Genomic DNA, 57,125 nt, shown 5'->3' with positions numbered 1-57,125 from the left:
GGGCCCGCGCCCTCAGATTGGCTTTGCGCCGCGCGCCGCGAGGCGCTACCCGAACGGGCAAGACCTGCACAGGAGACGAGCTTATGGCATTGCGCGACGACATCGACCCCGAGGGGCTGGACGAGTTCTCGGTGGTCTTCACCGACCGTTCGCTGAACCATATGAGCCAGGGCTTCCAGCAGGTGATGCGCGACATCTCCGAAACCCTGCGCGAGGTCTACAAGGCCCATGCGGTCGCCGTGGTGCCCGGCGGCGGCACCTTCGCCATGGAGGCGGTCGCCCGCCAGTTCGGCCAGGGCGCCGAGACGGTGATCGTGCGCAACGGCTGGTTCTCCTACCGCTGGAGCCAGATCTTCGAGGCCGGCGACTTCGGCGGCGAGACCCATGTGATGAAGGCCCGCCGCACCGGCAACGAGGTGCAATCGCCCTTCGCGCCCGCACCCATCGACGAGGTCCAGGCCAAGATCCGCGAGACCCGGCCCGACCTGGTCTTCGCCCCGCATGTGGAGACCTCGGCGGGGATCATCCTGCCCGACGCCTACCTGAAAGGGCTGGCCGAGGCCGCCCATGAGGTCGGCGCGCTCCTGGTCCTGGACTGCATCGCCTCGGGCTGCGCCTGGGTCGACATGGCGGCGACCGGCGTCGACGTGCTGATCTCGGCGCCGCAGAAGGGCTGGTCGGCGACCCCCTCGGCGGGGCTGGTGATGCTCTCCGAACGCGCCGCGGCGCGGATGGAGGAGACCACGGCCGACACATTCGCGGTCGATCTGAAGAAATGGCGCGCGATCATGGCGGCCTACGAGGGCGGCGGCCATGCCTATCACGCCACCATGCCCACCGACGGGCTGCGCGGCTTCCGCGACGCCATGCTGGAGACCCGCGAGCACGGTCTCGACCGGCTGAAGGAGGCGCAGTTCGAGCTGGGCCGCCGGGTGCGCGAGAGCCTCGCCGCGCGCGGCATCGCCTCGGTCGCCGCCGAGGGTTACGGCGCGCCGGGGGTGGTGGTCAGCTACACCTCCGATCCCGAGGTGCAATCGGGCCGGGCCTTCGCCAAGAACGGCACCCAGATCGCAGCCGGCGTGCCGCTGGCCTGCGACGAGCCCGAGGGCTTCGCGACCTTCCGGCTGGGGCTCTTCGGGCTCGACAAGCTCTATGACGTCGACGCCACGGTGGCTCGGCTCGACAAGGCGCTGGACGCGGCGCTCTGAGATCGGGGCAGGGCGCGCGGGCAGGGGCTGTCCGCGCGCTTTGGTTTTGCAATGAAGGCGGGCTTTGGCGCGCCGTCGGTGCCCGATCCCGCGCCGGGCCGCTTCGGGGCGGGCGCAAGACCTTGAGCGCGTCCGGTTCGTAAGTCACGCCCCATCTTTCTAGGAAAAGCGCGGCTGACCACGCATCCAGCGCAGGCCGCTCGCTGCGCACCGCGCCTGCCGCCCATCCCCCCACAGCGATAACACGCGCCCCGCGCGCCTTGCCGGTTGCCATGGCCCCTTCCTCCTGTTGTGATCGGAAGGAACAGTATTGACCGACGGCGGAACGGTCGGCACCGGTGGCACGCCCCATGGCAAAAGGTCTAATATCGGGGCCGCCGCACGATGCCTAACCTCGCCGCAAAAGGAGAGGACATTCCATGCAGATGAGCGATTCCCGCGAGGTGGATGCACCGCGCGAGGTGGTCTGGGCGGCAATCCTTAACCCCGAGGTGCTGAAGGAATGCGTGCCCGGCTGCACCGAGATGACCGGCACCCCGGAAGACGGCTTCCAGGCCACCGTGGTGCAGAAGGTCGGCCCGGTGAAAGCCACCTTCAAGGGAAACGTCGTCGTCTCCGAGCGCGACGAGCCCAACTCGCTGAAGCTCAGCGGCGAGGGCAAGGGCGGCGCCGCGGGTTTCGCCAAGGGCGGCGCGACGGTCCGCCTGGAGGAAAACGGCGCGGGCACGCTTCTGCATTACGACGTCGAGGCCAATGTCGGCGGCAAGCTCGCCCAGCTCGGCTCGCGCATCATCGACGGCTTCGCCAAGAAGATGGCCGACCAGTTCTTCACCCGCCTGCAGGAGGCCATCGAGGGCCCGCAGGACCCCGAGGAGGCCGCCGAGACCGAGGCCACCCCGGGCGACAAGAAGAAGGGCTGGTTCAAGCGCCTCGTCACCTGAGCCGCGGGCGGGCCCGCCCGCCCCGGACACCGGACCCTCCGGGCGCGCATCCGGAGGACAGACCATAAGGACATGAAGGTCCAAGGGAGGATTGAATGACCAAAGTATCCATGACCGTGAACGGCAAATCCGTCTCGGGCGAGGTCGAGGGCCGCACCCTGCTGGTGCAGTTCCTGCGCGAGAACCTGCGCCTGACCGGCACCCATGTGGGCTGCGACACCTCGCAGTGCGGCGCCTGCGTGGTGCATGTCGACGGCGAGGCGGTGAAGGCCTGCACGATGTTCGCCGGCGAGGCCGAGGGCGCCCAGGTCACAACCATCGAGGGCATGGCCAATGCCGACGGCTCGCTGAACACCATCCAGCAGGCCTTCCAGGATCACCACGGGCTGCAATGCGGCTTCTGCACCCCGGGCATGGTGATGTCGGCGGCGGCGCTTCTGAAGGAGAACCCGCAGCCCTCCGAGGCCGAGGTGCGCGACTACCTCGAAGGCAACATCTGCCGCTGCACCGGCTACCACAACATCGTCAAGGCGATCATGGCCGCCAGCGGCCAGGACGTGGGCAAGATCGCCGCCGAATGACGCCGCGCGGGCGGGGGAGGAGCCCCGCGCGCGTCCCAGATCGCGACAAGGCGGGCGCGACCCGCCGATCCAAGGGAGGATTGGAGACATGCCGAAGGACAATGGCATCGGAGCCAGCACGAAGCGCCGCGAGGACGTGCGCTTCCTGACGGGCGCCGGCAATTACACCGACGACGTGAACGTATACGGCCAGGCCTATGTGCATTTCCTGCGCTCCGACGTGGCGCATGGCCGGATCAGCAAGATCGACACATCCGCCGCCGAGGCCATGCCCGGCGTGGTGCGGATCTTCACCGGCAAGGACTTCGAAGGCATCGGCGGGCTGCCCTGCGGCTGGCAGGTGACCGACCGCCACGGCGCGGCCATGAAGGAGCCGGGCCACCCGGTCCTGGCCCAGGGCAAGGTGCGCCATGTCGGTGATCCGATCGCCGCGGTGGTGGCCGAGAGCCTCGCCGAGGCGCGCGACGCCGCCGAGGCCATCGAGGTCGAGATCGAGGATCTGCCCGCGGTCGTCGACATGAAGGCGGCGCTCGAGAGCGGCGCGGCCAAGGTGCACGACGATCTCGACGACAACCTCTGCTACGACTGGGGCTTCGTCGAGGAGAACAAGGAGGCCGTCGACAAGGCGATCTCCGAGGCGGCGCATGTCACCACGCTGGAGCTGAAGAACAACCGGCTCGTGGCCAACCCGATGGAGCCCCGCGTGGCCGTCGGCGACTACAGCGCGGCGAACGACGAATCGACGCTCTTCACCACCAGCCAGAACCCGCATGTGATCCGGCTCCTGATGGGCGCCTTCGTCCTCGGCATCCCCGAGCACAAGCTGCGTGTGGTGGCCCCGGACGTGGGCGGCGGCTTCGGCACCAAGATTTTCCACTACGCCGAGGAAGCCTTCTGCACCTTCGCCGCCCGGCAGCTCAAGCGCGCGGTGAAATGGACCTCGACCCGCTCCGAGGCCTTCATGTCCGACGCCCATGGCCGCGACCATGTGACGAAGATCGAACTGGCGCTCGACGCGGATAACAACTTCACCGCGATCCGCACCGAGACCTATGCCAACATGGGCGCCTATCTGTCGACCTTCGCGCCCTCGGTGCCGACCTGGCTGCACGGCACGCTGATGGCGGGCAACTACAAGACGCCGCTGATCTACGTGAACGTGAAGGCGGTCTTTACCAACACCGTGCCGGTCGATGCCTACCGCGGCGCGGGCCGGCCCGAGGCGACCTACCAGCTCGAACGAGTGATCGACAAAGCCGCCCGCGAGCTGGGCGTCGATCCGATCGCACTCCGGCGGCAGAACTTCATCACCGAGTTTCCCTATGCCACGCCGGTCGCGGTGGAATACGACACCGGCGACTATCCCGCCACGATGGACAAGCTCGAGGAGATCGCGGACATCAAGGGCTTCGCCGCCCGCCGCGCCGAGAGCGAGAAGCGCGGCAAGCTGCGCGGGCTCGGGGTGAACTGCTACATCGAGGCCTGCGGCATCGCGCCTTCGAACCTGGTGGGCCAGCTCGGCGCCCGGGCGGGGCTCTATGACGCCGCGACCGTGCGGGTGAACGCCACCGGCTCGATCAGCGTCATGGTCGGCGCACACAGCCACGGGCAGGGGCACGAGACCTCCTTCCCGCAGGTGGTCGCCGAGATGCTGGGAATCGACGAGAGCATGGTCGACATCGTGCATGGCGACAGCTCGAAGATCCCCTTCGGCATGGGCACCTACGGCTCGCGCTCGATCGCGGTCTGCGGCTCGGCCATGGTCCGGGCGACCGAGAAGATCATCAACAAGGCCAAGAAGATCGCCGCCCATCTGCTCGAGGCCTCCGAGGCCGACATCGAGCTGAAGGACGGCCAGTTCTCGGTCGCGGGCACCGACAAGTCGGTCGCCTGGGGGGATGTGACGCTGGCCGCCTATGTGCCGCACAACTACCCGCTCGAGGACATCGAGCCGGGCCTCGAGGAGACCGCCTTCTACGATCCGGCGAACTTCACCTATCCCTCGGGCGCCTATGCCTGCGAGGTGGAGCTTGATCCCGAGACCGGCAAGGTCACCATCGAGCGCTTCGCCGCGGCGGATGACTTCGGCAATATCATCAACCCGATGATCGTCTCGGGGCAGGTGCACGGCGGGCTCGCGCAGGGTATCGGGCAGGCGCTGCTCGAGGATTGCGCCTACGACGAGACCGGGCAGCTGATCTCGGCCTCCTACATGGACTACGCCATGCCGCGCGCCGATGACGTGCCCTTCTACGCGGTGGACCACTCCTGCCAGACGCCCTGCACGCACAACCCGCTGGGGGTGAAGGGCTGCGGCGAGGCCGGGGCCATCGGCTCGCCGCCCTCGGTGATCAACGCGGTGATCGACGCGCTGCACTCGGGCGGGCACAGCCATGTGACGCATATCGACATGCCGGCCTCGCCCTCGCGGGTCTGGGCGGCGATGCACGGATGAGCGGCTGCCGCCCCGGCCTTTGCGCCGGGGCGGTGTGTCTGGGAATTTCGCAAGGGCCCGCCGATCCGTCGGTCGCGGTCCGGGAGGACTGAAGATGTACAATTTCGAACTGGTCACCCCCAGCTCCGTCGACGAGGCGGTCGCGGCGCTCGGGGAAGAGGACGCCCAGCCGCTCGGCGGCGGGCAGACGCTGATCCCGACGCTGAAACAGCGGCTCGCCATGCCGACCAAGCTGGTGAGCCTGTCGCGGATCGAGGCGCTGAAGGGCGTGAAGTCCGAGGGCGGCGCGCTGTTGATCGGCGGCGCCACCACGCATGGCACCGTCGCGCGCGAGGCCGCGGGGCAGTTCCCGGGGCTCGCCGATCTTGCCGCCCATATCGGCGATCCGGCGGTGCGGAACCGCGGCACCATCGGCGGCAGCCTCGCCAACAACGACCCCTCGGCCTGCTACCCGGCCGCGGCACTTGGCACCGGGGCGACCATCGTGACCAACAGCCGCGAGATCGCCGCCGACGACTACTTCCAGGGCATGTTCGCCACCGCTCTGGAAGAGGGCGAGATCATCACCGAGGTCCGCCTGCCGATCCCGGAGACGTCGAACTACCAGAAGTTCGAGCAGCCGGCCTCGCGCTTCGCGCTGGTCGGGGTGTTTGTCGCGAAATACGCCGACGGCGTGCGGGTGGCGGTCACCGGGGCCTCGAACGACGGCGTCTTCCGCTGGTCCGAGGCCGAGGCGGCGCTGGCATCGAATTTCGCCGCCGATGCGGTCGAGGGTCTTTCCGCGCCGGACGGTTCGGGCATGATCTCGGACCTGCACGGCTCGGGATCCTATCGCGCGCATCTGGTGAAAGTGCTGACAAAACGGGCGGTTGCGGCCGCATCCTGAGGCACTGCCTGAACCGAGAAGACCCCCGCCGGACCCCGCGCCGGCGGGGGTTTCCTTTGGCAGCCCAAGCCCCATTGCCCCCGCCGGCCGATCGCGCCAGTCTGCCGCCCAAGCAGCCGCAGAAAGACGAGACCCGCGCCCCATGGACTACCTGTTCGACCCCCGCCCGCAGCCCAGCCTGCCCGTCAGAGGCGCGGCCGCGCGCTTCCCCGTGGGCCGCATCTTCTGCGTCGGGCGCAACTACGCCGCCCATGCCGCCGAGATGGGCAATGAGGTCGACCGCGAGGCGCCTTTCTACTTCACCAAGTCCGCGCATCACCTGGTCGGCCCGGGCAGCCACCCGGTGCCGCCGCGCACCGGGGATTATCACCACGAGGTCGAGTTCGTCCTGGCGCTTGGGCGCGCGGTGGACCCCGCCGATCCCATGGCATCGGTCCTGGGTTACGCCGTCGGGCTCGACATGACCCGCCGCGACCTGCAGGCGGCGGCCAAGGCCAAGGGCCGGCCCTGGTCCACCGCCAAGGACGTGGAGGCCAGCGCCGTGATCGGCCCGCTGACCCGCGCGGAGGACTTCGGCGCATTGGCCGACCAGCGGCTGACGCTCTCCGTGAACGGGACGCTCCGGCAGGAGGGGCGGCTCTCCGAGATGGTCTGGTCGGTGCCCGAGGTCCTCGCTGACCTGGCCACGCTCTACACACTTGCCCCCGGCGACCTGGTGATGACCGGCACGCCCTCGGGCGTCGGGCCGGTGGGGCGCGGCGATGTGCTGGAGGGCACCTGCGAGGGGCTCGACCCGGTGGCGCTGACGCTGACCTGAGGCCCGCCAAAAGGCATGTCGGGGCAGGGCGCCCGGCACCCCTTGGGCCAAAAACCCACACAACGCAGGAATGATCTGGCCCAGGTTGATCGGTCACCGGCGCCATGACACTTTAAAGTGCGGGTGGCGCTGCGAAGGGTTGCGCGCATAGTCAGGACCAAGCGCGGAACCTCGATTGCCCAGCAATGCCAAAAGCCCCGCCGCAGGCTATGCCTGGCCCCCCAAGGGGCAGGTGCCGCCCTACCTGAGGCTGACCCGCGCGGGCCCCGGCGTCAGCTTCGCGGGGCTCGCGGAATGCACCCTGGGCCGCCCGCTCCACAACCCCGCGACGGGTCAGGACGAGGGCGTCTTCGCCCGCTGGGCCTGGGACGGCAGCCAGCTCACCGCCGAGGTCGACCCGCTGGGGTTCTTCAGCCTTTTCGTCTGGCACGACGGGGAGAGCGTGATGATCTCGCCCTCGGTCCTGCAGCTGATCGCCCAGGGCGCCGATCCGACGCCCGACGCGCGGGCGCTGTCGGTCTTCTACCGGATGGGCATGTTCATCAACGAGGACACGCCCTTCGCCGCGATCAAGGTGCTGCCGCCGGGCGGGCGGCTGACCTGGTCCGAAGGGCGGCTCTCGATCACCCGGCAAGACATGCCCATCGCAGAGCAGAGCCTCACCCGCGACGCCGCGGTCGAGGGGATCATCGACCTGACCCGCGCCTCGCTGCGGAACATATCCGAGGCGGGCCCCGAGAAGCTTGTCCTGCCGCTCAGCGGCGGGCGCGACTCGCGGCACATCCTGCTGGGGCTCGACCACCTGGGCGCCCGGCCCGAGCGCTGCGTGACCTACCAGCACTGCGGCGCGGAGCTGAACAGCGAGGCCCGCGCGGCCCGGGCGATCTGCGAACGGCTGGGCGTCCGCCACGAGGTGCTGGGCCAGCCGCGCCCGATGACCGGGGACATCCTGCGCAGCCTGACGCTCACCAGCCTCTGTTCGGACGAACACGCGCAGATGCTGCCGATGCACGACTACCTGGCCCGGCAGTCCGGCGCGGCGCTCGACGGGATCGGCGGGGACATCCTGACCAACCCCGACAGCTCCGCCGCCGAGCAATACGCCCGCGCCCAGCGGGGCGATTACGCCGGCATCGCGCGCGCCATGATGGCGGGTCACGCGAAGGTCCTGCGCCGGCCCGGCAGCGCGGAGGGGCCGGGCGAGGTCTACGCGGGACTGCCCGAGGAAGAGACCGTCGCCTATGTCGCCGAGGCCATCGCGCGGTTCCGCGACGCGCCCGACCCCTACCAGTGCTTCTGGTTCTGGCACCGGACCCGGCGCGAGATCGGTTTTGTCTCCTCGGCGCTTTTTGCCAGCGGCAAGGGCGTCTTCTGCCCCTATCTCGACACCCGCTTCGTGCAGTTCTGCCTGACCCTGCCCTGGGCGGTGACGCAGGACCGGATGCTGCATGACGACGCGCTGGCGCGCGGCTACCCGGAGACCCGCGACGTGGCCTTCGGCGATTCCTTCGCGCCCGCCGCCGCCGCCCGGGCGACGCTTTCCGCGCGGATGCGGAAGGTCAGCATGGGGCTCGGCACGCTGCGGGCCCTGCAGCCGGAGAAGCCGCTGGCCGAGGGGCGGCAGTTCCTTCTGGGCTCGCCCGCGCTCCGCCGTCAGCCGGGCGAGGTCTACCAGTTCCACAACCTCGCCGTGACCGGCATGGACGCGGGCCTCGCACAACGGCTGCTCGACCGGGCCGCCGGGCTTTACGCTTCGGCCCCGCAGGCGCTGGTCTCGGATGTCTTCGATCCCCGGGAGGCGGCATGAAGCTCAACCCCCTGAGGCTCCTCGCCGGGCGCACCGCGCAATACATGCACCAGAAACGCCGCTCCGCCCGGGCGCGCTTCCACAGCCGCGCCTTCAGCCGCACGACCGAGCGGCGGGTGCTGCTGCTGACCCTCGACGAGCGCATCCCGCAAAGCCAGGTGCATCCGTTCCACCACTACGCCCGCGCCATCCGCGACGGGCATGACGCCGAGGTCCGCGAGGTCACCACCGCGGCCTATCTCGAGGGCCACTGGCCGGGGCTCGATGGCGCGACAACCGTCTGTTTACAGACGAATTTCGACGTCTCAGAGGCAGAGCTGCAGCGCCTTCTCGACACCATCCGCGCCCGCAACCCCGAGGCGCAGCTCGTCTACCTCGACTGGTTCGCGCCGACCGACCTGCGGCTGGCGGAGCGGCTCTCCGACAATGTCGCGCTTTACGTCAAGAAACACGTCTTCGCGGACCTGTCGCGCTACGGCGAGGTGACGCTGGGCGACACGAACCTGACCGACTATTACGCGCGCCGCTTCGGGCTCGAGATGCCCGAGACCCGCTTTGCCGTGCCGCCGGGGTTCCACGACAAGCTCCTGGTCGGGCCGTCCTTCGCCACGGCGGATTTCATGATCGGCACCTTCGCGGGCCCTGCGCCTCTGGGCGGGGCCGACCGTCCGATCGACATTCATGCGCGTTTGGCCGTAAAGGGCACCGACTGGTACCAGAGCATGCGCGCGGAAAGCGTGGCGGCGGTCACGGCGCTCGAGGACGTGCAGAGCCTGACCGAGACCGGCGTCGGGCAGGTGCAATACCTGCGCGAGCTGCAGCATGCGAAGCTCTGTTTCAGCCCCTTCGGCTACGGCGAGGTCTGCTGGCGCGACTTCGAGGCCGTGGCCAATGGCGCGGTGCTCCTGAAGCCCGACATGTCCCATATCCGGACCGAGCCCGATATTTTCCGGCCCTGCGAGACCTATATGCCGCTCGCCTGGGACCTGAGCGACTTCGAGGAGAAGGTGAGGTGGCTTCTTGCCGATGAACCCCTGCGCGCGCGGCTCGCGCGAAACGCCTTCGCGGTGCTGCATGACTACGTCGCCAAGGGGCGCTTCGTGCAGCAACTGGCGCCGGTGTTTCGGTGAGTGGTGGGTGCGGTTGAGGGCCGTCCGCGACGCGTGGTTGTTTGGCTGCAGCAATGGCTCTGCTCGCCTGAAAATCTGCAAGGGGGGCTCGATCACACCCTGCTTTCGAGCAGCCAGCGTCACGCGCCTGCTGTCTCCTTGATGGCCTCGGGCAGCGATGCGCTGCCCGAAGCCGGGCTCACTCAGCCGGAACAGCGGCACCAGCACCCGTGTCGAGGCGTCCGGCAAGGCGCGTGAGCACGATCCCCGCGGCGACCACGGCCGCTCCGACGAAGGGCGTCGCGGCGAGGCCGATCTGCTCGACCACCTGGCCGCCGCCCCAGCTTCCGAGCGCGATGCCGAGGTTGAAGGCGCCGATGTTCAGACCGGAGGCAACGACAACCGCGTCGGGGGCGACCTGGCGGGCCGTCGCGACCGTGTAAGCCTGCAGCGGAGGCACATTGGCGAAGGCGAACCCGCCCCAGAGCGCGACCACCGCAATCGCGCCGACGGTCGAGCTTAGCGCCAGGCCGAGCGCGGCCAGCAGCACGGCGAGGCCCGAAAAGATCAGCGTCAGCGCCGGGATCGGACCGGCCCGGTCGGCGAGCCTGCTGCCTAGGATATTGCCGGCCGCGACGGAGGCGCCATAAAGCAGGATCACGACGCTCACCGCGCCGGCCGAGAGGCCCGTCACGTCTGTGAGCATCGGCGCGAGATAGGTGAAGGCGATGAAGTTGCCGCCATAGCCCACGGCCGTGATCAGGTAGACGAGCAGAAGCCGCGGCGACGTCAGCACCCGGGCCTGAGCGGCAAGGCTCGCCGGAGCAGGGCGGCTGAGGGTCGACGGCACCAGCAGGGCACTGGCGATCAGGCCGATGAGACCGAGGGCGACGACGCCGAGGAAGGTCGCCTGCCAACCGAAGCTCTGGCCGATCCAGGTGCCGAGCGGCACCCCGGTCACCAGCGCCAGGGTCAGGCCGAGGAAGACCGTCGCAATCGCCGAGTTCTCCTTGTCGCGGTCCACCAGGTCGGTGGCGATCGTCGAGGCGATGGCGAAGAAGACGCCATGGGCGAGCCCAGTGATGAAACGCGCCGCGATCAGGCTGCCATAGCCTGGCGCAAAGGCGGCGAAGGCATTTCCGGCGATCAACAGCGCGAGCAGTGACAGCAGCAGCGTCTTGCGCGGCATGCGGCCTGCAAGCGCGGTCAGCACCGGCGCGCCGATGGTGACGCCGAGCGCGTAGAGGCTGACCAGCAAGCCCGCATTCGGCAGCGAAACGCCGAGATCTGCGGCGATGGTCGGGATCAAGCCGACGATGACGAACTCGGTCGTCCCGACGGCGAAGGCGCTGATGGTCAGCGCCCAGAGCGCGAGTGGCATGACGTGGTCTCCTTGGTGTCGCATTGAGGGTCGACGCCGGAGATGGCAGGTCATAGCCTTTGCGGGAATGAACGACTTCGGAACGGTCCTTTGCGTCAGATGCACGAAATACCGCAAACCCGCGACCTGGCGGCCTTCGTCTCGGTGGTCGAAGATGGCGGATTCGCCGAGGCCGGGCGTCGTCTCGGCGTCGCGCCCTCGACGCTCAGCCGGACGGTGAGCCGGCTCGAGGCGCAACTCGGCGTGACGCTGTTGCGCCGCACGACGCGGTCGATCGAGATGACGCCCGAGGGCCGCGACCTTCTGGAGGCGGCGCGCGGCATTCTCGCCCGGACCGAGGCCCTGGCAGATCTGTCCCTGGGCAACCGCCGCGCCCGAGGGCTCCTTCGGATCAACGCGCCGGTGCCCTTCGTCCTGCACAGGCTGGCACCGCGGCTGGCAGAGTTTCACGCGGCCTATCCGGAGGTGCAGCTCTCCCTCGACATGACTGACAGCCTCGTCGACCTGATCGGCGCGCATGCCGACGTCGCGATCCGCTTCGGGCCGCTGCCTGACAGTGACATGCTGCATCGGCGGCTGGGCCGCACGCCATGGAAGCTGGTGGCCGCGCCGGGCTATCTCGACGCTCGCGGCTGGCCCGCCACCCCCGCCGAGCTCGCGGGTTTGGAACAGGTGCGCTTCGCCGCCCCCGACCACATCAACACGTTGCGCTTCCGCGGCCTGGCCGAGCCCCTGCGCCTGCCTGCCGCGGTGACCGCGGGCAATGGCGAGGCGGTGCGGCGGCTTGTCCTCGGCGGCCTCGGCATCGCGCGGTTCTCCGAGTTCATGGTGGCAGAGGACCTTGCGGCCGGTCGGCTGGTAGAGCTCTTCCCGGGGCAGCTTGATGCCGAACCACTGGAGATCAGCGCGCTTTATCTGACCCGCACCTCTGGTCTGCGCCGTCTGGCGGTTTTCCTCGACTGGTTGGGAGACATCCTCTCCGAAGGAGAATAAGGGGCGGGCATGCGAGCTTCGCTGCTGTCCGGGCGAAGGCCCACTCAGCGGATGACCCGTTTCCGGGGGGGCACGTGGACTGACTGTCCGTTTCGCGCGGAAAAGCGGTTGCTTCGGGCGTGCGGCAATTGGGTTTGCCGCGTCAGGTGTCCGTTCGCATTACCGTTTATGCGAGAGCACGTTCAGAACCTTGCCAGTGGGATCGGCAACGAAGAACCGACGCACGCCCCACGGCTCATCCGTCATGGTATATGTAATTTCGCAGCCCATTGCCGTCGCTCGATCATAAACCGTATCCACGTCGTCGACTTCGATGGACAGGTCGGGAACCGGCGTCCCCGAGCCGCCGTCGCTCATCAGGCTGACCTGTGCGGTTGCACGTTTCTCGGAACCAAGTGTGATTATCCACCCGAGGTCCATCAGACATTCGAGACCGAACAGGTCAGTATAGAACGTCTGCACCTCGCTCGGAGCCTCTGCCGCGATATTCGCAACAATACGCAGCACCGTCATATGATCACCTTCCAAACTACCATTTGATCTTAAAGCGCGGCGGTGACGATGAAAACCCGATGATAAAGGGCGCGCTCATGGCACTCCGCGAAATCTGGCATTCATTTGCTCCGCAGTATTCGGCGAAGCGGGCTTGATCTGCACCTTCGCTGCGTCGGTCAGCAAATTCGGCCAAGGGCCGCAAACCACGGCGCGCCTCGCTGTGGGCATCGCCCTCGCTCGCTGCGGCTCCGCATCTCCGCTGCGAGGGCCGAGCGCACTTTGACCGCTCAGCGCATAAGATGTCATGATGTCGAGGGGAGGAGTCGGGGTGGAGACATCACAAAGAGACCGTCCGCGCAAGGAATTGCAGGCTGCGGAAATTGGGGCTGTCGCGCATCTCTACCGCGCCGAAGTGTATCGGTCGACGATTTGGCGGACACGGCTGGACACCACGACGAACTGGGCGGTGGTGACTTTGGGGATCGCTTTGTCGATCACCTACGCTGCCCCTGCGGCCTCGGCATTGCCTTTGGTTCTTGTGGGCGTGCTGTTGCTTTTCTTTCTGGTTCTCGAAGCGCGCCGCTATCGGTTTTTCAACGTCTGGCGCGCGCGCTGCCGTTGGATGGAAACACATTTTTACGCGCCGATGCTGCACGATGGCGACCTTCATCTTGAAGAGAATTGGCAAAAGACACTGGCCGAGGACTATTGGCGGCCGGAATACCATGTCAGCTTGATGGTCGCGATCGGCCGACGGGTTCGGAGCACATACTTGTGGATTCTGCTCATCCAGGGCCTTGCCTATTTGGGGAAAATTGTCGTTCACCCCGCACCTGCCGAGTCAGTCGACCAGATTTTCGCACGAGCCAGCGTGGGCCCGGTGCCCGGTGCGGTCATGGTAACGCTTGGTGTTCTTTACGTGCTCGCCGCAGTCAGTATGGCGATCTGGAGCTACGAACACGACCGCAAACGCGCCATACATCGCGGCGGTGGTCGTGAAAGCAGTATGGGATGAGGGTGCTCCGCTTGCTCATTTCGCGGGAAGCTCCGTAAATATAGCAATTTTTGGCACTAAAGCCGACCGATCCCGAGGGTTGAATAGGCGAAAGAAGCTGATTGATCGAAGGATTGAATGTCTGCCTCATCCGCCTCGTGTCCTTGATCCCCTCCGCGCTGTCGCGATGGCAGGAGAAATCGTTCGAACGACCCCAGCCGACATCCGATCCGACCCCTCTGTAGGGAACTACCGATAGTCCGGGTCTTTCGCGACCAGTTCCACGGTGTTGCCGTCGGGATCGCGTGTGAAGATCCCTCTCCATCCGACCCAGTCAAAATACTCGATGTCGTAGGCCAGTCCGAGGCGGTCATACCAATCCATGACCGCATCCTGATCGTCCCAGGCGAGGCTGAGGGCCAGATGGTGCAGCGAGGAGGCTGATCCCGTTCCGGGTGGCTGCGGACTGCCGTTAACGCCGCCAGCACCCTCCACGTCATGCCGGAACAAGGCCAGGACCGCCGTATGTCCTTCGAAGCCGTCGGCAACCCGGAAAAAAACGATCGGGCTTTCCTTCGGGTCGTTCATGAGGCTTAGCCCGATCACATCCCGGTAGAAGGCCACCATGGCACCATGGTCGATGCACCTAATGGCAATTTCTCCGATGGCCCGAACTTTGAAGTTTGGTGTTTCCATTGCTGTCTCCTGTGCAACTGCGGCTGTATCAGACGCGGCCCGGCGGGCGTCAGGTCATCATCTTGTTCATCGCAAGCGGTGCCCGGGACGTCGGCGCCAGGGTGGCCTGCCGGTTCGCGCGCTGGCCAGCCCAGACCGATCCCAGAACGATGACCGCCCCGAGCCCCTGCAACAAGGACAGGGATTGCCCGAGCCAGAGCCAGCCAAGCGCCACCGCGGTGACCGGGCTCATCATGCCCAGCATGGAGACGGCGCCAGGCTCGAGCCGCGCCACGCCCCGGAACCAGATCGCATAGGTGGCCGCCGCACCGATCAGGCCGAGCCAGGCGAGACCCGCGAGGTTCGCGCCGGACAGCGCGGGCAGCGGCGGTTCCAAGAGCAGGGCAAGCGGGAGCAGGATCAACCCGCCCGCGGTCAGTTGCCAGGCGGTGAAGGTCAGCGCGGAGACGGGCGGCTGCCACTTGCGGCTGAGGACCGTGCCCGCAGCCATGCTGGCCGCACCGCCAAGCCCGGCGGCAATCCCGATCGGGTCAAGCCGCGCGTCCGGCCCGATCAGCAAGAGCGCAACGCCAAAAGCCCCGGTCGCGGCGGCGACAACGGCTCCCGCCTGGATCGGTGTGCCGAGCCAGCCGCGCGCCATGCCGATCACCATCATCGCTTGAAGGGCGCCAAGCGTCGCGGCCACGCCGCCCGGCAGCCGGTAGGCCGCCACGAAGAGCAGCACCCAGAAGAGCGCGAAGTTGAAGCTCCCCAGCAGAAAGACGCGCCCAAGCCAGGCGCGGCCGGGCAGGCGGTGCGTCACGGCCAGCAACAAAAGCCCGGCAGGCAGGGCCCGAAGCGCGGCCAGGGTGATCGGGTAGCCGGCGGGCAGCGCCTCGGTCGTCACGAGATAGGTGCTGCCCCAGACGGCCGGGGCCAGCGCCGTCAGGACAATGTCGGTGGTGCGGGACAAGGGCCATTCCTCCGTGAAAGGCTCACCAGAGCGGGGTGAGGGGGATGCGCGGACGATCCTGCCTAGGCGGCAGACCGAGGTCGCGCAGGGTGTGGGACGGAAGATCGGCGCGATGGCGCGTCGGAATAACCGCCGCGTTCTCACTTCATTCTTTACGGGGATTGAACAATCTCAGCGGTTGAGCGCGCGGCGCAGGTGCTCGAGAAAGGTGGTCACCTTGGCATCCATGCCCAGGCGGGAGCCCGTGACCGCGAAGATCTCCGGCGAGGGCAACTCCCACTCCGGCAGAACCCGCACCAGGTCCCCCCGCGCGACCGCCTCGGCGGAGACGAAATCGGGCAGGGTGCCAATGCCGTGTCCCGCCACCAGCAGGTCGCGCAGCACAAGGCTGCTGCCGACACGCACGGGGGGATCGATCGCGATGGTGCGCTTGCCCTCCGGGCCGTGAAGCTCCCAGGTGGTCAGGTGATCGGCCAGGAGGAAACCGACAACCCGATGATCGGGGATTTCCTCCGGCCTCCGAGGGGCCCCGACCGCGTCCAGATAGGCCGGAGAGGCAAAGATGCGTTGCCGCATGGTCCCGATCTTGCGCGCGACCAGGGCTGAATCCGGCATCACGGCGCGGATGCGGATGGAGAGATCAAACCCGCCCTCGACCATGTCGACCACCCGGTCATCGAGCGAGAGGGTGAGCTTCAGATCCGGATATCGATCGAGGAACCCGGGCAGCATCGGGGCGATGACGGTCTGCCCGAAGGAACTGGAGGCGTTCACCTTCAGGTGGCCCGCCACGGCGCCGGCCCCCTCGCGTATGCGCGTCTCGACCGCTCCGACCGCCTCGAGGATGTTGATGGCTTCGTCGTAGTAGAGGCGCCCGGCATCGGTGAGCGACATCGACCGGGTGGTCCGCGTCAGAAGCGTGCTGCCGAGGCTTTCTTCCAGCAGCTTGACCTCCCTGCTGAGGAGCGCCGGGGAGACGCCCAGATCCTCCGCCGCCCGCGCGAAGCTCCCGCGTTCGACAATGCGACGGAAGGCTTGCATGACGGAGAGCTTGTCCACGGGTCGATCTCCATGGTTGAGGCGTGCAGCGGGGGGTGGTCCTGTCTTGCTGATACCATCAAGTCGGCATGGATGAAGCGGTAAGGTTGGAAGGAGGCGTGTCGGAGTGTTGGCGGGGGTGGTGGTATGGGGTTGAGGGTGGGGGGAGTGGACGTTCGCTGCACCATCCGCCAACGGTAGCTATGCTCTCCGGGCCTAATCATAAATTCGGTTCAAAGGAGTCCAAGTGACCCGTGGGACCCCATCTCTTAGTTCAACCATTACCAAGAAAATGACACTGAGGTCTGGTAGATGAACTGCATGATGCCGCAATAGCTTTGTCAGCCTAACCAGTGCAGTTGATAGCTCGTTCAGATAAGCGTTAAGGTCAATTGGACCCTTTAGTGGATTTCGATAGTGCAGTGCCTCACTGAAGCGTCCCCACATTCGGAATAACTCACCTGAAGAAATTACATCCTCGTCGATGATTTCTAAGAATTTTGATCCATCTGGGTCTATAACAACTCTCACGGGTTCTGGCATGAACCGTTCATTTTGCGCAGCAAGCAGCTTCTTCAACTTATCCCATGCGTCATTCTTTCGTAAACGAAGGGTGAAGTCTTCAACGAAATCAGCATGTAAAACGAATGATGCCAAAAGTGTCGTTTCACAGACCTGCCGAAGCTGCAGTGCTGCCATCTCTAAATCAATCAAATTGGGCTCTGCGTAGAGTTCGCGCCCTCGCTTCAAGTGCTCCTCGGCTGCTAAAAGCCGAAAATATATTGCTTTAATGAGGTCACCGTATGCTGTTATGCCTGAGTCTTTTGACCTGGCTTGCATTGATGTCTCTCACTTACCTAAATTAAACTTGCATTTTGACGCCGCTTAGTCGGCGCCGTTCATCCACCAGAACCGTTCAATGCGATCGTCAGAAAATCATTTATGCAACACGGTGACAGTGTAACCACCAGAGGTGCCGCCAACCTTAAGAAAAATTATCTGCGTCCAAAGGTGTCTTCGGGCGTGAAGCGCACCTTATGCGAATGTCGCGTCTGGCGTCAAAGCGGCCGTTTGAGCTCATAACGCCTGAAAGACCCAGCCAATGATTGCATAAGCCAATACCGGATTTTCGACCCGAATTTTCACCTCGGCACCAGTCGTAACTTCGGCGCCGGGAAAAGTTTGAATGAGGTCCTCAATGCTAAGGTTCAGGTCTGAAATTGCAGGGCGCCGGAAGTACCAAAGAACCCAGGACTTGTTGAGCACGGCTGCGAAGTACCAGCGTTCACCTCTGACAAAGCGGAGCTCCCGATCGATATATCCGTGGCCACCAAATTGCGAGGAAAGGGCACAAGGAAGATTGGCTCGGGCGAAAATTTGGTAGACGGTGCCAGCGGCGGCTGAAGTGTTTCCTCCAATTTGCTTCGCCAGCTCCTGCTCATCGATGGTCATGGGCTACCTCCGGTTAAAAACAAACCTTGCTCCGTCGAAATGACGTTTGGCAAGCGCGCACAACGGTTATCAAGCGGTGGAAATGCTGCGCGATGAACGAACGTCCGGTTCGGTGAAGCCGCGCTGCAGCGATGGCTCATACTGCGAGCGTCCGCTCAGGCCCGCCTCTACGCCTAACCCAAGACGCTCAGCGACCCGCGCCGCGCTGGCCGAAGTCGCCTCTGAAACGTCCTGCGCGAGGCCCTAGGTTCACTGACCCCAAGCGCAACCCGCAAAGCAGCCTTCCAGCCCCACCATAACCAATGAAAGCTGGTAGGCCCGGCAGGACTTGAACCCGCAACCAAAGCGTTATGAGCGCTCTGCTCTAACCAATTGAGCTACAGGCCCCCAGCGGGATCGGGCTACCCAGACGCGCGGGGGGCGTCAAGCGTGTCGTTGCAGCGCCCGGGGCGATGGGCTATCGCCTGCGGCATCGAGACAAGAACCGTTACCCGGGGGCCGCCGATGAGCGAGGGCAAGAACAGCGTCACCTATGCCGATGCGGGCGTCGATATCGACGCCGGCAACGCGCTTGTCGAACGGATCAAACCGGCGGCGAAGCGCACCGATAGACCCGGCACCATGGCCGGGCTCGGCGGTTTCGGCGCGCTATTTGATCTGAAGGCGGCGGGCTACGAGGATCCGGTCCTCGTCGCCGCGACCGACGGGGTGGGCACCAAGCTGCGCATCGCCATCGACACCGGCTATTATGACAGCGTCGGCATCGACCTTGTCGCCATGTGCGTCAACGACCTGGTCTGCCAGGGCGCCGAGCCGCTGTTCTTCCTGGATTATTTCGCCACCGGCAAGCTCGAGATCGAGGCCGCGGCGCGGGTGATCGAGGGCATCGCCCAGGGCTGCGAGGCGGCCAATACCGCGCTGATCGGCGGCGAGACCGCCGAGATGCCGGGCATGTATCCGGCCGGGGATTTCGACCTCGCGGGCTTTGCGGTGGGCGCGATGGAGCGCGGCACGGCGCTGCCCGAGGGCGTCTCCGAGGGCGACGTGCTGCTGGGGCTCGCCTCGAACGGGGTGCATTCCAACGGCTACAGCCTGGTGCGCAAGCTGGTCGAGGCCTCGGGGCTCGACTGGGGCGCGGCCTGCCCCTGGGGCGAGGGCACGCTGGGCGCGGCGCTGCTCGCGCCGACGCGGCTCTACGTGACCCCGGCCCTGGCGGCGGTGCGCGCGGGCGGGGTGCACGGGCTCGCGCATATTACCGGCGGCGGGCTGACCGAGAACCTGCCGCGCGTTCTGCCCGAGGGGCTCGGCGCCGAGGTGAACCTCGATGCCTTCGCGCTGCCCGATGTCTTCGCCTGGCTGCAGGAGCAGGGCCGCATGGACCAGGCCGAGATGCTCAAGACCTTCAACTGCGGCATCGGCATGGTGCTGGTGGTCGATCCCGACCGCGCCGAGGCGCTGAGCGCGCTTCTCGAGGAAGCCGAGGAGCGGGTGACCCGGCTCGGCACCGTGGTCGCGGGCGCGGGCATCCGCTACGCGGGCCAGCTTGCATGAAGCGTGTCGCGATCCTGATCTCGGGCGGCGGGTCGAACATGCAGGCGCTGGCCGAAAGCATGTCCGGCGATCACCCCGCGCGCCCTGTTCTGGTCATGGCCAATTCCGAGACCGCGGGCGGGCTCGAGAAGGCCCGCGCCATGGGCATTCCGACCGCCGCCGTGGACCACCGGCCCTACAAGGGCGACCGGGCGGCCTTCGAGGCGGCGCTGCAGGACAAGCTCGAGGCGGCGGCGCCGGACATCCTCTGCCTCGCGGGCTTCATGCGGGTCCTGACCGAGGGTTTCGTGAGCCGCTGGCAGGGCCGGATGCTGAACATCCACCCCTCGCTTCTGCCGAAGTATCGCGGGCTCGACACCCATGCCCGCGCCCTTGCCGCGGGCGACAGCGAACACGGCTGCACCGTGCACGAGGTCACGCCGGCGCTCGATGACGGGCCGATCCTCGGTCAGGCGCGGGTGCCCGTGACCCCCGGCGACACGCCGGAAGACCTGGCCGCCCGGGTGCTCGAACAGGAGCACCGGCTCTATCCCGCGGTGCTGGCCCGCTTCGCCGCGGGCGACCGGCGCCCGGTGATGTTTCCCTGATGCACCCCTGAGCCCCCCAGCGCGCCGCCCGGCGCTGGCGCATTGCGCCCGGCGCCATGTAGGGTAGTGTCCGCTGCAATCTCCGATCAAGAAAGGCCGCGATGCAGACGATCACCCGGACCGAAGACCTCGCCGCGTTCTGCGATCGCGCCAAGGCCGCCCCTTACGTCACCGTCGACACCGAGTTCCTGCGCGAACGCACCTATTACTCCAAGCTCTGCCTGGTGCAGCTCGCCATCCCCGGCGAGGAGGAGGGCGACGCGGTGCTGGTCGACCCGCTGGAGGAGGGCCTGTCGCTCGATCCCCTGGTCGCGCTCTTCCGGGACACCTCGGTGGTCAAGGTCTTCCACGCCGCGCGGCAGGACCTCGAGATCTTCTGCGTCGACTACGGGGTGATCCCCGAGCCGCTCTTCGACACCCAGGTCGCGGCCATGGTCTGCGGCTTCGGCGAACAGGTCGGCTACGAGACGCTGGTCAAGCGCATCGCGCGGGCGAGCCTCGACAAGTCCTCGCGCTTCACCGACTGGTCGCGGCGCCCGCTGACGGACGCGCAAAAGACCTATGCGCTGGCCGATGTGACCCATCTGCGCAAGATCTACGAGTTCCTCGAGAAGAAGCTGCGCGACACCGGGCGGCACCGCTGGGTCGCCGAGGAGCTGGCCCAGCTCACAGATCCCGAGACCTATGTGACCCGGCCCGCCGAGGCCTGGCGCCGGGTCAAGACGCGCAATACCTCGCCGCGCTTCCTGGCGGTGGTGCGCGAGCTGGCGCGCTTCCGCGAGGCCTATGCCCAGGAGCGCAACGTGCCGCGCAGCCGGGTCTACAAGGATGACGCGCTGCTGGAGCTGGCGGCGACCAAGCCCGCGAGCCACAGCGACCTCGGCCGCTCGCGGCTGCTTCTGCGCGAGGCCCGGCGCGGCGACATCGCCGAGGGCATCCTCGCGGCGGTGAAACAGGCCCAGGAACTGCCCAAGGAAGAGCTGCCCGAGGTCCAGGAAGGCCGCGACAAGGCCCAGGTGAACCCGGCGCTGGCGGATCTTCTGCGCGTGCTCCTGAAGGCGCGGACCGAAAGCTCGGGCGTGGCCCCGAAGCTGGTGGCGCCCTCGGCCGAGCTCGACGCCATCGCCAGCGGCGAGCGCGACGTGGCCGCGCTCAAGGGCTGGCGGCGCGAGCTGTTCGGGGCCGATGCGCTGCGGCTCTGCGACGGCCAGATCGCGCTGGCCGCCAAGGGCAGCAAGATCGACGTGATCGAGCTTTGATCGGCGCGGGGGCCCGCTTTGGCGGGCCTGCGCGGGCGGGGTCTTGGGGCACGTCGCTTTTCAACGCCGCCTGACCGCCGGACGCCTGCCGACATCCCCACAACAAAAAACGCGCGCTCCGATCCCCGGGCGCGCGTTTCACATTGTCGGAAGGGTAGACGCCCTCAGCGCCGCGTCGCGAGCGCGTTGCTCGCGCTGCGGACCTCGATCTCGGCGATCTCGGAGAGCTCCTGGTCGGTCAGGAAGGTCGCCACGGTCACCCGCCGCGCCTTGGGGCCGGTGCCCGCCGAGCTGCGGTAAAGCCGCACTTCCAGCGCGTAGACCAGCCGTTCGCCGGTGCTTTCCGCCTCGATCGGCGTCAGCTGGGCCTCGTAGCGGCCCGGCACCCGGGCGATGCCGCTGGCGCGCACGATGGCACCGCCGGGACGGCGCTCGATGGTGAGATCCGAGAGCTCGGCGATGGGCTGGCCGAGGTAGACCTCTTCGCGTTCGGTGCGGAAGACCGAGGCGCGCCGCGCGGGGATCAGGGGATTGGTTTCGCTGCCCGCTTCAACGGGGACCGAGCGCGCCGGACCGAACCAGTTGAAGGGATTGAGCCGCGTGCCGCAGGCGCTCAGCGTCAGCCCCGCGACGAGGCAGACGATTACCGGTTTTCTCAACGCATTGAACGCCATGGCGGGCCCCTCGATCCCTGTTTCCAACGGACTAGCCTGTTTGCGCCCGCGTGAAAAGCCCAAGCCATGCACTGGACGCGCGCCATGCGGGCGCATAGGTCTGCATCAAACAGACATTCCGGCAGCAAGGACGATGACAGGATGGCACAGCCGGCCTTCGAAGAGGTGGTCGAGGATTTCGAGTTCCTCGAGGATTGGGAAGATCGCTACCGCATGGTGATCGAGATGGGCCGCGACATGGACCCGCTCGACGATGCGCTGAAGGTGCCTGCGACCAAGGTCGAGGGCTGCGCCAGCCAGGTCTGGCTGCACCCCCGGGTCGAGTCTGGGCGCTTCCACTTCGAGGGCGACAGCGACGCGATGATCGTGCGCGGGCTGATCGCGGTGCTGCGCCGGCTCTACGACGGGCTGAAGGTCGAGGAGGTCGAGAGTGTGGACGCCCGCGCCGAGCTGGGCCGGCTGGGGCTGAACGATCACCTCTCGGCGCAGCGCTCGAACGGGCTGCGCGCCATGGTCGAGCGCATCCGCGGCTACAGCAAGGTGTCCTGAGCACGCGGGCAGGGGCCTGCGCCAAGGCGGGATTTGGATTTACCGTTGAATGGCGGGCCCTGCGGGGCCCGTTTTTTCTGAGAAAATGGTCAGACGGCGGATGTCGCGCGCAGTCAGGCCCGCGAGCCCCGTTCTATCTCGGAAATGCCGCCAGCGCGCCCCGCGCCTAGCTGTTGCCTGCCCCGGTGAAGCGCGCGGCATCGGCGGCGGCCCGGCGGATGGCGTTCGATTTGTGCACCGTCTCCTGGTATTCCGCTTCGGGTTCGCTGTCGTGCACCACACCGCCACCGGCCTGGATGTAGAGCTTGCCGTCCTTGATCACCGCCGTCCGCAGCGCGATGCACATGTCCATGTCGCCACCGGCCGAGAAATACCCCAGCCCGCCGCCGTAGACGCCGCGCTTCTCGGGCTCAAGCTCGTCGATGATCTGCATGGCGCGCACCTTGGGCGCGCCGGAGACCGTGCCCGCCGGCAGGCCCGCCAGCAGCGCCGAGAGCGCGTCCTGGTCCTCGGCCAGCTCGCCCACCACGTTCGACACGATGTGCATGACGTGGCTGTAGCGCTCGATCACGAATTGCTCGGTCGGGCGCACGGTGCCGATCTTCGACACCCGCCCCGTATCGTTCCGCCCGAGGTCGAGCAGCATCAGGTGCTCGGCGCGCTCCTTCTCGTCGGCCAGGAGGTCCGCTTCGAGCGCCAGGTCCTCGGCAGGCGTCGCACCGCGCGGCCGCGTGCCCGCGATCGGGCGGATCGTCACCTCGCGGCCGAAGACCCGGACCAGGATCTCGGGGCTGGCGCCCACCACCTGGAAGCCGCCGAAGTTGAAATAGAACATGAAAGGCGAAGGGTTCGTGCGCCGGAGCGAGCGATAGAGCGCGAAGGGCGGCAGGGGAAATTCCTGCGTCCAGCGCTGCGAGGGCACCACCTGGAAGATGTCCCCGGCGCGGATGTATTCCTTGGCGCGGGCGACGGCCTCCTTGTAGCCCTCGTGGGTGAAATTCGAGACCGGCGTGCCCAGCTCCGCCGCATCGCCCAGCGTGCGGGCCTGCTGCGGCAGCGCGCGTTCGAGGTCGCGCACCGCATCCATCACCCGTTCGGCGGCCTGCGCATAGGCCGCGCGCGCCGATTGCCCCGAGGAGACCCAGGCCGGGGAGACCACGATGACCTCGCCCTTGACCCCGTCGAGCACCGCGATGACCGAAGGGCGCATCAGCGTCGCGTCGGGCAGGCCGATCGGGTCGGGATTGACGTCCGGCAGGTCCTCGACCTGGCGGATCATGTCGTAGCCGAGGTAACCAAACAGCCCCGCCGAGGCCTGCGGCAGCTCCTCGGGCAGGTCGATCTTCGACTCCTCCAGAAGCGCGCGCAGCGCGGTCAGCGGCGCGCCCGCCATGGGCTCGAAGGCCTCGGCGTCGAACCGCGCCTGGCGGTTGACCTCCGAGGTCTCTCCCGCGCAGCGCCAGACCAGGTCGGGTTTCATGCCGATGATCGAATAGCGCCCGCGGACCTCGCCGCCGGTCACAGATTCCAGCACGAAGGCGTCGCGGGCCGCACCGGTCAGCTTCAACATCAGCGAGACCGGCGTGTCGAGATCGGCCGCGAGCCGCGCGTAGACGACCTGGTTCTGCCCGGCGGCATAAGCCGGCTCGAAGTCCGCGAAGGAGGGGGTCAGTTCGGCCATCTGGGGTCTTACTGCAGGTTGGAATTGACCGCGTTCAGCGTGTCGCGGTTGATCGTGACCCCGGCGCGGGACTGGATGTCAGCCGAGAGCGCGCGGAAGAGGTCTTCGGCCAGCGCGCCCTGGGCCTGCTGGTTCAGCCGCTGGCGCAGCCGGTTGGCGTCCTCGTCCTGCATGTCGGCGGGCAGCACCCGGTCGGTGCGCAGGACCGCGACCCGGCCCGCGCCGCTCGCGTAGGTGGCGCCGCCTTCCTCGGTCTCGAAGGCCGCCTGGATCGCGCCGCGGGGCAGGGCGTCGCGCCGCGCGTTGCGGTCGAGCGCGGTCAGCTCGCGGGCGTTCAGGCCCAGCTCCTCGAAGCTCGCGCCATCGGCAAGCGCCGCGACGTGATCCTCGGCGAGCGCCTCGAGGCCCTCGGTCACCTGGGCCTCTTCCCAGGCGGTCTCGACGGCGTTCTGCACCTCCTCGAAGGGGATCGGCGCGGGCTCGTCGATGCCGTCGACGCGCAGCGCGAAGACGCCGCCGTCACCCAGTTCGGCGATCTCGGGGTAGTCGCCCGGCTCGGCACCGCGCACGGCGGCGTTGAAGGCGGGATAGGCGGCGATCTCCTCGTCGGTGCGGGGCGTCCAGTCGATCTGGCCAAGCTGCATCTCGCTGCCCTGGGTCAGCTCCTCGAGGGTGGCGCCCCCGGCCAGCTCGTTGTCGTAGCTCTCGGCCTGCGACTCGATCACCCGGCGCGCGCGGTCGAGGACCAGCGTGTCGCGCAGCATCGGCACGGCTTCCTCAAAGGGCGTCTCGACGGCGGCCAGCTCGGCGTTGACGCGGAAAAGCGCGGGGCCAAGCGGCGAGGGCGCCGGGCCCACGACGCTGCCGGTCTCGGCGGTGAAGACCGGCTCGGCGGCCTCGCCCAGGTCGCGGCGGGTCACTTCGCCCAGATCGGCGTCGGCCAGCGCCAGGCCGCGTGCCTCGACCACCTCCTCGAAGCTGGTCTCGCCCGCGGAGATGCGCCCTGCGGCCTCTTCGGCGGCGGCCTCGTCCGAGAAGACCAGCCGTTCGACCAGCCGGCGCTCGGGCATGTTGAAGCGGTCGGATTGCTCCTCGTAGGCCTCGCGCAGGGTCTCCTCGGGAACCTCGACGCTGTCGAGCAGCATCTCGGGGGTCACCCAGGCATAGGTCACGCGCTTGGTCTCGGGGCGGGTGTAATCGTCGATGTTCGCCTCGTAGAAGGCGCGCAGCTCGTCCTCGCTCGGGGCGGGGATGCCGGTCGCGAGGTCGGCGCCGGTCAGCACCGCGTAGCTCAGGTCGCGCCGCTCGCCGGCGAAGGCCACGATGGTGTCGGCATAGGCCGTGGGCATGTCGAGCCCGGTCAACACGCCCGCCTGCAGCACGGTGCGGGAGACCTCGTCGCGCAAGTCCTCTTCGAACTCGCCCTCGGTCAGACCGGCGTTCTCCAGCGCGAAGCGGTAGGACTCGCGGTTGAACTGGCCGTCGGGGCCCTGGAAGGAGCCGATCTGCGCCAGCTCGTTGGCCACCAGGTCGTCATCCACCGAGATGCCGACACGCTCGGCCTCCCAGTCGAGCGCTCGGGTCAGTACCAGCTGGCTCAGGACGCGGGTGTCGAGCCCCATCTGCTGGGCCTCGGCGAAGCTCACCGCGCCGCCGCGTTCGGCCTGAAGCGCGCGCAGCTCCTGCTGCATGGCGCGGGCATAGGCGTCGACGCCGATATCCTGGTCGCCGACGGCGCCCACGGACCGCGCGGTGCCCGAGAGATTGGTGGCTCCGAACCCGGCGAGGCCCACCAGGAGAAGACCCATCAGGATCCAGACGAAGACTTTGGACAGGCGGCCGGCCTTGAGTGCCATCGGGCCCTCCGGTTGGTCGTGAAAACTAGCTGTTCGGCTGTCTAGACGCGGGGGTCACAGCCCGCAAGGGCGCGGCCCTCAGTCGTCGGTGCCGTGGTAGGGTTTGACGTATTGCAGCGCCATGTCCCAGGGGAAGAAGATCCAGGTGTCCTGGCTGACCTCGGTGATGAAGGTATCGACCATGGGCCGGCCCTTGGGCTTGGCGTAGACTGTGGCGACATGCGCCTTGGGCATGGCCTCGCGCACCACCTCGAGCGTCTTGCCGGTGTCGACGAGGTCGTCGACGATCAAGACGCCGGTGCCGTCGCCCACCACCTCGGCGTCGGGGCTCTTGATGATCTGCGGCGCGGCCTGGGTCTGGTGGTTGTAGCTTTTCACGCTGATCGTATCGACGGTGCGGATGTCGAGCTCGCGCGAGACGATCATCGCGGGGGCCATGCCGCCGCGGGTGATCGCCACGACGGCGCGCCAGCCGCCCTCGGGCTCATTGCCCTGCAGCCGCCAGGCCAGCGCGCGGGCGTCGCGGTGCAGCTGGTCCCAGCTGACGTGAAATCCTTTTTCGTGGGGCAGACGGTCGGACATCTTGGTCTCCTATCGGTCGAAGAGCAGTCGCAGGCCGGGCGCGCCCGGGACGGCGCCGGTGGCGCGGTCGCGCGCGGGCTTGAGGCGCAGATGGCCCGCGCGGGCCGCTGGCGTCGCCCAAAGGGCGGCCAGGACCGCGCGGACCACAAGGTCAACTGCGAGATGGTTGAGGGGGATGCGCGCCGGAACAGGCGCCGCCATGGCGGCCGGAAGCGTGAGGGTGAACGCGAGGAGGTGGGGCCAGCCCATCTCCGTCACGTCTTCTCGATATCCGGGGCGTCGACCGCCTTCATGCCGACGACGTGGTAGCCGGCGTCGACGTGATGGGTCTCGCCGGTGACGCCCGCGCCGAGGTCGGACAGCAGGTAGAGGGCGGAATTGCCCACGTCATCGGTGGTGACATTGCGCCGCAGCGGGGAGTTCAGCTCGTTCCACTTCATGATGTAGCGGAAGTCGCCGATGCCCGAGGCCGCGAGCGTGCGGATCGGCCCGGCCGAGAGCGCGTTGACGCGGATACCGTCCTTGCCGAGGTCCTCGGCCAGGTAGCGCACGGAGGCCTCGAGCGCGGCCTTGGCGACACCCATGACGTTGTAATGCGGCATGACCCGCTCGGCGCCGTAATAGGTCAGCGTCACGGCCGAGCCGCCTTGCGTCATCATCCGCGCCGCGCGCTGCATGACGGCGGTGAAGGAATAGACCGAAATGTCCATGGACATTGCGAAATTGTCCCGCGTGGTGTCGACGTAGCGGCCCCGCAGCTGGGTCTTGTCGGAATAGCCGATCGCATGGACGATGAAATCCAGCTGGTCCCATTCCTGCGCCAGCCCCTCGAAGAGCCCGTCGATCGAGGCCTCGTCGCCCACGTCGCAGGGCAGCACGATCGAAGAGCCGAGGCTCTCGGCCAGGGGCCCCACGCGCTTCTTCAGCGACTCGCCCTGATAGGAGAACGCAAGCTCCGCCCCGGCGTTCGCGCAGGCCTTCGCGATGCCCCAGGCGATGGATTTGTCGTTTGCGAGCCCCATGATTAGGCCGCGTTTGCCTGCCATAAGTCCGTTTGACATCGCCCCTCTCCAACCCGACATCTGTTTCGCTGTCCTTTAGGTTATGGGGCAGGGACCATCAAGGGCAGCGACGCGCGGGATCTCGCCCGCGTGGCCTTCCGCCCACGAAAGGATCAGGCGATGAGTGACAGAACGGGAAAATTCGCGGGCGAGGATCCCTTCGCGATTGCACGGGAGTGGCTGGCCGAGGCCGAGGACCATGAGGTCAACGACCCCAATGCCATCGCGCTCTCCACCGTGGATGCCCAGGGGCTGCCCAACGCCCGCATGGTCCTCTTGAAGGAGATCGAGGCGGACGCCTTCGTCTTCTACACCAACTACGGCAGCGCCAAGGCCCAGGAGATCGAACAGGCCGGCAAGGCCGCCTTCGTGATGCACTGGAAGTCGCTGCGCCGGCAGATCCGCGTGCGCGGGCTGACCGAACGCGAGGAAGGCGAGAAGGCCGACGAATATTTCGCCTCGCGCTCGCTGAAGAGCCGCATGGGGGCCTGGGCCTCCGAGCAGTCGCGGCCGCTGTCGAGCCGCTCGGCGCTCATGGCCGAGGTGGCCCGCGTCACTGCGCGTTATGGCAATAATCCGCCGCGTCCGCCATTCTGGGGTGGATTTCGGATTCGCCCTCTGGAAATCGAGTTCTGGGCCGACGGGGCTTTCCGACTGCACGACCGTTTTGTGTGGAGACGCGATGCAATCGATTTAACGTGGAATGTAGAGCGGCTTTCGCCTTAACCTTGACCCATTTCGCGTTACATGGATGGTTGCAGAGGGGGTAGTGTTAATCTAAACGCCATGCTCCGCCGCAACTCGGCGGCAACGCTGACAAAAAAGAGATTCAAGATGGCGACCGCTGATGTAGGCCGACGGGTTCGCGGCAAGGTCAAATGGTTCGATCCCGGCAAGGGATTCGGATTCGTCGTCATCGATAACGATGATCGCGACATATTGCTTCATGCGAATGTATTGCGGAATTTCGGCCAATCCTCCGTCGCCGACGGCGCGCTTGTCGACATCACCATCCAGGAAACGCCGCGCGGATTTCAGGCGATCACCGTGCATGACATCGAACCGCCTGCGGAAACCGAGGGGCCGCCGCTTGCCGATTTCGAAGGCATGGACCCCGAGGAACTGCGCGCCGCGCCGCTCGAGCCCGGGCGGGTGAAATGGTTCGACAAGAACAAGGGCTTCGGCTTCGCCAATGTCTTCGGCCGGCCCGAGGACGTCTTCATTCACATCGAGGTGCTGCGCCGCTCGGGGCTGGCCGACCTGCAACCCGGAGAGGCCATCGGCCTCAGGGTGGTCGAGGGCAAGCGCGGCCGCATGGCAACGGAGATCGCCGCGTGGGAAAGCGCATTGTCTCTTTAACCCTTCTGACGGTCTCGGCGCTTTGGGCCGGTGCGGCCCAGGCCGAGACCTGCCGCGAGGACCGTCTGGCGCTGCGCGGCGATTTCGGCGCGGCGAGCTTCCGGGTCGAGGTGGCCGATGACGCCGCCGAACGCGCGCAGGGGCTCATGCATGTCGAGGAGATGGACCGTTTCGCCGGCATGCTCTTCGTCTACGACAATCCCCAGCCCGTCGCCTTCTGGATGCGCAATACGCTGATCCCGCTCGACCTGATCTTCGCCGATGCCCGGGGCGTGGTGCAGAAGGTGCACGCAAATGCCGTGCCGCATGACGAGACCGCGATCCCCGGCACGCCCGACACGCAATATGTGCTCGAGATCAACGGCGGGCTCGCGGCGCGGCTCGGCATCGCGCCGGGCAGCGAGATGCGCCATCCCGCGATCTCCGGCGCGGCCTGGTCCTGCGCGGGATAATCTCTCTTTTCAATCTTCGCGCCTGCGGGTAGGCAGGCGCCGTTCGGGGCGTAGCGCAGCCTGGTAGCGCGTCTGTTTTGGGTACAGAAGGTCGTGAGTTCGAATCTCGCCGCCCCGACCACTTCCGGTAAATTATGAGTCCCCGTTTCTCGGGCCGCTCGGGCGCCGGGCCCTTCGCAATGTGCCAGATTTTGGGGCAGGGGGCCTATCCGCGCGGCACCCCCTAGATATGGGGCCCGCTGCCTTCGCGGGCCTGCGCGATTCGCGGGCAGGGTCGAAAGACGGGCCCGCCGGGCGCGGGCGCATCCGCAAATGTCGCGCGCCTGCACCAGTTTTCCCCATGTTTTTCGCCCTTGTCCACAGGCCCCGGGGGCAGGTGGATAACCCGACGGATAACCCCAAAAACCAGCGGATGAGGGCGCGGGCCCATTGTGGATGAATCGAGAGGCCACGCCGCCCGTTGTGGTGACCCCTCTCGGTCAACACAAAATATAGATGCCCTTCGTCAAAAATTTGATTGACCCGAAGAGCAGCCAACGTAGTGTGGTGTCTACCGGCTCAGAACCCACAAGATTTAGTGGGCCGTCGCAGGGGCAAGATCAGCAATACCAGCGGGGCGCGCGGCGCGCGCCCGGAACGCCGCTTCGGCGCGCGCTGAGGTTCTGTGTGCTCCCGCGCGGGCCGGACGAGATGGGGCATTACGCGAGACGAGGCAGAACATGAAAATCGAACGTCGCTACACCAAGGCCGGTCAGGATGCCTATGCCGGCATCGACTTCGTGACCACCGCATCCGAGATCCGCAACCCGGACGGCAAGATCGTCTTCCGCCTCGACGACGTCGAGGTGCCGGCCAAGTGGAGCCAGGTCGCCTCGGACGTGATCGCGCAGAAATACTTCCGCAAGGCCGGCGTCCCGGTCGAGCTCAAGCGCGTCCCCGAGAAGGACGTGCCCGAGTTCCTGTGGCGCTCCGAGCCGGCGGCCAAGACCACCGAGCGGCAGGGCGAGACCTCCTCCAAGCAGGTCTTCGACCGGCTCGCCGGCGCCTGGGCCTACTGGGGTTGGAAGGGCGGCTACTTCACCACCGAGGAAGACGCCCGCGCCTATTACGACGAGATGCGCCACATGCTCGCCAGCCAGACCGCGGCGCCGAACTCGCCCCAGTGGTTCAACACCGGCCTGCACTGGGCCTATGGCATCGACGGCCCCGGCCAGGGCCACTACTACGTGGATTACAAGACCGGAAAGCTCACCAAGTCGAAGTCGGCTTACGAGCACCCGCAGCCCCATGCCTGCTTCATCCAGTCGGTCTCGGACGACCTGGTGCAGGAAGGCGGGATCATGGATCTCTGGATCCGCGAGGCGCGGCTGTTCAAATACGGTTCGGGCACCGGCACCAATTTCTCCAGCCTTCGGGCTGAGGGCGAACCCCTGTCGGGCGGGGGCCGTTCGTCCGGTCTGATGGGCTTCCTGAAGATCGGCGACCGGGCGGCGGGCGCAATCAAGTCGGGCGGAACGACCCGACGCGCCGCCAAGATGGTGATCTGCGACGCGGATCACCCGGACATCGAGGAGTTCATCAACTGGAAGGTCCGCGAGGAGCAGAAGGTGGCCTCCATCGTCGCGGGCTCGAAGATGCACGAGCAGATGCTGAACGGCATCTTCGCCGCCATCCGCGAGTTCGACGGCTCCGAGGACGGGGCCTATGACCCCGCGGTGAACATCGCGCTGAAGACCGCCGTGCGGGCGGCCAAGCGCGCGCAGATCCCCGAGACCTACGTCAAGCGCGTGCTGGATTACGCCAAGCAGGGCTATGCCTCGATCGAGTTCCCGACCTACAACACGGATTGGGACAGCGAGGCCTATGCCAGCGTCTCGGGCCAGAACTCGAACAACTCGATCCGGGTCACCGACGCCTTCCTCGAGGCGGTCCGCGAGGACAAGCCCTGGGAGCTGGTGAACCGCACCGACGGCAAGGTCGCCAAGACCGTCTCGGCGCGCGAGCTCTGGGAGCAGGTGGGCCATGCGGCCTGGGCCTGCGCCGATCCCGGCATCCAGTTCCATGACACCGTGAACGCCTGGCACACCTGCCCAGAGGACGGCGCGATCCGCGGCTCGAACCCCTGTTCGGAATACATGTTCCTCGACGACACGGCCTGCAACCTGGCCTCGATGAACCTGCTGACCTTCCTGAAGGACGGCAAGTTCGACGCCGAGACCTACATGCACGCCACCCGGCTCTGGACGCTGACGCTGGAAATCTCGGTGACCATGGCGCAGTTCCCCTCGAAGGAGATCGCGCAGCTCTCCTACGACTTCCGCACGCTGGGCCTGGGCTATGCCAATATCGGCGGGCTCCTGATGAACATGGGCTTCAGCTACGACAGCCACGAGGGCCGCGCGCTCTGTGGCGCGCTGACCGCGCTGATGACCGGCGTCTCCTACGCGACCTCGGCCGAGATCGCGGGCGAGCTGGGCGCCTTCTCGGGCTACGAGCGCAACAAGGCCCACATGCTGCGGGTCATGCGCAACCACCGCAACGCCGCTTACGGCGCGACCACCGGATACGAGGAGCTGGCGGTCAAGCCGGTGCCGCTCGATCACGGCAACTGCCCCGACGGGGCGCTGGTGGACCTGGCGATGAAGGCCTGGGACGACGCGCTGAAGCTCGGTGAGCAGCACGGCTACCGCAACGCCCAGTCCACGGTGATCGCGCCGACGGGCACGATCGGCCTGGTGATGGACTGCGACACCACCGGCATCGAGCCCGACTTCGCCCTGGTGAAGTTCAAGAAGCTCGCCGGCGGCGGCTACTTCAAGATCATCAACCGCTCGGTCCCGGGCGCGCTGGAGAAGCTTGGCTATAGCTCGGCCCAGATCGAGGAGATCGTGGCCTATGCGGTGGGCCATGGCTCCATCGGCAACGCGCCGGGCATCAACCACACCTCGCTGGTGGGTCACGGCTTCGGCCCGGCCCAGCTCGAGAAGATCGACGGCGCGCTGGCCTCGGCCTTCGACATCCGCTTCGTCTTCAACCAGTGGACCCTGGGCGAGGAGTTCTGCCGCGAGGTCCTGGGCATCCCGGCCGAGAAGCTCAACGATCCCTCCTTCGACCTGCTGCGCCACCTCGGCTTCTCCAAGGCCGAGATCGAGGCCGCCAACGACCACGTCTGCGGCACCATGACCCTCGAGGGCGCGCCGCACCTCAAGGAAGAGCATTACCCGGTCTTCGACTGCGCCAACCCCTGCGGCAAGAAGGGCAAACGCTACCTCGGCGTGGAAAGCCACATCCGCATGATGGCCGCCGCGCAGAGCTTCATTTCGGGCGCGATCTCCAAGACGATCAACATGCCCAATGACGCCACCATCGAGGATTGCCAGAAAGCCTATGAGCTGAGCTGGTCGCTGGGGGTGAAGGCCAATGCGCTTTATCGCGACGGCTCGAAACTGAGCCAGCCGCTGGCCGCCGCCCTGGTCGAGGACGACGACGAGGCCGCCGAGGTGCTCGAGACCGGCTCGACCCACGAGAAGGCCGCGGTCCTGGCCGAGAAGGTGGTCGAGAAGATCATCGTCAAGGAGGTCGAACGCGCCGCCGCGCGGGAGAAGATGCCCGAGCGCCGCAAGGGTTACACCCAGAAGGCGGTTGTCGGCGGCCACAAGGTCTACCTGCGGACAGGCGAATATTCCGACGGCTCGCTGGGCGAGATCTTCATCGACATGCACAAGGAAGGCGCGGGCTTCCGGGCGATGATGAACAACTTCGCCATCGCGGTCTCGGTCGGCCTGCAATACGGGGTGCCGCTCGAGGAGTTCGTCGACGCCTTCACCTTCACCAAGTTCGAGCCCGCGGGCATGGTGCAGGGCAACGACTCGATCAAGAACGCGACCTCGATCCTCGACTACATCTTCCGGGAACTGGCGGTCTCCTATCTCGACCGCACGGACCTGGCGCATGTGAAGCCCGAGGGCGCGACCTTCGACGACATTGGCCGCGGCGAGGCCGAGAGCGCCTCGAACATCCAGGAGGTGACCGAAAGCGCCGCGTCGAAATCGCTCGAGGTGCTGAAGCAGATCAGCTCCACCGGCTACCTGCGCAAGCGGGTGCCGCAGGAACTGGTGGTGCTGCAGGGTGGCGGCCAGCCCATGGGCTTCGCCGCACCCGAGGGCCGCTCGGCGGCCTTGGCGACGCTGGCGCCCGAGACCGGCGGGGCGACCACGGTCGCGAGCCGCAGCGAAGGCGCGGGGCAGATCGACGCCTCGACCAAGGCCCGGATGCAGGGCTTCGAGGGCGATCCCTGCGGCGAATGCGGCAACTACACGCTGGTCCGCAACGGCACCTGCATGAAGTGCAACACCTGCGGCGGCACCTCGGGCTGTAGCTGATCATACTCTCCGGGGGCGGGTGACCCTGCCCTCGGACCCCGGCCGGGCCGCAGGCAGAGAACTTTGGGCGGTGACCAAGAGTGAGCCCGACCGGCACGACTGAACAGGGCCCCCGCGGGGGCCCTTTTTTCGTGGGTTGGGATGTGGAATGGAGCGCCCGGGTTGGCGCGGAGCGGTCGCTTTGGAAGGGCCGAATAAGAGGCCAAAGAAGAGCGCGGTGAGAGCGCGATTCTTTGGCTAATAATTCAAAATCAACGCGTTAAGGGTGCTTTCTCGCGCAATACATGAAGCGCGCCGCTGCCCGGGAGACCCACCGGGCGGCGCCGCGTCACGCCGCCCGGCCAAGCCTCAGCGCTTCTTCATCGCATCCATCAGCGCCGCACCCAGCGAACCGGTCTGATCCGACCCGCCGCGCGGCTGGCCGCCGGATTTGCCGCCGCCCTTGGGACCGCGCGCGCCCTTGCCCTTGCCGGGCCCAGGCTTGCCGCCACCGGGACGCTGCGCCTCGCGGGCGGTGCGGTCCTCGCGCGCCGAGGCGCCGCCGTCCTTGCGCATCGAGAGCCCGATGCGCTTGCGCGGCACGTCGACCTCGGTCACCCGGACCTGCACCACGTCGCCGGCCTTCACCACCTCGTGGGGGTCCTTCACGAAGCGGTCGGCGAGCTGGCTGACATGCACCAGCCCGTCCTGGTGCACGCCCACATCGACGAAGGCCCCGAAGGCCGCGACGTTGGTCACCGTGCCCTCGAGCCGCATCCCGGGCTTGAGGTCGGTGATCTCTTCCACGCCCTCGGCGAAGGTCGCGGTCTTGAACGAGGGGCGCGGGTCGCGGCCGGGCTTTTCCAGCTCCGAGAGGATGTCGCGCACCGTCGGCAGGCCGAAGCGGTCGTCGGCGAACTCCTCGGGCGACAGCGCCTGCAGCGCCTTCGGGTCGGACTGGATCGCGCGCAGGTCGCGGCCGCAGGCGGCGACGATCCGGCGGGCAAGGTCATAGGCTTCCGGGTGCACCGCCGAGGCGTCGAGCGGCTCGCCGCCGTCGCGGATGCGCAGGAAGCCCGCGCATTGCTCGAAGGCGCGAGGCCCGAGCCGCGTCACCTTCAGCAGGTCCTTGCGCGCGGCAAAGGCGCCATGGCTGTCGCGATGGGCGACGATGGCCTCGGCGAGCCCGGGGCCCAGCCCCGAGACATGCGCCAGAAGCGGCGCCGAGGCGGTGTTGAGATCGACGCCCACCGCGTTCACCGCGTCCTCGACCACGGCGGCCAGCGAGCGCGCCAGCCGGTGCTGGTCGACGTCGTGCTGATACTGGCCGACGCCGATGCTCTTGGGCTCGATCTTCACCAGTTCGGCCAGGGGATCCTGCAGCCGCCGCGCGATGGAGACCGCGCCACGCAGCGAGACGTCGAGATCGGGAAACTCCCGCGCCGCAAGCTCCGAGGCGGAATAGACCGAAGCGCCGGCCTCGCTGACCACCACCTTGGTGGGCTTCTGCACGTCGCGCGGCAGCATCGCCAGCGTGTCGGCGACCATCTTCTCGGTCTCCCGCGAGGCGGTGCCGTTGCCGATGGCGATGAGCTGGATGCCGTGCCGCGCGATCATGTCGAGGATCGCCGCCTGGGCGCCCCGCATGTCGCGTTTCGGCTGGAAGGGATAAAGCGTCTCGGTCGCCACCAGCTTGCCCGTGGCGTCGACCACCGCCGCCTTGACCCCGGTGCGGATGCCCGGGTCGAGCCCCAGCGTCGGTCGGGCGCCCGCGGGCGCGGCCAGCAGGAGGTCGCGCAGGTTGCGGGCGAAGACCGCGATGGCCTCCTCGTGGGCGCGGGCGCGCAGCTCGGCCATGAGGTCCAGCATCATCGTCGAGGAGAGCTTCACCCGCCAGACCCAGGCCGCCACCTCGCGCAGCCAAGCGTCGCCCGGCCCGCCGCCCTTGAGGTCGAGCCGCGCGGCGATCATCGCCTCGCAGCGCGGCTGGCCGGTCTCGGGCTCGGGGCCGATCTCGAGCTGCACGACGCCTTCCTTCCAGGCGCGCATCATCGCCAGCGCCCGGTGCGAGGGCACCCGTGCCCAGGGCTCGGCATGGTCGAAATAATCCGAGAACTTGGCGCCAGCCTCTTCCTGGCCCTTGACCACCTTGGCACTGACCAGCGCCTCTTTCTGCAGGAAGCCGCGCAGGTCGCCCACGAGGCCCGCGTTTTCCGCCAGCTCCTCGGCGATGATGTCGCGGGCCCCGGCGAGCGCCTCCTTCACGCTCGGCACGGCCTCGGAGAGATAGCCCTCGGCCAGGGTCTCGGGCGGGGTGCCGCGGTTGGCGAGGATCGCGTCGCGCAAGGGTTCCAGCCCGTTTTCCCGCGCGATCATCGCCTTGGTGCGGCGCTTGGGCTTGTAGGGCAGGTAGATGTCCTCGAGCTCGGCCTTGGTCTCGGCCTTGGCGATCGCGCGCGAGAGCTCCTCGGTCAGCTTGTCCTGCTCGCGGATGGATTTCACGATGGCGTCGCGGCGCTCGTCCATCTCGCGCAGGTAGCCCAGCCGGTCGGCGAGCCGCCGCAGCTGGGTGTCGTCGAGCCCGCCCGTGGCCTCCTTGCGGTAGCGCGCCACGAAGGGCACCGTGGCGCCTTCGTCCAAGAGTTTCACCGCCGCTGCGACCTGCGCCGCGCTGGCGCCGATATCCGAGCCGATCGTGGTGTTGATGCGGGTGGCGCGATCCATGGAACCCCTCGTGTTGTCGTGGTCCGCTCTCCTTACTGGCCGCGCGAGCGTGGCGAAAGAGCGAAGCCGAGGCGGCGGCGGGATGGGGCTGAGGGGGAGGGTGTGTGGGTGGCAGCGCGACGCCGATCCGTTGGGGTTGCGACCCCCCGCTCTCCACCCCGCACCCTCTTGCGCCCGAATAGCACCGAAGGTGCCGGGCGCGCGCCGGACCGGCCCGATGGGCCGGCGCTCCTTGTGGTGGCGTGCATAGATCAACCCTAGTCCTGACCTTGCATGGATAAAGCGCCTCGCTCAGCAGTCAGCAGCGCAGGCCCCCGGTCCGGCGCGCGCCCTCTGCTGTGAGGGGTTGCGACGTGGGTGGTGGCACGGGCTGCGTGAGACAGGAAGGCAAGCGCTGGTCGGACCGTGGCAAAAGGGGCGACCGAACCGGCGACGAACCATAGCCTACCGCCGTCCGAGCACCGCCGCGTCGGAGCGGTTACCAGCAACGCGCATCGCCGCCTGAGCGCGGGGCCACCCCCCTCACTATTCCATCCACCCCTGGTCCACCCAGCCCGACACATCCCCGGGCCAGCCCAAGACCTCGCCCGAGCCGTCCTTCAGCACCCCGCTCTGGTAGAGAAACTGCGCCATGCCCGAGAACCGCTCGCGGTCGATCGACCCCACCGGGGTCTCTCCGTCGGTCAGGTAGTCTCCCGCGACGATGGCCTGCATGGAGCCCCGCACCAGCGCGGGGTTGGGGAAATCGCCCGCCGCCAGGAGCAGCTCCGCCGCCTCCTCGGGGTGCCGCGCCGCCCAGGCATAACCCTCCTGCGTCGCGCGCATGAAGCGTGCCACCAGCGCGGGCGCCTCGGCCAGATAGTCCGACCGCGTGCCGATATAGCCGCCCTGCTGCTCGGGGATACCGTAATCGGCATAGGCAAAGGACGACTGATCGCGGCCCAGAAGCTCGCTGTTCACGCCTTCCCAGGTGGCGACTTCGAGGGTGAAATCCACCGCACCCGTGGCCAGCGCCTCGTAGGCGCCGGTGCCAAGCGTCACCGTGTCATACTCCGCCGTGCCGCCGTCGTGTTCGATCATGGTCGAGATCAGCGCGTCCTCCCAGGCGCTGCCGAAGCCCGCGTAGGTCTTGCCCTCAAGATCGGCGGGCGTGGAAATCTCGCGGTTGTCGCTGTTGTAGACCAGCCGCCCGGTCTCCTGCTGCATGGTCGCCCAGAGCGCGGTGATCCCGGCGCCCGAGGCCCGCGCGCTCATGAACCCGAGCGAGGTCATATAGGCAAAATCCGCCACCCCCGCGGCCAGAAGCGCGGTCGAGCTGGTGTCGGAATAAGGCAGGATCTCGACCTCGAGGCCCGCGGCCTCGTAAAGGCCCCGGTCGCGGGCGGCGATCAGGCCGACGTGGTTGGTGTTGAGCGTCCAGTCGAGCGCGATGCTCAGGTCTTCGGCGCTGGCGCTCGCGGGCAGGGCCAGAAGCGCGCTGGTCATCAGGGATCGGATCATGGGGTCAGTCCTCCAATAGCAGGGATTTCAGCGTCATGCGCGTCTCGGCCAGGGCAGCCTCGCTGCGCGCGGCGCGCGGGGTGGTCAGGGGGATGTCGGCGACAATCCGGCCGGGCCGGGCCGACATGACGAGGATGCGGTCGGCCATCTGGGTGGACTCGTGCAGGTCATGGGTGACCATGAGCACGCCGCGCGGCGTCTCGGCGAGCCGCGCGCAGAGCCAGTCCTGCATGCGCAGCCGGGTCACCGCGTCGAGCGCCGAGAAGGGTTCGTCGAGAAGCACGTAGCGGCTGTCCTGCACGATGGTGCGCAGGAAGGCCGCGCGCTGGCGCATCCCGCCCGAGAGCTGGCCGGGAAAGAGATCCTCGGTCCCGGCAAGCCCGAAGGGCGCGAAAAGCGGTGCCACGGCTGCGCGGGCGGCGCGGCGGCTCCGGCCCGCGATCTCGAGGCCGAGCCCGGCGTTCTCGGCTACGGTCAGCCAGGGAAAGAGCGCATCGGCCTGCGGCTGATAGGCCAGCGCCGGATCGGGCCGCGCCATGGGCGCGCCGTCGCGGGTGACCCGGCCTTGGGCGCCAAGCCCCGGCGGCAGGATGCCCGCGAGCCACTTGATGACCGAGGTCTTGCCGCAGCCCGAGGGGCCGATCAGGCAACAGAGCTGGCCCTCGGGCAGATCGACGCCCAGACCCTCGACCAGGGGCGCGGTGCCTGCGGTGATCGTCAGACCCTCAATGCGCAGCATGCGGGGCCTCCCGGAAGCGCCGCGCGGTCAGCCGGTCGATCCCCGCCAGCGTGCCCAGAAGCATCAGCGTCAGGCAGGCCGAGACCACAACGCCGGCCAGCACCAGGTCGGCGCGGAAGGTGTTCTTGGCGGTCAGGATGTAGATCCCGATGCCGCTGCGGGCGCCTGCGTATTCCGCGAAGATCGTCGCCACGATGGCATAGGTCGCCGAGATGCGGAGCCCGGCGAAAAAGCTGGGCCGGGCGGCGGGCAGGATCCCCCGGCGGAAGACCGAGAGCCGGCCCGCGCCCATGGCGGTCAGAAGCTCGGTGAAGGGCCGGGGGGCGGCGCGATAGCCCGAAAGAAGGCTCACCAGGATCGGGAAGAAGGTCACCAGGATGACCAGCAGCACCTTGGGCAGGAGCCCGAAGCCGAACCAGAGGATCATCAGGGGCGCCAGCGCCACCAGCGGCACGGTCTGGCTCGCCACCAGAAGCGGCATGAGCCCGCGCCGCAGGAGCGGTGTGAAATAAAGCGCGACGGAGGTCAGGAAGGCGAAGCTCACCGAGAGGATGAAGCCCAAGGCCGCCACGGTCAGCGTGCTCTGCGCGTGGCGCAGGATCTCGGCGCGTTCGACCTGCAGCGCGCGCAGGACCCCGCTCGGCGGCGGCAGCACCAAGGGCGAGACCCCGGCGCGGGTGCAATAAACCTCCCAGCCGAGAAGCAGGAGCGCGGCGCAGAACAGCGCCGGGGCGATGCGGTGGACAAGCGACATGGGCGACCTCCGGGCCGCGCGGCAGGGCCTCCCGGGGCCCGCGACGGGGCCCGGGGGCTTATGCGGCGCGGATCAGCTCAGGCTGGGCGAATTGGCCGAGGCGGTGAGGTCGATGGTCACATGCCCCTCGGCCGGGCCGAAGCGCAGGAAAGCCTGGCGCAGCGTCTCGAAGACCGCGCCCGCGTCGCCCCGGAGCCGGGTGCAGAAGTTCTTGGCCTTCAGGAAGGTGCCCGAGGACTTCAGAAAGTCGATGCAGCCGTAGATCTCGTCCATATGGCCGTCCTGGCCCAGCACGTAGAGCGAGAACTGCACGTCGATGGTGACCCCGGTCTCGGGCGCCGCGGCGACGGCCTCCAGGGCGCGGGTCTGTCGGGTGGCGAGCGGCAAGTGCTGCGCCTCGGTCAGCGTCTCGCAGCGGCAACTGGGGTCGTCGGGCTCTCCGGGGCAGCCGCGCGAGAGGGTGACATGCATGGTCACATGTTCCGGCCGGCGCGCGGCGGCGGCAAAAAGATCGCGGATCGCATCGAGGAGCGGCTCCGGCGCGCCGACCATGAGCGTCGACATGTCGTCGGTCTCGATCCTCAGTTTCTCGCGATAGGGGGACAGGCCCTCGAGCCCGGTTTCGATGACGCCGACGAAATCGGACGTCATCGGATAAAGCGACACCTGCGCGCCTATGAACATGCTGTACCTCGCTCCGCTGGCATGACCCAGATCAGCTTTGAAGGGTTCGCGCGGGACCCGCGCATCTCAGCCCCTCGTCGGGGCACCCCTGGTTGTGGGCGGCAGGTTGGGACGGCAGCGCGCCGGTGTCAATGCGTGGATTTTGGGCGCGGGATTGCGTGGCTCTGTGGTGGATGAGGTGTCGCATAAAAGGTATTTATTTCAGTTATTTGCGGTTCATAATTCGCGCAAAGAATGAAGCGCGCGGAGCGCCTTCGGCCCCACGCGCTTCAAAAAAATTCTCACCCCTCGGGGAGGAAAAATCCCCCGCGCGGCCCGCTCAGGAGCGGGCGATGTAGCGGTCGCGGCGGTGGTTGATGGTGATGATCGCGTTCAGGATCACCGCGCCGAGGAGCGACCAGAGCACCTGGGCGTAGGAGAAGAGGAAGATCGCCAGCGTGAAGACGCAAAGGTCGAAGGCGAGCTGCGTGTTGCCTGCCGGGATGCCGCGCCGGTCCTGCAGCCAGAGCGCCACGATGCCCACGCCGCCCAGCGTCGCGCCGTGGCGGAAGAGCCCCAGAAGCCCCATGCCCGCGCAGAGCCCGAAGAGGCTCGCGCCGACCGCCGGGTGCAGCGGCTCGATTGTCAGCACCAGCGGCATCAGGTCGGCCATGACCGACATGGTGGTCACCGCGATGAAGTTCTTCACCGTGAAGATCCAGCCCATCTTGCGGATCGCCAGCACGTAGAAGGGCAGGTTCAGCACGAAGAAGACCATGCCGAAGGACCAGCCGGTCGGATAGGAGACCACCAGCGCAAGGCCGGCGATCTGGCCGGTGATCAGCTCCGAGGCGCGCAGGAACTGGATCGAGAGCGCGACCAGCGTGCAGCCGATCATCATGCCCTGGATGTCTTCGGCCAGCGTGTGCCGGTCGGCGGGGGGTGTCTCGAGCAGGATCATAGGCGCTGTTCTGGGCCTCGGGGCTCAGAAGGCAAGGGCCCGGGGGCAATTCCCCGGGGTCCCGCGTCGCTGCGCCGCAGCATTCGCCCGGAAATTGGGCGGTGCGGGGCGCGTGCGGCGGAGCCGGGCAGGGCGGGCGCTTGGGTTTTGGCGGAGAGGGGCGGCTCTCAGGGACGGTGAAAGCGCGGGCTTCGGTGCTCCCTCGGGACACCGCGCAAGCGCCGCGCTCACAGCCACCAGAGCCATCACAGCGCCCGACAGCCGGACGCCCCACAACTCACACCGAGGTGCCCCTCAGCACGCCCTTAAACCACACGCACCACGCCACCCCGGCCCGACCTCCGGCCCGGGGTGCCGCGCGTCACAGCCTCAGAGCGTCAGCGCATTGTTCAGGTTCTCGTCGACCTTCTCGAGGAAGCCCATGGTGGTCAGCCAGCCCTGGTCGGGGCCGACGAGCAGCGCCAGGTCCTTGGTCATATGGCCGGCCTCGACGGTCTCGACCACGACCCGCTCCAGCGTCTCGGCGAAGGTCTGCAGCGCGGCGTTGCCGTCGAGCTTGGCGCGGTGCTTCAGCCCGCCGGTCCAGGCGTAGATCGAGGCGATCGAGTTGGTCGAGGTCTGCTCGCCCGCCTGGTGCTGGCGGTAGTGGCGGGTGACGGTGCCATGGGCGGCCTCGGCCTCGACGATCTGGCCGTCGGGCGTCATCAGCTGCGAGGTCATCAGCCCCAGCGAGCCGAAGCCCTGCGCCACGGTGTCGGACTGCACGTCGCCGTCGTAGTTCTTGGTTGCCCAGACAAAGCCGCCGTTCCACTTCATCGCGCAGGCCACCATGTCGTCGATCAGGCGGTGCTGGTACTCGATGCCCTTGGCCTCGAAGGCCTCGCGGAACTCGGCTTCATAGACCTCCTGGAAGATCTCCATGAAGCGGCCGTCGTATTGCTTCAGGATGGTGTTCTTGGTCGAGAGGTAGACCGGCCAGCCGAGGTTCAGCCCGTAGTTCAGCGAGGCGCGCGCGAAGTCGCGGATCGAGGCGTCGAGGTTGTACATGCCCATGAAGACCCCGGCGTCGGGGGCGTCGTAGACCTCTTCCTCGATCACCGTGCCGTCCTCGCCCACGAATTTCATCGAGAGCTTGCCCTTGCCGGGGAACTTGAAGTCGGTGGCGCGATACTGGTCGCCGAAGGCGTGGCGGCCGATCACGATGGGCTGGGTCCAGCCCGGCACGAGGCGCGGCACGTTGCGGCAGATGATCGGCGCGCGGAAGACCACGCCGCCGAGGATGTTGCGGATCGTTCCGTTGGGCGAGCGCCACATCTTCTTCAGGCCGAACTCCTCGACCCGGGCCTCGTCGGGGGTGATCGTGGCGCATTTGACCGCGCAGCCGACCTCCTTGGTCTTCTCGGCGGCCTCGACGGTCACCTGGTCCTCGGTGCGGTCGCGTTCCTCGATGCCGAGGTCGTAATAGAGCAGGTCGAGGTCGAGGTAGGGCGTGATCAGCTTGTCCTTGATGAAGGCCCACATGATGCGGGTCATCTCGTCGCCATCCATCTCGACGATGGGGTTCTCTACCTTGATCTTGGACATGGGTTCGCTCCGCTGGGCCGGGTGTGGGGCCTGAATCGCCTGGGGCCTCCCCTAGCGCATCGCGGGCGCTACGGGAAGTGTTGTATGCGGCGGTATACCGAAATTCGTAGAGACAAGGTTGGGCGACGGGCGGGGCGACCGCCCGATGCGCCGAGGCTCACTCGGCGGCGTCGAGCGCCCCGGACTTGATCTCGCTGATGACCTTTTCCCAGAGCTCCGGCGGCTGCGCGCCGGGCACCGCGTGGCGGCCCGCGACGATGAAGGTCGGCACCGAGCTCAGCCCCATGTCGCGCGCGGCCTTGTCGCGGTTCTGGATCTCCTCGCGGTCGGCCTCGCTGGCCAGGAGCCGGTGGATCACCGCGGCGTCCATCTCGATCTGGTCGGCGATATCGGCCAGCACGTCATGGGCGCCGATGTCGCGGCCTTCCTTGAAATAGGCCCGGAACAGCGCCGAGACCGCCGCGGTCTGGCGGCCCTCGATGCCGGCCCAGTGGATCAGCCGATGCGCGTCCAGCGTGTTGGGCGTGCGCTCGATGGCCTCGAAGTCGATGTCGAGCCCGGCGTCCTTGGCGCGTTCGACGACCGGCATATAGGCCTGGACCGCGCCTTCCTCGCCGCCGAACTTGCCTTCGAGATAGGCGCGGCGGTCCATGCCCTCGGCGGGCATGTCGGGGTTCAGCTGGAAGGGGTGCCAGGCGATCTCGAAGGGGTGGTCGTGGTTGGCCTCGAGCGCGCGGTCGAGAAAGGCCTTGCCGATGTAGCACCAGGGGCAGATCGGATCGGAGAAGATGTCGAGCTTGGCCAAAAGGGCTCCTTTCGGGGGATCGGGCAGGCCCTCGGGCCCGCGCGTTTCAGGCGTGGGGTTTGACGATTAGATGGGCCCCGGGGCCGCGGGCACAAGGTTTGTGCCGGGATTGGGCGGCGGGGTGGTGGGTTTGGGGTGGCGTGGTGACGCTTTGGGCGCGGGCCGTTTTGGCGCGGGTGCGGGGCCGCAGCACCGCGGCCGCCGCGGTGCTGCGGCCATGCAGGGAGCAGGGGCCTCGGCTTGGCCGGGGACAGGCATCGACGTCGCGCCGGGCGCGCAGGTGTCACGGATCGCCAGCATAGAGCGCCCCTAGGCGATATGCGGCCGCGCTTGCAAGCCTCCCGTGGCCGCCATAGAAGCCTTGTCATGTCCGACAGAGACCCCAGGACCCTGATCCGGATCGCCCGGGAGAACGGCGCCGATGCCTTCGGCGAGCCGCTGAACCTTGGCGAGCGGGTGCGCGAGCTGCGCAAGGCCCGCGACTGGACGCTGGAACAGGCGGCCCGGCAGGCGGGGCTCGCGCGGTCGACGCTCTCGAAGATCGAGAACGGGCAGATGTCGCCGACCTACGACGCGCTGAAGAAGCTGGCGACGGGGTTGCAGATCTCGGTGCCGCAGCTCTTCACGCCGCCGAAGCGCGACCAGATCAACGGCCGGCTGGTGAGCGCCAAGGCCGGGCAGGGGCTGGCGCAGGCGACGGCCACCTACGAGCACGTGCTGCTGGCCGAGGGGCTGACCAAGAAGGCCATGCTGCCTTACCAGGCGCGGATCCGGGCGCGCTCCATGGAGGAGTTCGACGGCTGGGTGCGCCACGACGGGGAAGAGTTCCTCTACGTGCTGACCGGGGTGATCCGGCTTTACACCGAGTTCTACGAGCCGATCGAGATGCGCCGGGGCGACAGCGCCTATTACGACGCGACCATGGGGCACAACGTGATCTCGGTCTCCGAGGACGATGCGACGATCCTTTGGGTGACGGCGCTGGCGTGAGGCGGGGGGGCGGGCGCCGGGGTTGTTCGGGTGGAGCGTTGCCGTCGGTGATGCGGCCCACCGGGGCTACGGAGGCGCGTAATCGGGTGACTGATCCAGATCACCGGCCAAACCCTGAGAGCCAAGGAAATGCTGCCTTTTTTGAGACAATAAGCGGGCTCGCAGGCTCCGGCATCGCGCCTTACCGCCCATGCCCTCCGAGGTCTCCCGAACCCAATCACCCCACGCGCCTCCTTGCGCCCGAATAGCACCGAAGGTGCCGGGCGCGCGCCGGACCGGCCCGATGGGCCGGCGCTCCTTGGTGTGGCGTGCTTAGTTCGCCGTTAGTCCTGACCTTGCGAGATAAATCTCATTGCTCGGATGTCGGCAGCGCCGGCCCCCGGCCCGGCGCGCGCCCTCTGTTGGTGCGAGTTGTGAGGGGGGCCGGCGCCACGCCCCGGCACCGCGCCTTACCGCCCATGCCCTCTAAGGTCTCCCGAACCCAATCACCCCGCGCACCTCCTTGCGCCCGAATAGCACCGAAGGTGCCGGGCGCGCGCCGGACCGGCCCCTTGGGCCGGCGCTCCTTGGGATGGCGCGCCTAGTTTGCCTCTAGTCCTGACCTTGCTGGGATTAAGCGCCTCGCTCGGAGGTCAGCAGCGCCGGCCCCCGGTCCGGCGCGCGCCCTCTGTTGGTGCGGGGTGTGAGGGGGCTTGGCGGTGACCTGTGGTCTGTTGCACCGAAGGCGTCTCTGGATGACACGGTATGGAACACCGGACTCTCGGTAATTCGGCGCCCACCCGCAAGGTTAGGCGTCAGCGTCCCCGAGAATGATGTTCCGGCGCGTCGAATTACGCCGCCGCCGCACCCGCGCGCACCCCCCAAACGAACCACGCCGGGCCACCCCTCCCAGGCCGGCCCGGCGCGCCACGCTCTCACCCTCCGCGGGATCACCCCCGGCGGCAGGCTCACTTGCTCTCGTCCCACCACCAGACGTCGGTCTGCCAGGTGAACCAGTCGCCGTAGATCGGCACCGTCTCGGGGTAGCTCAGCTCCTTGGCATGGGCGATGCGGCTGACGTTCCACTGGTAGACCGGGATCACGTAGCGCCCCGTCGTCAGCACCCGGTCGAGCGCCTGGGTCGCGGCGATGAAATCATCGGTCGAGCCGGCGTTCAGCATCTCGTCGATCAGCCCGTCGACCGCGGCGCTCTTCACGCCCATGAGGTTGCGCGAGCCCTCCTGGTCGGCCGCCTCGGCGCCGAAATAGAGCTTCTGCTCGTTGCCGGGCGAGAGCGACAGGCCGCGCTGGTAATAGGCCATGTCGAAGTCGAAGGCATTGAGCCGCTCGGTGTGCTGGGCGGGGTCGATGGCGGTGATCTTCGGCGTGATGCCCATGCGCTCGAGCGCCTGGACGTAGATGTCGATCACCGCCTGGTTCTCCTGGCTGCCCTGGGCGAGCAGGATCTCGAAGCTGAAGGGCTGGCCGTCGGGGCCGGTCATCACGCCGTCCTCGATGGTATAGCCGGCCTCTTCCATGAGCCCGATGGCCTTGCGGATATTGCCGCGGTTGCGCGCCGAGCCGTCGCCCTTGGGCAGCTCGTAGCCCTCGAGCGCGCCGGGCAGCAGCTCATCCGCATAGGGTTCGAGATACTCCCGCACCCGGCCCTCGGCGGGCCCCGGGGTCATGCCCAGGATCGAGTTCGAGAAATAGGAGGTGATGCGCTCCTGCCGGCCGCCGGTCATGGCGTCGTTGATGAACTCGAAGTTGAAGGCATGCAGCATGGCCGAGCGCACCCGCCAGTCGTCGAACTGGTCGCGGCGGGTGTTCATCACGAAGCCGATCATGCCCGAGGGGCGCTGGTGCGGGATCACCGATTTCACGATCTCGCCGCGCTCGACGGCGGGGAAGTCGTATTGCGTCTCCCATTTGTCGGCGTTGGTCTCGCGGTGAGAGTTGATGATGCCGCCCTTCAGCGCCTCGAACATCGCCTGGGCGTCGCCGAAGAACTCCATGCGGATCTCGTCGAGATTGGCCTGGCCGTTCATGAAGGGCAGATCGTCGCCCCAGTAGTCGCGGTTGCGGGTCAGGGTGACATGCCGTCCGGCCTCGAAATCCGAGACCACATAGGGCGCGGTGCCGAGCGGGATGGTGTCGAGCCCCGATTCGGTGAACTCCGCCTCCGCCCATTGCGCCTTCTTCAGGATCGGGCGCAGCCCGAGGATCAGAGGCAGCTCGCGGTCCTCGACGTTGAAGGTGAAGCGCAGCGAGCGCGGGCCGGTCTGCTCCATGGTCTCGACCTTGGCCCAGGCGCCGCGGTAGCGCGGGTGGCCCTCGGTGCCGAGGGTCTCGTAGGACCACATGACATCCTCGACGGTGACCGGGCTGCCGTCCGAGAAGGCGGCCTCCTCGCGCAGGGTGAATTCGACCCAGGAGCGGTCCTCGGGCACCTCGATCGATTCGGCCAGCAGACCGTAGAGCGAGAAGGGTTCGTTCCAGTTCCGCCCCATCAGGCTCTCGTAGGCCAGGAAGCGCAGCGCCCAGGGGGTGGAGCCCTTGAGGATATGCGGGTTGAGGCTGTCGAAGCTGCCGACCTCGGCGGTGATGATGCGCCCGCCCTGGGGCGCCTCGGGGTTGGCATAGGGCAGGGCCACAAAATCCGGTGGGAGCGCGGGATCGCCATACATAGCGATGCCATGCTGCGGCTCGGCAAAGGCCGGCCCGGCCAGCCCGGCGAGAAGCGCCAGCGCCGCGCCCCGGGCGAAATTGTGGAAGTGAAGTGCTGCCATGATCTGCCCGGTCCTTTTCTGCCCGCGTGCTTGTGATGCAAAAGTAACGGGGGGCCGGAGGGTTATCAAACTTTTAGCTTGGCAGTCAGGTCATTCTCGCTTATCACTAAGGCACTGCTCGATAGGTTTCTTGCCTGTATGAAACCTGCCTCAATAACTGAACGCCGGCCTCGTGCCGGCGTTTTTTTTTGGTCGCGCGCTTCCCCGGCGGGTGGAAGCCGCCCCCGGTCTCGGGTGATAGTCTCGCAGTTGCAGCATCGCGCCGGGACGCCCGGCGCCGCGAGAGAGCAGGAGAGACCTACCAGATGAACCTCAAGGGCAAGACCGCCGTCATCACCGGCTCCAATTCCGGCATCGGGCTGGGCGTCGCGCGGGCGCTGGCGGGCGCCGGCGCCGACGTGGTGCTGAACTCCTTCACCGATCGGGACGAGGACCACAAGCTGGCCGAGGAGATCGGCGCCGAGTTCGGCGTCACCGCGCGCTACATCTCGGCCGACATGTCGAAGGGCGAGGACTGCCGCCGGCTGATCGAGGAGGCCGGGGCCTGCGACATCCTGGTCAACAACGCCGGCATCCAGCATGTCGCGCCGATCGACGAGTTCCCGGTCGAGAAATGGGACGCGATCATCGCGATCAACATGTCCTCGGCCTTCCATTGCACCGCCGCGGCGCTGCCCCTGATGCGCAAGGCGGGCTGGGGCCGGGTGGTCAACGTCGCCTCGGCGCACGGGCTGACCGCCTCGCCCTACAAATCCGCCTATATCGCGGCCAAACACGGGGTGGTGGGCATGACCAAGACCGTCGCGCTCGAGACCGCGCGCGAGCCGATCACCGCCAATGCGATCTGCCCGGGCTACGTGCGCACGCCGCTGGTCGAGGCGCAGATCCCCGACACCGCGAAGAAATACGACATGACCGAGGAGGAGGTGACCGAGAAGGTCATCCTCGACCGCCAGCCCTCGAAGGAGTTCGCCACGGTCGACCAGATCGGCGGCACGGCGGTGTTCCTCTGCTCGCCGGCGGCGGACCAGATCACCGGGACGACGATCTCGGTCGACGGGGGCTGGACGGCCTTGTGAATATGGGTGTGCCGGTGAGGGTTTGCCGGTGGGTTGGTTGGTGACTGGTCGCTGATTTGAAGGTCGGCCCCGCCCAAGTGGCGGGGCCGTCTTCTCTGGCAGGCCGATCGTGCCGATCGGCCCGCGGGCGAGGGCGCTGCCCTCGCGCTCCGGGAGTATTTTGGGCCCGGCCATGCCTCAAGGGGTGGCGCTTCTTGAGGGGCTGCGCCCAGGCGCTGTGAGGGTGGAGGCGTCAGCTTTCGCCGGCGGCGCGGGCCTCGGGCGGGAGGGTCTGCCACCAGCTTGCGTAGCTGGAGTTCTGCGGGTGTTTGCCGCCTTCGTCGGGGGCGCCGTCCTGCCACCAGACCGGGCCGCGTTCGCCGAGCGCGCGTTTGGCGGCATCGACGGCGGCGCGGGCCTCGGTCTCTGCCTCGGGGGTTTGCGCCTGGCCCACGGCGCGGCGGGCCTGCATCAGGGATTTGACTTCCGCGCGGCGGGTCGCCGCGTCGAGGCCGGGGTTGGTTTTGCGCCAGAGCCGCGATTTGGCGACGAAATAGCGGCCATCCGGGGTTTCCGGGTGTCCCTTGCGCGCCATCAGGCGGCGTCGTCCTCGGCCTGCTGGCGGTGCCAGAGCTGGGCGTAACGCCCGCCCTCATCGAGGAGCGCGGCATGGCTGCCTTCCTCGATCACCTGGCCGTCCTGCAGGACCACGATCCGGTCGGCATCGGCGATGGTCGAGAGCCTGTGCGCGATGGTCAGCACGGTGCGGCCCTCGCCGGCGCGGGCGAGCGCGCCCTGGATGCCCGCCTCGGTGTCGGTGTCGAGCGCCGAGGTGGCCTCGTCCAGAAGCAGGATCGGCGGGTTCTTCAGGAGCGTCCGGGCGATGCCGACGCGCTGTTTCTCGCCGCCCGAGAGCTTCAGCCCGCGTTCGCCGACCTGGGTGTCGTAGCCCTCGGGCAGGGAGAGGATGAAGTCGTGGATCTGCGCGGCGCGGGCGGCCTCGATCACCTCGGCCTCGCTGGCTTCCTCGCGGCCGTAGGCGATGTTGTAGCGGATCGTGTCGTTGAAGAGCACCGTGTCCTGGGGGACCACGCCGATGGCGCCGTGCAGGCTGTCGAGGGTCAGATCGCGCAGGTCCTGCCCGTCGATGCGGATCGCCCCGCCGGTCACGTCGTAGAAGCGGAAGAGCAGCCGCCCGATGGTGGATTTGCCCGAGCCCGAAGGCCCGACCAGCGCCACGCTTTCGCCCGCGCCGACGGAGATCGAGACGCCTTTCAGGATGTCGCGGTCGCCGTCGTAGGAAAAGCGCACGTCCTCGAAGCTGACCGCGCCGCCCTTGACCGCGAGGGGGCGCGCGTCGGGGGCCTCGGAGACATCGGCGGGCTGTTCGAGCAGGTCGAACATCTCGCCCATGTCGACCAGCGCCTGGCGGATCTCGCGGTAGACCGTGCCGAGGAAGTTCAGAGGCGTGATGATCTGGATCATATAGGCGTTGACCATGACGAAATCGCCCACGGTCATGGCGCCCGCGGCGACGCCCCGTGCGGCCATGACCATGACCAGCACCAGCCCGGTGGTGATGATCAGCGCCTGGCCGAAGTTCAGGAAGGCCAGCGAGGTGGCGGTTTTCACCGCGGCCCGCTCGTAGCCCTCCATGGCGCCATCGTAGCGCCGCGCCTCGCGGTCCTCGGCGCCGAAGTATTTCACCGTCTCGTAGTTCAGGAGCGAATCGATCGCCTTCTGGTTGGCGTCGGTGTCCTGGTCGTTCATCTGGCGGCGCAGCTTCACCCGCCATTCGGTCACCTTGAAGGTGAACCAGACATAGGCGCCGATGGTGGCGGCCACGACCACCAGGTACCAGACGTCGAAGAGGAAGAGCAGCACCAGCCCGACCAGCGTCAGCTCGAGGATCAGCGGGCCGATGGAGAAGACCAGGAAGCGCAAGAGGAAGTCGACGCCCTTGACCCCGCGCTCGATGATCCGGCTGAGCCCGCCGGTGCGCCGGGTCAGGTGATAGCGCAGCGAGAGCGCGTGGATGTGGCGGAAGGTGTCGAGTGCGAGCTTTCTGAGCGCGTTCTGCCCGACCCTGGCGAAGACCGCGTCGCGGAGTTGCTGGAAGCCGGTGTTGAGCAGCCGCGACATGCCGTAGGCCACGGTCAGCGCCACCGCGCCCGCGCCGAGCGTCCAGGCGGCACTGGGCTCGTTCGAGAGCGCGTCGACGGCGGCCTTGTAGAAGAAGGGCGTGACCACGGCGATCAGCTTGGCCAGCACCAGGAGCCCCAGCGCCACCGAGACGCGGCGCTTCACCCAGGGCTTGTCGGCGGGCCAGAGATGCGGCGCCGCCTTGCGGATGGTGCGCAGCCCCGAGCGGCGTTCCTCGCGGGCGATCTGACGGGCCTCGGGGCCGGCTTCGGCACGGGCGTCGCTGGGCATCGGCTCTCCTGTCACGCTCTTGGCGACGGCTTAATCCCTGACGGCCCGGGATGCCAGAGGGGCGGCGCTCACTCGGCGGCGCGCAAGGGTGCCGCGCGGGCCTCGGCGGGGACCGGGGCGGCCTCTTCCCAGAGGATGGTCGGCGCGCGCACCCGCCGGGCCTCGCGGTTGAGCGCCCAGTCGCGGGCGACCCGGCTCGAGCGGCCCATGGAGAGCCGTGCGAAGGCGCGGGCGATCCAGCGGGCATAGGTGGTCACCCAGACCCGCAGCGCCAGCATCGAGGGCGTGAAGAGCAGCGTCAGGAAGGTCGCGATGCCGAGCCCGAAGACCACCGCGGTGGCCAGCTGCTTCCACCAGAGCGCGGTCGGGCTGTCGATCGAATAGCCGCCGCCGAAGAAGTCGAGCGAGAGACCAAACATCATCGGCGCGAGGCCCGCCATGGTGGTGATCGTGGTCAGGAGCACCGGGCGGATGCGGTCCTCGGCGGTTCGGATGATCGCCTGGGTGCGCGGCATGTATCGCTCGTATTCCTGGTAGGTGTCGATCAGCACGATGTTGTTGTTCACCACGATCCCCGCGAGCGCGACGATCCCCGTGCCGGTCATGATGATCGAGAAGGTCTGGTCCATGACCAGCATGCCGATCAGCACCCCGGTGGTGGACAAGACCACCGCCAGCAGCACCAGCACGGCGTTGTAGAAGGAATTGAACTGCGCCAGCAGGATGATGAACATCAGCCCCAGCGCCGCCGCGAAGGCCTGGCCGAGGAAGGCCTGGCTCTCGGCCTGGTCCTCCTGGTCGCCGGTCCATTCCCAGTCGAGCCCCGGAGCCAGCGGGTTGGCCTCGAGCCAGGCGGTCAGCGTGGCGATGCGCTCGTTGGGGGTGACCGGCACGAGGCTCAGATCGCCGGCCTGGAGCGCGTCGGAGACCGCCTCGGGGGTGGTTTCGGCGCCAATGTCGAGGACCGCGTAGCGCGCGCCGCCCTGGGCCGTCACCACGGGGGCGTCCTCGGCGCTGGCCGCGCCCTCGAGAAGGCGCAGCGTGGCCTCGGTGGTGCCCTCGGGGCCCGGGGTGACGGCCTTGAAGAGGTTCGGCGCCACATCGGCCTTCACGTCGAAATAACGCTTCTGCCCGACGCGGCTGATTTCGGCGAGCTTGGCGACCGGCTCGCGGGTGGTGAAGTTGGACAGCGGGATCAGCCCCTCGGCGGTGCGCACCTTCAGCGTGTCGAGGGTTGAGAGGACCCGGTCCTCCTCGGGCAGGCGCACGCGGATGTCGATCTCCTCGTCGGAGCTGTCGACCCGCATGGTGTCGAGCAGGAGCCCGCGGGTGACGAGCTGCACCATGGCGCCCACGGTGGCCACATCGGCGCCGTAGCGGCCGGCCTTCTCGACGTCGACGTCGATCTGCCAGTCGATGCCGGGCAGGGGGCGGCTGTCTTCGATCAGGCGCAGCCCCGGAGTGGCGTCGAACTGGCCGCGGACGCGGGTCGCGGCCTCCAGAAGGTCGGTCCAGCTGTCGCCGCTGATGCGCAGGTGCACGGGCTTGGCCGAGGCCGGGCCCATGGCGAGGTTCAGCACCTCGGTCTGGATGCCGGGGATCACCTGCAGCGCCTCGGAGAGCTCCGCGATGACCCGGTCGCCGTCGAGCGATGGGTCGTCCTTGCGGTCCTCCCAGGGGATGGTCTCGAACTGGATCTGGCCGATGGTGTCCTTGGGCGCCTCGGCGCCGCCGGTGTTCGAGGTCAGCCCGCCGTCGCCGGCGAAGGCGAATGCGTTGCGGGTGCCGGGATGGGCCATGACGATGGCCTCGGCGCGGCGCACCAGCGCGTCCTTCTCGGCGAGGCTCAGGTTGCCGCGGGCGCGGACGTAGAGGAGCGCCTGCTCGGGCTCGCTCTCGACGAAGAACTCCACGCCGTTGTTGTTCTCGCCGAAGTAGCTGAAGGTCGAGACCACGAAGAAGCCGACCGTGGCGATGGCGACGATCGGGCCCACCGGGTTGGCGACGATGGCGGCGACGAACCAGCCGAAGGGCGAGCGGCGGTAACCCGCGCGGACGCGCTTCTGCTGGCGGCGGATCGCGGCGGCGTCGAGGACGATGGAGGCGGCCACGGCCGAGAGGACGAAGACCAGGGCGCCGGGCAGACGGCCCGCCCAGCCCTCGGCCACCGGCGGGAAAAGATAGGCCGGGTTCAGCACCATCATGGCGCCGAGGAACAGCCCGAAAAGGACCACCGGCACCAGTGCGGCGCGGACCACCCAGGGCAGGGCGGCGCGCAGCCCCTGGCTGGCGTTCTCCAGCGTGCGCGAGAAGCGGCCCGTGACCCCGCCCATGACCGGCAGATAGACCAGCGCCACCACCAGCGAGGCTGAGAGGACGAAGATCAGCGTCACCGGCAGCATGCCCATGAACTCGCCCGGCACGCCGGGCCAGAAGAGCATCGGCAGGAAGGCGCAGAGCGTCGTCGCCGTGGAAGAGACCACCGGCCAGAACATGCGCTTGGCGGCCTCGACATAGGCGCGCATCGGGCCCGAGCCCTCGGAGATGCGCTTGTCGGCGTATTCGACCACCACGATGGCGCCGTCGACCAGCATGCCGACCGCGAGGATCAGCCCGAACATCACGATGTTGGAGACCGCGACCCCCATGACGGCAAGCAGCACGAAGCACAGAAGGAAGGAGGTCGGGATGGCGAAACCCACCAGGAAGGCGGGCCGGGTGCCGAGCGCGGCCAGCACCACGATCATCACCAGCGCGATGGCGGTCAGCACCGAACCCTCGAGCTGGCTGACCATGGACGCCACCTGCCGCGACTGATCGTTCGAGGTGCCGAGGTCGACCGCGGCGCGCAGCTCGTCGGGCCAGCCGGCCTCGGCTTCGGCGATGACCGCCTCGACCTGGTCGACGGTGTCGATGATGTTGAAGCCCTTGCGCTTGACCACCTGCAACGCGACCGAGGGCTGGCCGTCGAAACGCGCCGTGGAGGCGCGGTCCTCGAAGGTGAGGTTGATCGTCGCCAGATCGCCCAGCGTCACCACCCGGTCGCCGTTTACCTTGACCGGCAGGTCATAGACGTCGCGGGCGTCGTCGAAGCTGGACGGAATCTTCACCGCGAAGGCGCCGGTCTCGGTCTCGACCTCGCCCGCGGCGATCAGCTGGTTGTTGTTCTGCACCACGTTGATCAGGTCGCCCGCGGTGACGTTGTAGCTTTCGAGCTTCAGCGGATCGATGATCACCTCGAGCATCTCGTCGCGGTTGCCCGCGATGGCGGCCTCGAGGATCGGGTCCAGCGCCTCGAGCCGGTCCTGCAGGTCCTGCGCAACGCGCACGATGGTGCGTTCGGGCAGGTCGCCGGTGAGGTTCACGATGACGATGGGGAATTCCGAGAAGTTGATCTCGTTGATCGAATATTGCTCGGCGCCAGCCGGGAACTTGGCCTCGGCGTTCGACATGGCGTCGCGCACATCGGCCATGATCTGGGTCTTGTTCCAGCCGAACTCGAACTCCAGCGCCACGCCGGCATAGCCCTCGGCGGCGGTGGCCGACATCCGGTCGAGACCGTCGAGATCGGCCAGCTCGGTCTCCATCGGCTTCACCAGCAGCGTCTCGGCGTCCTCGGCGGAGATGCCGGGGAAGGGCACCGAGACGAAAAGCGCCGGGATCTCGATGTCCGGCTCGCCCTCTTTCGGCAGGGTGATATAGGCAAAGGCGCCGACGGCCAGCGACAGGGCGATGAAGGCCAGCACCATCCGGGCGCGGCCCGCGGCCCAGTCGACGATTCCCGTCATTGCAGGATCTCCTCGTAGGAGGGTGCCACGGGCACGCCGTCGGTCACGTATTCCTGCCCCAGAAGGATCACGTCGACCTCATCGGGCAGCCCGCCGACGAAGATGCCGCGGGCGGTGTCGCGCAGGATCTCGACCGGCAGGAACAGCGCGGTCCGCTCCTCGGTGACCGTGCGCACGCCGATCTGGCCTTCGTCGTTCAGCGTCAGCGCCGATTGCGGCAAGAGATGCGCGGGCTCGCCCTCGGCCTCGATCACGATCTCGGCGGTCTGCCCGGCGGAGATGGCGAGGCCCGCGTTGTCGGCGGTGACCTCGACGCGGAAGGTGCGGGTCACCGGATCGGCGGAGCGCGAGACGAAGGTCACCCGGCCCGCGATCTCGCCGCCCTCGGTCAGCCGCGCGCCGGCGGGGGCACCGACCTCGATGCGGCCCACCTCGGTCTCGGGGACGAAGCCGACCAGCTTGATCGGGTCGAGCTGCAGGATCGTGGCGCAGGGCGCGCCGCCCATGCCGCCCGACTGCATCAGCGCGCCAAGCTCGGCGGTGTCGCTTTCCAGAAGCCCTGCGAAGGGCGCCTTGATGGTGGTCTTGGCCAGTTCGTCCTCGGCGCGGGCCACGGCGGCCTCGGCGCTCTCAATCGCGGCCTTGGTGCTTTCCACCCCGGCGCGGGCGCTTTCGAGCCCGGCGCGGGCCGAGCTGACCGCCGCCTCCGCCGAGCGCACCCCCGCGGTGGTCGCCGCAACCCGGGTGTCGGAGGCGAAACCGCTTTCCGACAGGCGGTTGGCGGCATTGGCGTTGATATTGGCTTCCTCGAGTGCGGCTTCGGCCTCGGCGACCCGGGCCTCGGCCTCGGGGATGCGGGCCTCGGCCTCGGGCACGCGCGAGCGCGCATCGGCAAGCGAGGCCTCGGCCTCGGCCAGCGAGACCTCGCGGGTGCCGGGGTCGAGCACGCAGAGCGCCTCTCCGGCCTCGACGAAAGCGCCCTTGCGCAGCGGGTCCGAAATCACACGGCCAGTGGTCTCGGCCATGACCTCGACCATGCGGGCGGCCTCGGTCTCGCCGCGCAGCAGCACCTGGGCGTCAATCTCCTGCGCGGTGCTGGCGCGCGCCATGACCTTCACCGCGCCCTCGGTCTCGGCCTCGGGTTGGGCTTCGGGCTCCGGCGCGGCCTCGGCGGCGGTCTCCTCGGGGGCGGCGGGCGCCTCGCCCGACAGCGCCGAAGGCGCGATGTCGCGGGCAAAGTTCAGAAGGCGGTCCCGTTCGATGACGATGCCATAAAGCGCGGCAGCGACGAGGAGCGCGGTCAGGAGGGGCAAGAGGCGCATCGGGTCGTCCTGGATCTCGGCAGGCGCCGGGGGCGCACCGCCTGTGGTTGGCAACGTCTGCGTGAGATACGCTGAACCGTTCCGTTTAGATTAAGTGTCGCGCCATTGGCCTTCAAGTCAGAGGCCCCACCATGCAAGGCGCAAAATGCCGCCCACCCCCGGGTTTTGCGCGCTCTGTCGCGGGAAAAGCACGAAAATTGGGCAAATCGCCCCCGGGCGGCCCGCTTGTGAGGCCCGGAAGCTGCGTGTAAGAGGGGCCGAAACGCGGGCGAGCAGGGAGCCGGCTTTGAGCAATACCGACACCGACAGCTTCATCAACGAAGTGACCGAGGAAGTCCGCCGCGACCGGCTTTACGGCTATCTGCGGCGCTACGGCTGGATCGCGGTCCTCGTGGTCCTTCTGATCGTCGGCGGCGCGGCCTGGCGGGAATACCAGGCGGCCACGGCCCGCGCCGAGGCGCAGAGCTTCGGCTCGGCGATCCTCGCCGCGCTGGAGGCCGAGGAACTGGCCGACCGCCGCGCGGCGCTCTCCGAGATCACCCCGCCGAACGACAGCGCCGCGGCCATGCTGCGCCTGATCGAGGCCGGCCAGAGCGCCGAGGCGGGCGAAAGCGACGCCGCCGTCGCCGCGCTGGAACAGGTCGCCACCAATGGCGAGGTGGCCGAGATCTACCGCAACATCGCGAGCTTCAAGGCGCTGACCGAGGGCGCGGCCACCATGGCCCCCGAAGAACGCCGCCAGGGCTTCGAGGCGCTGTCCCAGCCCGGTAACCCGCTGAGACTGCTGGCCAGCGAGCAGCTCGCGCTGATCGAGATCGAAACCGGCAACCGCGAGGCGGCGCTTGAGCGGCTGACCGCGATCCTGTCGGATTCGGAGGTGACGCAGGGCTTGCGCCAGCGGGCGTCTCAGTTGATTGTTGCGCTCGGCGGAGAGCTGCAGACCGGCTGATCCCGGCGCGCCCCGAGGGGCAGGGACGGCACGACGAACACGGGCGAACGGGGGCGATAGCGTGCGGAACGGGACGATACTGGCAGGGCTCGCGGGCCTGACGCTGCTTGCGGCCTGCGGCGGACCGGAGGCGATCCTTCCGGGCGAACGCATGGGCCTGCGCGAGGTGCTCACCACCGAAGGTGCGGCCGATCCCTATCGCTACGCCGAGACCGAGAACCAGAGCCTGCCCGCGGCGCTGCCCGCCGCGCAGCGCAACGCCCAATGGGCGCAAAGCCCGGTCACCCAGGCCCTGCGGACCACCCATGCG

At 67.8% G+C, this 57,125-nt stretch carries 48 protein-coding genes, 2 tRNA genes and 1 riboswitch (1 of these 51 only partly in view); of the genes, 23 read left to right on the top strand and 27 right to left on the bottom strand.

All coding sequences use genetic code 11. The features are described from left to right. Nucleotides 1-83 precede the first annotated feature (83 nt). From LR948_RS06045 to LR948_RS06010, 8 genes are all read left to right on the top strand, one after another. Nucleotides 84-1,208: an aminotransferase class V-fold PLP-dependent enzyme gene (locus LR948_RS06045; RefSeq protein WP_232753079.1), complete on the top strand. Its 1,125-nt coding sequence runs from the start codon at nucleotides 84-86 to the stop codon at nucleotides 1,206-1,208. A gap of 419 nt (nucleotides 1,209-1,627) precedes the next feature. Then, entirely contained in the window at nucleotides 1,628-2,149 is a 522-nt protein-coding gene (locus LR948_RS06040) for a CoxG family protein (RefSeq protein WP_232753078.1), read from the top strand. A gap of 95 nt (nucleotides 2,150-2,244) precedes the next feature. Beyond that, entirely contained in the window at nucleotides 2,245-2,730 is a 486-nt protein-coding gene (locus tag LR948_RS06035; protein ID WP_232753077.1) for a (2Fe-2S)-binding protein, read from the top strand. 88 nt (nucleotides 2,731-2,818) lie between these two features. Continuing rightward, on the top strand, nucleotides 2,819-5,185 hold the full coding sequence (locus LR948_RS06030; protein ID WP_232753076.1) for a xanthine dehydrogenase family protein molybdopterin-binding subunit: 2,367 nt from the start codon (nucleotides 2,819-2,821) through the stop codon (nucleotides 5,183-5,185). A gap of 94 nt (nucleotides 5,186-5,279) precedes the next feature. Further along, on the top strand, nucleotides 5,280-6,071 hold the full coding sequence (locus LR948_RS06025) for a xanthine dehydrogenase family protein subunit M (RefSeq protein WP_232753075.1): 792 nt from the start codon (nucleotides 5,280-5,282) through the stop codon (nucleotides 6,069-6,071). A gap of 142 nt (nucleotides 6,072-6,213) precedes the next feature. After that, the gene (locus LR948_RS06020; protein ID WP_232753074.1) at nucleotides 6,214-6,888 is read left to right on the top strand and encodes a fumarylacetoacetate hydrolase family protein; all 675 of its coding nucleotides are present in this window, start codon (nucleotides 6,214-6,216) and stop codon (nucleotides 6,886-6,888) included. Between the two features lie 175 nt (nucleotides 6,889-7,063). Further along, the gene (locus LR948_RS06015) at nucleotides 7,064-8,695 is read left to right on the top strand and encodes an asparagine synthase C-terminal domain-containing protein (protein WP_232753073.1); all 1,632 of its coding nucleotides are present in this window, start codon (nucleotides 7,064-7,066) and stop codon (nucleotides 8,693-8,695) included. Beyond that, nucleotides 8,692-9,825, top strand: a complete 1,134-nt coding sequence (locus tag LR948_RS06010; RefSeq protein WP_232753072.1) for a glycosyltransferase — start codon at nucleotides 8,692-8,694, stop codon at nucleotides 9,823-9,825. The genes LR948_RS06015 and LR948_RS06010 overlap by 4 nt, the downstream gene beginning before the upstream one ends. 178 nt (nucleotides 9,826-10,003) lie before the next feature. On the opposite strand, the gene LR948_RS06005 is transcribed toward LR948_RS06010, so the two are convergent. Then, complete coding sequence (locus LR948_RS06005; RefSeq protein ID WP_232753071.1) at nucleotides 10,004-11,185, bottom strand: MFS transporter; 1,182 nt, start codon at nucleotides 11,183-11,185, stop codon at nucleotides 10,004-10,006. A 99-nt stretch (nucleotides 11,186-11,284) separates the two neighbouring features. Between LR948_RS06005 and LR948_RS06000 the strand changes: the two genes are divergently transcribed. After that, nucleotides 11,285-12,178: a LysR family transcriptional regulator gene (locus LR948_RS06000; protein WP_232753070.1), complete on the top strand. Its 894-nt coding sequence runs from the start codon at nucleotides 11,285-11,287 to the stop codon at nucleotides 12,176-12,178. 159 nt (nucleotides 12,179-12,337) lie between these two features. On the opposite strand, the gene LR948_RS05995 is transcribed toward LR948_RS06000, so the two are convergent. After that, nucleotides 12,338-12,691, bottom strand: coding sequence for a VOC family protein (locus LR948_RS05995; protein ID WP_232753069.1), 354 nt, complete (start codon nucleotides 12,689-12,691; stop codon nucleotides 12,338-12,340). A 286-nt stretch (nucleotides 12,692-12,977) separates the two neighbouring features. Between LR948_RS05995 and LR948_RS05990 the strand changes: the two genes are divergently transcribed. Next, entirely contained in the window at nucleotides 12,978-13,688 is a 711-nt protein-coding gene (locus LR948_RS05990) for a DUF2270 domain-containing protein (protein WP_370634877.1), read from the top strand. Between the two features lie 228 nt (nucleotides 13,689-13,916). Here LR948_RS05990 and LR948_RS05985 read toward each other — a convergent pair whose 3' ends face one another. The 6 genes from LR948_RS05985 to LR948_RS05960 all read right to left on the bottom strand — a co-directional run bounded on the left by LR948_RS05985 (nucleotide 13,917) and on the right by LR948_RS05960 (nucleotide 18,192). Next, the gene (locus tag LR948_RS05985; protein ID WP_232753067.1) at nucleotides 13,917-14,363 is read right to left on the bottom strand and encodes a VOC family protein; all 447 of its coding nucleotides are present in this window, start codon (nucleotides 14,361-14,363) and stop codon (nucleotides 13,917-13,919) included. A 49-nt stretch (nucleotides 14,364-14,412) separates the two neighbouring features. Then, the gene (locus LR948_RS05980; RefSeq protein ID WP_232753066.1) at nucleotides 14,413-15,315 is read right to left on the bottom strand and encodes an EamA family transporter; all 903 of its coding nucleotides are present in this window, start codon (nucleotides 15,313-15,315) and stop codon (nucleotides 14,413-14,415) included. 171 nt (nucleotides 15,316-15,486) lie between these two features. Beyond that, the gene (locus LR948_RS05975; RefSeq protein ID WP_232753065.1) at nucleotides 15,487-16,374 is read right to left on the bottom strand and encodes a LysR family transcriptional regulator; all 888 of its coding nucleotides are present in this window, start codon (nucleotides 16,372-16,374) and stop codon (nucleotides 15,487-15,489) included. A 195-nt stretch (nucleotides 16,375-16,569) separates the two neighbouring features. Then, a complete protein-coding gene (locus LR948_RS05970; protein WP_232753064.1) occupies nucleotides 16,570-17,193 on the bottom strand; it encodes a hypothetical protein in 624 nt (207 codons plus the stop codon). A 237-nt stretch (nucleotides 17,194-17,430) separates the two neighbouring features. Continuing rightward, nucleotides 17,431-17,805, bottom strand: coding sequence for a hypothetical protein (locus LR948_RS05965; protein ID WP_232753063.1), 375 nt, complete (start codon nucleotides 17,803-17,805; stop codon nucleotides 17,431-17,433). Nucleotides 17,806-18,115: 310 nt separating this feature from the next. Further along, a tRNA-Ile gene (locus tag LR948_RS05960) sits at nucleotides 18,116-18,192 on the bottom strand. Nucleotides 18,193-18,309: 117 nt separating this feature from the next. Here LR948_RS05960 and purM point away from each other — a divergent pair. From purM to rnd, 3 genes are all read left to right on the top strand, one after another. Next, a complete protein-coding gene (gene purM / locus LR948_RS05955) occupies nucleotides 18,310-19,356 on the top strand; it encodes a phosphoribosylformylglycinamidine cyclo-ligase (protein WP_232753062.1) in 1,047 nt (348 codons plus the stop codon). Beyond that, entirely contained in the window at nucleotides 19,353-19,943 is a 591-nt protein-coding gene (gene purN, locus LR948_RS05950) for a phosphoribosylglycinamide formyltransferase (protein WP_232753061.1), read from the top strand. Before purM ends, purN begins: the two co-directional genes overlap by 4 nt. 101 nt (nucleotides 19,944-20,044) lie before the next feature. Then, nucleotides 20,045-21,202 (top strand): ribonuclease D, encoded by a 1,158-nt coding sequence (gene rnd / locus LR948_RS05945; RefSeq protein ID WP_232753060.1) that lies wholly within the window; start codon nucleotides 20,045-20,047, stop codon nucleotides 21,200-21,202. Nucleotides 21,203-21,366: 164 nt separating this feature from the next. On the opposite strand, the gene LR948_RS05940 is transcribed toward rnd, so the two are convergent. Next, nucleotides 21,367-21,861, bottom strand: coding sequence for a hypothetical protein (locus tag LR948_RS05940; RefSeq protein ID WP_232753059.1), 495 nt, complete (start codon nucleotides 21,859-21,861; stop codon nucleotides 21,367-21,369). Between the two features lie 156 nt (nucleotides 21,862-22,017). Between LR948_RS05940 and LR948_RS05935 the strand changes: the two genes are divergently transcribed. After that, a complete protein-coding gene (locus LR948_RS05935; RefSeq protein WP_232753058.1) occupies nucleotides 22,018-22,425 on the top strand; it encodes a SufE family protein in 408 nt (135 codons plus the stop codon). A gap of 166 nt (nucleotides 22,426-22,591) precedes the next feature. Here the strand turns inward: LR948_RS05935 and trpE are convergent, their stop codons facing one another. From trpE to fabI, 5 genes are all read right to left on the bottom strand, one after another. Beyond that, nucleotides 22,592-24,106: an anthranilate synthase component I gene (gene trpE, locus LR948_RS05930; RefSeq protein WP_232753057.1), complete on the bottom strand. Its 1,515-nt coding sequence runs from the start codon at nucleotides 24,104-24,106 to the stop codon at nucleotides 22,592-22,594. 8 nt (nucleotides 24,107-24,114) lie between these two features. Further along, nucleotides 24,115-25,962: a peptidylprolyl isomerase gene (locus LR948_RS05925; protein ID WP_232753056.1), complete on the bottom strand. Its 1,848-nt coding sequence runs from the start codon at nucleotides 25,960-25,962 to the stop codon at nucleotides 24,115-24,117. Nucleotides 25,963-26,040: 78 nt separating this feature from the next. Then, entirely contained in the window at nucleotides 26,041-26,544 is a 504-nt protein-coding gene (gene gpt / locus LR948_RS05920; protein WP_232753055.1) for a xanthine phosphoribosyltransferase, read from the bottom strand. A 9-nt stretch (nucleotides 26,545-26,553) separates the two neighbouring features. Then, complete coding sequence (locus LR948_RS05915; protein WP_232753054.1) at nucleotides 26,554-26,802, bottom strand: hypothetical protein; 249 nt, start codon at nucleotides 26,800-26,802, stop codon at nucleotides 26,554-26,556. Further along, the gene (fabI, locus tag LR948_RS05910; RefSeq protein WP_232753053.1) at nucleotides 26,799-27,605 is read right to left on the bottom strand and encodes an enoyl-ACP reductase FabI; all 807 of its coding nucleotides are present in this window, start codon (nucleotides 27,603-27,605) and stop codon (nucleotides 26,799-26,801) included. Before fabI ends, LR948_RS05915 begins: the two co-directional genes overlap by 4 nt. Nucleotides 27,606-27,695: 90 nt before the next feature. Between fabI and pdxH the strand changes: the two genes are divergently transcribed. The 5 genes from pdxH to LR948_RS05885 all read left to right on the top strand — a co-directional run bounded on the left by pdxH (nucleotide 27,696) and on the right by LR948_RS05885 (nucleotide 33,798). Continuing rightward, nucleotides 27,696-28,331, top strand: coding sequence for a pyridoxamine 5'-phosphate oxidase (gene pdxH / locus LR948_RS05905; protein WP_370634875.1), 636 nt, complete (start codon nucleotides 27,696-27,698; stop codon nucleotides 28,329-28,331). A gap of 108 nt (nucleotides 28,332-28,439) precedes the next feature. Next, nucleotides 28,440-28,964, top strand: a complete 525-nt coding sequence (locus LR948_RS05900) for a cold-shock protein (RefSeq protein ID WP_232753051.1) — start codon at nucleotides 28,440-28,442, stop codon at nucleotides 28,962-28,964. Further along, complete coding sequence (locus tag LR948_RS05895) at nucleotides 28,940-29,416, top strand: DUF192 domain-containing protein (RefSeq protein WP_232753050.1); 477 nt, start codon at nucleotides 28,940-28,942, stop codon at nucleotides 29,414-29,416. The genes LR948_RS05900 and LR948_RS05895 overlap by 25 nt, the downstream gene beginning before the upstream one ends. 44 nt (nucleotides 29,417-29,460) lie before the next feature. Continuing rightward, nucleotides 29,461-29,537, top strand: a tRNA-Pro gene (locus LR948_RS05890). Between the two features lie 598 nt (nucleotides 29,538-30,135). After that, nucleotides 30,136-33,798, top strand: a complete 3,663-nt coding sequence (locus LR948_RS05885) for a vitamin B12-dependent ribonucleotide reductase (protein ID WP_232753049.1) — start codon at nucleotides 30,136-30,138, stop codon at nucleotides 33,796-33,798. Nucleotides 33,799-34,146: 348 nt separating this feature from the next. Here the strand turns inward: LR948_RS05885 and LR948_RS05880 are convergent, their stop codons facing one another. The 8 genes from LR948_RS05880 to LR948_RS05845 form a co-directional block, all read right to left on the bottom strand. Beyond that, nucleotides 34,147-36,501 carry a Tex family protein gene (locus tag LR948_RS05880; RefSeq protein WP_232753048.1) on the bottom strand — a complete coding sequence of 785 codons (2,355 nt, stop codon included), beginning with the start codon at nucleotides 36,499-36,501 and terminating at the stop codon, nucleotides 34,147-34,149. 525 nt (nucleotides 36,502-37,026) lie between these two features. After that, nucleotides 37,027-38,001: an ABC transporter substrate-binding protein gene (locus LR948_RS05875; RefSeq protein WP_232753047.1), complete on the bottom strand. Its 975-nt coding sequence runs from the start codon at nucleotides 37,999-38,001 to the stop codon at nucleotides 37,027-37,029. Nucleotides 38,002-38,005: 4 nt separating this feature from the next. Beyond that, a complete protein-coding gene (locus LR948_RS05870) occupies nucleotides 38,006-38,740 on the bottom strand; it encodes an ABC transporter ATP-binding protein (RefSeq protein WP_232753046.1) in 735 nt (244 codons plus the stop codon). Continuing rightward, nucleotides 38,727-39,494, bottom strand: a complete 768-nt coding sequence (locus tag LR948_RS05865; RefSeq protein ID WP_232753045.1) for an ABC transporter permease — start codon at nucleotides 39,492-39,494, stop codon at nucleotides 38,727-38,729. Before LR948_RS05865 ends, LR948_RS05870 begins: the two co-directional genes overlap by 14 nt. 72 nt (nucleotides 39,495-39,566) lie before the next feature. Then, nucleotides 39,567-40,178: a Ykof family thiamine-binding protein gene (locus LR948_RS05860; RefSeq protein WP_232753044.1), complete on the bottom strand. Its 612-nt coding sequence runs from the start codon at nucleotides 40,176-40,178 to the stop codon at nucleotides 39,567-39,569. Further along, a riboswitch (TPP riboswitch) is annotated at nucleotides 40,170-40,278 on the bottom strand. (Overlaps the previous gene by 9 nt.) Nucleotides 40,279-40,497: 219 nt before the next feature. Further along, nucleotides 40,498-41,118 (bottom strand): YitT family protein, encoded by a 621-nt coding sequence (locus LR948_RS05855; protein WP_232753043.1) that lies wholly within the window; start codon nucleotides 41,116-41,118, stop codon nucleotides 40,498-40,500. A 369-nt stretch (nucleotides 41,119-41,487) separates the two neighbouring features. After that, nucleotides 41,488-42,702, bottom strand: coding sequence for an NADP-dependent isocitrate dehydrogenase (locus LR948_RS05850; RefSeq protein ID WP_232753042.1), 1,215 nt, complete (start codon nucleotides 42,700-42,702; stop codon nucleotides 41,488-41,490). Nucleotides 42,703-42,859: 157 nt separating this feature from the next. After that, a complete protein-coding gene (locus LR948_RS05845) occupies nucleotides 42,860-43,507 on the bottom strand; it encodes a DsbA family protein (protein WP_232753041.1) in 648 nt (215 codons plus the stop codon). A 366-nt stretch (nucleotides 43,508-43,873) separates the two neighbouring features. Between LR948_RS05845 and LR948_RS05840 the strand changes: the two genes are divergently transcribed. After that, nucleotides 43,874-44,497 (top strand): helix-turn-helix domain-containing protein, encoded by a 624-nt coding sequence (locus LR948_RS05840; protein ID WP_232753040.1) that lies wholly within the window; start codon nucleotides 43,874-43,876, stop codon nucleotides 44,495-44,497. A 947-nt stretch (nucleotides 44,498-45,444) separates the two neighbouring features. Here LR948_RS05840 and LR948_RS05835 read toward each other — a convergent pair. Then, nucleotides 45,445-47,265 (bottom strand): extracellular solute-binding protein, encoded by a 1,821-nt coding sequence (locus LR948_RS05835; protein ID WP_232753039.1) that lies wholly within the window; start codon nucleotides 47,263-47,265, stop codon nucleotides 45,445-45,447. A 305-nt stretch (nucleotides 47,266-47,570) separates the two neighbouring features. Here LR948_RS05835 and LR948_RS05830 point away from each other — a divergent pair, with 305 nt between their 5' ends. Beyond that, a complete protein-coding gene (locus tag LR948_RS05830; RefSeq protein WP_232753038.1) occupies nucleotides 47,571-48,344 on the top strand; it encodes a 3-hydroxybutyrate dehydrogenase in 774 nt (257 codons plus the stop codon). Between the two features lie 232 nt (nucleotides 48,345-48,576). On the opposite strand, the gene LR948_RS05825 is transcribed toward LR948_RS05830, so the two are convergent. The 4 genes from LR948_RS05825 to LR948_RS05810 all read right to left on the bottom strand — a co-directional run bounded on the left by LR948_RS05825 (nucleotide 48,577) and on the right by LR948_RS05810 (nucleotide 55,866). Further along, a complete protein-coding gene (locus tag LR948_RS05825) occupies nucleotides 48,577-48,918 on the bottom strand; it encodes a hypothetical protein (RefSeq protein WP_232753037.1) in 342 nt (113 codons plus the stop codon). Further along, a complete protein-coding gene (locus LR948_RS05820; RefSeq protein ID WP_232753036.1) occupies nucleotides 48,918-50,756 on the bottom strand; it encodes an ABC transporter ATP-binding protein/permease in 1,839 nt (612 codons plus the stop codon). Before LR948_RS05820 ends, LR948_RS05825 begins: the two co-directional genes overlap by 1 nt. Nucleotides 50,757-50,824: 68 nt before the next feature. Beyond that, nucleotides 50,825-54,544, bottom strand: a complete 3,720-nt coding sequence (locus LR948_RS05815; protein ID WP_232753035.1) for an efflux RND transporter permease subunit — start codon at nucleotides 54,542-54,544, stop codon at nucleotides 50,825-50,827. Then, nucleotides 54,541-55,866 (bottom strand): efflux RND transporter periplasmic adaptor subunit, encoded by a 1,326-nt coding sequence (locus tag LR948_RS05810; protein WP_232753034.1) that lies wholly within the window; start codon nucleotides 55,864-55,866, stop codon nucleotides 54,541-54,543. Before LR948_RS05810 ends, LR948_RS05815 begins: the two co-directional genes overlap by 4 nt. A gap of 286 nt (nucleotides 55,867-56,152) precedes the next feature. Here LR948_RS05810 and LR948_RS05805 point away from each other — a divergent pair, with 286 nt between their 5' ends. Beyond that, nucleotides 56,153-56,815, top strand: coding sequence for a tetratricopeptide repeat protein (locus LR948_RS05805; protein WP_232753033.1), 663 nt, complete (start codon nucleotides 56,153-56,155; stop codon nucleotides 56,813-56,815). A 61-nt stretch (nucleotides 56,816-56,876) separates the two neighbouring features. After that, on the top strand, nucleotides 56,877-57,125 hold the 5' end (the start) of the coding sequence (locus LR948_RS05800; RefSeq protein WP_232753032.1) for a PQQ-like beta-propeller repeat protein. It continues 1,092 nt past the right edge of the window; 249 of the gene's 1,341 nt are visible here — the first part of the coding sequence; it begins with the start codon at nucleotides 56,877-56,879; the stop codon falls past the right edge of the window.

The sequence above is a fragment of the Roseivivax sp. GX 12232 genome, assembly GCF_021272185.1.
In the GTDB taxonomy this organism is placed as follows: Bacteria; Pseudomonadota; Alphaproteobacteria; order Rhodobacterales; family Rhodobacteraceae; genus Roseivivax.
Note: the sequence above shows the minus strand (reverse complement) of the source record. Positions and strands in the feature narration are given on the sequence as shown.

Excerpts from the sequence above, each read along its gene's own strand:
- LR948_RS06045 (WP_232753079.1), top strand. The coding sequence starts at position 84 with ATGGCATTGCGCGACGACATCGACCCCGAGGGGCTGGACGAGTTCTCG.
- LR948_RS06040 (WP_232753078.1), top strand. The coding sequence starts at position 1,628 with ATGCAGATGAGCGATTCCCGCGAGGTGGATGCACCGCGCGAGGTGGTC.
- LR948_RS06035 (WP_232753077.1), top strand. The coding sequence starts at position 2,245 with ATGACCAAAGTATCCATGACCGTGAACGGCAAATCCGTCTCGGGCGAG.
- LR948_RS06030 (WP_232753076.1), top strand. The coding sequence starts at position 2,819 with ATGCCGAAGGACAATGGCATCGGAGCCAGCACGAAGCGCCGCGAGGAC.
- LR948_RS06025 (WP_232753075.1), top strand. The coding sequence starts at position 5,280 with ATGTACAATTTCGAACTGGTCACCCCCAGCTCCGTCGACGAGGCGGTC.
- LR948_RS06020 (WP_232753074.1), top strand. The coding sequence starts at position 6,214 with ATGGACTACCTGTTCGACCCCCGCCCGCAGCCCAGCCTGCCCGTCAGA.
- LR948_RS06010 (WP_232753072.1), top strand. The coding sequence starts at position 8,692 with ATGAAGCTCAACCCCCTGAGGCTCCTCGCCGGGCGCACCGCGCAATAC.
- LR948_RS06005 (WP_232753071.1), bottom strand. The coding sequence starts at position 11,185 with ATGCCACTCGCGCTCTGGGCGCTGACCATCAGCGCCTTCGCCGTCGGG.
- LR948_RS06000 (WP_232753070.1), top strand. The coding sequence starts at position 11,285 with ATGCACGAAATACCGCAAACCCGCGACCTGGCGGCCTTCGTCTCGGTG.
- LR948_RS05995 (WP_232753069.1), bottom strand. The coding sequence starts at position 12,691 with ATGACGGTGCTGCGTATTGTTGCGAATATCGCGGCAGAGGCTCCGAGC.
- LR948_RS05990 (WP_370634877.1), top strand. The coding sequence starts at position 12,978 with ATGATGTCGAGGGGAGGAGTCGGGGTGGAGACATCACAAAGAGACCGT.
- LR948_RS05985 (WP_232753067.1), bottom strand. The coding sequence starts at position 14,363 with ATGGAAACACCAAACTTCAAAGTTCGGGCCATCGGAGAAATTGCCATT.
- LR948_RS05970 (WP_232753064.1), bottom strand. The coding sequence starts at position 17,193 with ATGCAAGCCAGGTCAAAAGACTCAGGCATAACAGCATACGGTGACCTC.
- LR948_RS05965 (WP_232753063.1), bottom strand. The coding sequence starts at position 17,805 with ATGACCATCGATGAGCAGGAGCTGGCGAAGCAAATTGGAGGAAACACT.
- purM (WP_232753062.1), top strand. The coding sequence starts at position 18,310 with ATGAGCGAGGGCAAGAACAGCGTCACCTATGCCGATGCGGGCGTCGAT.
- purN (WP_232753061.1), top strand. The coding sequence starts at position 19,353 with ATGAAGCGTGTCGCGATCCTGATCTCGGGCGGCGGGTCGAACATGCAG.
- rnd (WP_232753060.1), top strand. The coding sequence starts at position 20,045 with ATGCAGACGATCACCCGGACCGAAGACCTCGCCGCGTTCTGCGATCGC.
- LR948_RS05935 (WP_232753058.1), top strand. The coding sequence starts at position 22,018 with ATGGCACAGCCGGCCTTCGAAGAGGTGGTCGAGGATTTCGAGTTCCTC.
- trpE (WP_232753057.1), bottom strand. The coding sequence starts at position 24,106 with ATGGCCGAACTGACCCCCTCCTTCGCGGACTTCGAGCCGGCTTATGCC.
- LR948_RS05925 (WP_232753056.1), bottom strand. The coding sequence starts at position 25,962 with ATGGCACTCAAGGCCGGCCGCCTGTCCAAAGTCTTCGTCTGGATCCTG.
- gpt (WP_232753055.1), bottom strand. The coding sequence starts at position 26,544 with ATGTCCGACCGTCTGCCCCACGAAAAAGGATTTCACGTCAGCTGGGAC.
- fabI (WP_232753053.1), bottom strand. The coding sequence starts at position 27,605 with ATGTCAAACGGACTTATGGCAGGCAAACGCGGCCTAATCATGGGGCTC.
- LR948_RS05900 (WP_232753051.1), top strand. The coding sequence starts at position 28,440 with ATGGCGACCGCTGATGTAGGCCGACGGGTTCGCGGCAAGGTCAAATGG.
- LR948_RS05885 (WP_232753049.1), top strand. The coding sequence starts at position 30,136 with ATGAAAATCGAACGTCGCTACACCAAGGCCGGTCAGGATGCCTATGCC.
- LR948_RS05880 (WP_232753048.1), bottom strand. The coding sequence starts at position 36,501 with ATGGATCGCGCCACCCGCATCAACACCACGATCGGCTCGGATATCGGC.
- LR948_RS05875 (WP_232753047.1), bottom strand. The coding sequence starts at position 38,001 with ATGATCCGATCCCTGATGACCAGCGCGCTTCTGGCCCTGCCCGCGAGC.
- LR948_RS05870 (WP_232753046.1), bottom strand. The coding sequence starts at position 38,740 with ATGCTGCGCATTGAGGGTCTGACGATCACCGCAGGCACCGCGCCCCTG.
- LR948_RS05865 (WP_232753045.1), bottom strand. The coding sequence starts at position 39,494 with ATGTCGCTTGTCCACCGCATCGCCCCGGCGCTGTTCTGCGCCGCGCTC.
- LR948_RS05860 (WP_232753044.1), bottom strand. The coding sequence starts at position 40,178 with ATGTTCATAGGCGCGCAGGTGTCGCTTTATCCGATGACGTCCGATTTC.
- LR948_RS05855 (WP_232753043.1), bottom strand. The coding sequence starts at position 41,118 with ATGATCCTGCTCGAGACACCCCCCGCCGACCGGCACACGCTGGCCGAA.
- LR948_RS05850 (WP_232753042.1), bottom strand. The coding sequence starts at position 42,702 with ATGTCCAAGATCAAGGTAGAGAACCCCATCGTCGAGATGGATGGCGAC.
- LR948_RS05840 (WP_232753040.1), top strand. The coding sequence starts at position 43,874 with ATGTCCGACAGAGACCCCAGGACCCTGATCCGGATCGCCCGGGAGAAC.
- LR948_RS05835 (WP_232753039.1), bottom strand. The coding sequence starts at position 47,265 with ATGGCAGCACTTCACTTCCACAATTTCGCCCGGGGCGCGGCGCTGGCG.
- LR948_RS05830 (WP_232753038.1), top strand. The coding sequence starts at position 47,571 with ATGAACCTCAAGGGCAAGACCGCCGTCATCACCGGCTCCAATTCCGGC.
- LR948_RS05825 (WP_232753037.1), bottom strand. The coding sequence starts at position 48,918 with ATGGCGCGCAAGGGACACCCGGAAACCCCGGATGGCCGCTATTTCGTC.
- LR948_RS05820 (WP_232753036.1), bottom strand. The coding sequence starts at position 50,756 with ATGCCCAGCGACGCCCGTGCCGAAGCCGGCCCCGAGGCCCGTCAGATC.
- LR948_RS05815 (WP_232753035.1), bottom strand. The coding sequence starts at position 54,544 with ATGACGGGAATCGTCGACTGGGCCGCGGGCCGCGCCCGGATGGTGCTG.
- LR948_RS05810 (WP_232753034.1), bottom strand. The coding sequence starts at position 55,866 with ATGCGCCTCTTGCCCCTCCTGACCGCGCTCCTCGTCGCTGCCGCGCTT.